We start from the raw sequence: 54,035 nt of genomic DNA, 5'->3' as shown, positions 1-54,035 counted from the left end.
CGTCAGGAACGCCTCGGCGCAGGCGCGTTGGATGGCGTTGTCCGTGCCCAGGGTCTCCAGCGCGGCCGCGGTGACCGGGCAGCCGTCGATCCAGCCGGAGTCGCGGAGTTCGCGGGCCAGGAGGCGGGCGCAGGCGTCGACCGCGGCGGCGGGGTCGTCCTCACCGTCCAGTGCGGTACGCAGCATCGCGGCGAACTCCTTGCGGCTGTGCGTCATCGCCTCGACCGCCACGGCCTCCTTGCCGCCGGGGAAGAAGTGGTACACGGAGCCGAGGGTGGCCTCCGCCTCCTGGGCGATCTGCTTGATGCCCGTGCCGACGTAGCCCTGGCGCTGGATGAGGCGGGCGGCGGCGACGACGATCCGCTCGCGGGTGCCGACGGTGCTGGTCTGCATGCCGTGATTCTAGCGAGGTTGCTCATTGAGTAGAGCGTTCGTTTTAGTCGTGTGCTAGCGTCCCCTTCGTTGCTGGATAGAGCGTTCGTTCTAGGGAGCTTTCATGCGTCACCAGAACTCCGTCACCGTCATCGGCCTCGGCCCCATGGGGCGCGCCATGGCCGCCGCCTACCTCGACCAGGGCTACGACGTCACCCTTTGGAACCGCACCCCCTCCCGCGCCGACGAGCTCGTGCGCCGGGGTGCCGTCCTCGCGGCCTCGCCCGCCGAAGCCGTCGCCGCCAACGAGGTCGTCCTCCTCAGCCTCACCGACTACCGGGCCGTGTACGACGTACTGGGCGGCGTCGAACCCGCCCTCCTCGCCGGGCGGGTCCTCGTCAACCTCAGCTCCGACACCCCCGACCGGGCGCGCGCCGCGGCGGACTGGGTGCGGGAGCGCGGGGCCGTGCAGCTCACCGGCGGGGTCCTCACACCGCCGTCCGGCATCGGCCGGCCCGGCTCCTCCACCTTCTACAGCGGGCCGCGCGACGTCTTCGAGGCCCACCGCGCCACCCTCGAAGTCCTCACGGCCACCGACCACCGCGGCGAGGACCCCGGGCTCGCCGCGCTCTACTACCAGCTCAACATGGTCATGTTCTGGACCTCCCTGAGCGGCTACTGGCAGGCCCTCGCCCTCGCCGACGCGTACGGCATCACGGCCACCGACCTCCAGCCGCACGCCCTCGGCGCGCTCGACCTCCAGCAGTTCGTGGAGTTCTACGGGCCCCGCGTCGACGCAGGCGACCACTCAGGAGACGTCGACCGCCTCGCCATGGGGCTCGCCAGCACCGAACACGTCGTGCACACCGTCACCGACGCCGGTGTCGACGCGGCGCTCCCCGCCGCCGTCGCCGACCTCTTCCGGCGCGGTGTCGCCGCCGGGTACGGGGACGCCAGCAGTTCCAGTCTTGTGGAGGTGCTCAAGGGGCGGTAGTTCAGCGGTTCGGCATGCCCGGTGACTTTGTCCGAAACGGTTGGCGGCAGCCCGCCTGCGAGGCGGGCGCCGCACCTAGACTTGTCGCTCGATGGACTGCCAAGACCCCAGGGGTGGTTGACGGTGCGTAGGGCGCGCAAGGCCTGGCTGGTGGCCGGTGGGGTCTTCGGCATGTGCCTCGGCTTCGTCGCGCTGCTCGTCGTCGGTACGTACTCCGCCGCCGCAGGACTCATCGGGGGCGCCGGGGACGCCAAGAACGGCACCGTGGCCCTGGCGAAGGGCGCCGTGCCCGCCGCGTACCAGGGGCTGGTCCAGCGGTGGGGGAACCTCTGCCCCGCCATCAACCCGGCCCTGCTCGCCGCCCAGCTCTACCAGGAGAGCGGCTGGAACCCGAGGGTCGTCTCGCCCGCCAACGCCATGGGCATCGCCCAGTTCATCCCCGGCACCTGGGCCGGGCACGGCATCGACGGGGACGGGGACGGCGACCGGGACGTCTGGGATCCCAAGGACGCGATCCCCTCCGCCGCCACCTACGACTGCGAGCTCGCCGGCTATGTGAAGGACGTGCCGGGCGACCCGACGAACAACATGCTCGCCGCGTACAACGCGGGCGCCTACCGGGTCATCAAGTCCGGCGGTGTGCCGCGCATCACCGAGACCCAGAACTACGTCCGCATCATCCGGTCCCTCGAGAAGAGCTTCGCCCGGCCCGTCGGCCGCGTCGAGCCCTCGCGGCAGGCCGCCGGAGCGATCTACTACGCCCAGCAGAAGCTCGGCACGCCCTACCTCTGGGGCGGCACCGGCACCGCGGCTCAAAATGGCCGATTCGACTGCTCCGGTCTGACCCAGGCCGCGTACCTCTCGGTCGGGATCGAGCTGCCGCGCGTCGCCAACGACCAGTACAACGCGGGCCCCCATCCCTCCCGAGACGAGCTGCTCCCCGGTGACCTGGTCTTCTTCTCCGACGACCTGACCAACTCCCGCGCCATCAGGCACGTCGGCATCTACGTCGGCGGCGGCTACATGATCGACGCCCCGCGCACCGGGGCCGTCATCCGCTTCGACAAGATCGACACGCCTGACTATTTTGGTGCCACCAGGGTGACGAAGGACGGCGCCGCGGCGCTTCCCACGCATCTGCCGCAGACCTGACGGACCGTGGCTCCCTGGCCGGAACTCTCCGTTAAGCACAGGCCCTGAGCTGCGACGACGTGTCACTCTTCGGTAACGTCAGGGCGATCATCGACGGTGAGCGGAACGCACGCGTCAGACGGTTCGTTCGATTCACGTGACAAGGCAAGGGGCAGCAGTGGCTGGACTCGCATCGGATGGTTCCAACCCCGATGTCAGCCTGCTCTACGACATCAACGGGCTGGCGCGGCAGGCCCCGCCCTGGCTCGACCGTGTCATGGGCTTCGTGGGCGAGTACGGGATCATGCTCGCCCTCGTCCTCGTCGCGCTCTGGACCTGGTGGAGCGTCCGCCGCCGCGACACCCTCGCCGACTCCGTCTCCGGTTTCGCCTCGCTCGTGTGGGCGCCGCTCGCCGCCGGCGTCGCGATCCTCGTCAACATCCCCATCCGCGGCTTCGTCGAGCGGCCCAGACCGTTCAACGACCACCAGGGCCTCGAAGTCCTCGTCTCCGGCAAGACTGACTACTCCTTCGTCAGCGACCACGCCACGCTCGCGATGGCCATCGCCGTCGGGGTCTTCATCGCCCACCGCAAGCTCGGCCTCCTCGCGATCGCGCTCGCCTTCGCCGAGGGCTTCTGCCGGGTCTACATGGGCGTCCACTACCCGACCGACGTCATCGGCGGCATCGCCCTCGGTACGGCGGTGGCGCTGCTCCTCGCCCCCGTCGCCCACGCCCTGCTGACCCCGCTCGTCACCGCGATCGCCCGCTCCCGGCACGGGGCCCGCCTGATCCGCTCCCGGAGCGCCGCCGCGCGGTCCGCCGTCCCCGAGACGCTCGACATCCCCGAGCCCCGGATCGGCTCAGGCCCCGAGGACAACGACCTCGCGGCGTAGCCCGCGAGCCGGACAGCGCCTCAAACCGCTTGCCTCAAACGGTCTGTCGCGTCGAGTCCGTGTGGGTCGCCGCGTCCGTCCGGGCCTTGTCCCGCGATCTTCGCGCCGGGCCGGTCCAACCACAGCTGCATCGGGCGACCGCGAAAGAGCCGCGTTCCGTCGTGGTGGTGGCGTGAGGCGGGGCTTGGTGGTGCACGCATCCACCGTACTGCGCGTGACGGGTCGCCCGAGCCGTCGTTATGCGGATCGGGCGGGTCCCGGACAGGCAGCGGTACGGCGTTGGGGGTTGGCAGGCGATGGTGGTGCGGCGGTACGGGTTCAGGGGCGGGGCGTGGGCCGTCGCCGCCGCACTGATGGCCGGCGGGTGCGCCGGACCCGAGGACCCCGCGCCCGGCGGCGACCCCACCGAGACCGTGCGGGGCGCGGCCGAGGTGCTGACCCGGGCGGGCACCGCCAAGACGAGCACCAGCATGGAGATGGCCACCGGTGGGACGCGGGTCACCATCCGGGGCGAGGGCGGCTACGACTTCCGGCGCCGTACCGGACGGCTCCAGGTCGTCCTGCCCAAGGACGCCGCCGGAGCGGACGAGCACCGGCCCGTCACCGAACTCCTCGTCCCCGGCGCGCTCTACATGAAGAACCGCGGCGCGGGCGTCCCGGCCGACAAGTGGGTACGGGTCGACACCACCACCCTGGACGACGGCAACCTCGTCACCGGCGGGGCCACCGACCCGGGCGCCGCCGCCGAACTGCTGCGCGGCGCGCAGCGCGTGACGTACGTCGGCCAGGTCGACCTGGCAGGGGTGAAAGTCAGCCACTACCGCGGGGTCGCCGACCTCGGGGCGGCCGCGCGGGCCGCCTCGCCGCAGGTGCGCGGCTCGCTCGCCGCGGCGGCGAAAGGGTTCGCCAAGGACTCGGTGCCCTTCGACGCGTACCTCGACGCGGAGGGCCGGCTGCGGAAGGTCCGCCACCAGTTCAGCTTCGCCAACAAGGACCGTACGGTCGCGGTCGCGTCGACGACCCTGCTGTACGGGTTCGGCACCCCCGTCGACGTACGGCTGCCGAGTCGCGGGGACATCTACGCCGGGAAGATCGAGGTGTAGCGAGCGGCGCGAAGCCACCCGCAGGCCATGGCCAAATGGTCCGGACTAGTCATGCGCGTTGCGTGGCGCGCTCCCTACGCTGGGAGACCGACGCCGGCAGGAAGAGGTGAACGCGCGTGGCCCCGCCCAGTACCGCGACCGTGCCCACGGAACAGGACCGCGTCGCTCTCGCCGAGATCGAGTTGTGCGGTGAGCTGATCATCGCCGCGTCGGCGGCCGACGGGGAGCGGCTCAGCGCGGACCGTATCGACGAGGTGCTGCGGGTCGATACGGAGCCGGTGGTCAGGGAGCCGGGCGTCACGGAGCGGGCCGACCGTTGATGGTCGACCGGGGCGCCGTCGCCGGCGGCCCCGGGCTCTCAGGTACGCAGCATCCGCGCGATGGCCTTGGTGGCTTCCTCGACCTTGGCGTCGATCTCGTCGCCGCCCTTGGTCGCGGCGTCGGCGACGCAGTGCCGCAGGTGCTCCTCCAGGAGCTGGAGCGCGAAGGACTGCAGGGCCTTCGTGGAGGCGGAGACCTGGGTGAGTATGTCGATGCAGTAGGTGTCCTCGTCGACCATCCGCTGCAGACCGCGGATCTGGCCCTCGATCCGGCGCAGCCGCTTGAGGTGCTCGTCCTTCTGCTTGTGGTAGCCGTGCACCCCGTGATCGTGGTCGGTCGTGGGTGCGGAGGCTTCGGGGGTGACCTCGGCCGCCTCGGTGGTCGTCATCGCGTCCTCCCGTTGTCCAGAAAGGGTGTGTATACCCCTCGTGGGTATATGGTACCGATCCCCGCCGATCCGGGCGGGGGCCCGTGCAGATCACTGTGCCTGATGGGCGACACTGAAGGGACGCCGGTTAGCCGTGGCCGGATGATGCGCCTAGCATCAGCCTGACCGAAACCCAGCACCCCGAGGACCCCACGTGCGATTTCGTCTGACCCCCAGGGAGACGAGCTTCTACGACATGTTCGCCGCGTCCGCGGACAACATCGTCACGGGCTCGAAACTCCTGATGGAACTGCTCGGAGCGGAGCCTTCCGCCCGGGCCGAGATCGCGGAGCGGATGCGGGCAGCGGAACACGCGGGTGACGATGCTACCCACGCGATCTTCCACCAGTTGAACTCCTCGTTCATCACACCCTTCGACCGCGAGGACATCTACTCCCTCGCCTCCTCCCTCGACGACATCATGGACTTCATGGAGGAGGCCGTCGACCTGGTCGTCCTCTACAACGTCGAGGAACTCCCCAAGGGTGTCGAGCAGCAGATCGAGGTGCTGGCCCGGGCGGCCGAGCTGACCGCCGAGGCGATGCCGCACCTGCGGACGATGAACAACCTCACCGAGTACTGGATCGAGATCAACCGGCTCGAGAACCAGGCCGACCAGATCCACCGCAAGCTGCTCGCCCATCTCTTCAACGGCAAGTACGACGCCATCGAGGTGCTCAAGCTCAAGCAGATCGTGGACGTCCTGGAAGAGGCGGCCGATGCGTTCGAGCACGTGGCGAACACGGTGGAGACCATCGCGGTCAAGGAGTCCTGAGGCTTCGTGGACACCTTCGCGCTGATCGTGACCATCGGTGTCGCGCTCGGCTTCACGTATACGAACGGCTTCCACGACTCGGCGAACGCCATCGCCACCTCGGTCTCGACCCGGGCGCTGACCCCGCGGGCGGCCCTGGCGATGGCGGCGGTGATGAACCTCGCCGGCGCGTTCCTCGGCAGCGGGGTCGCCAAGACCGTCAGTGAGGGCCTGATCGAGACGCCGCACGGCGACAAGGGGATGGGCATCCTCTTCGCCGCGCTCGTCGGCGCGATCATCTGGAACCTGGTCACCTGGTACTTCGGTCTGCCGTCCTCCTCCTCGCACGCGCTGTTCGGCGGCATGGTGGGCGCGGCGCTCGCGGGCGGTACGGAGGTGATCTGGTCGGGCGTGCTCGACAAGGTCGTCATCCCGATGTTCGTTTCGCCGGTCGTCGGTCTCGTCGCCGGTTACCTGGTGATGTGCCTGATCCTGTGGATGTTCCGGAAGGCCAACCCGCACAAGGCGAAGCGCGGTTTCCGTATCGCGCAGACGGTGTCGGCGGCGGGCATGGCCCTCGGCCACGGTCTGCAGGACGCCCAGAAGACGATGGGCATCGTGGTGATGGCCCTGGTCATCGCCGATGTGCAGCAGTCGGGCGACGACATCCCGGTGTGGGTGAAGATCGCGTGCGCCGTGATGCTCTCGCTGGGTACGTACGCGGGTGGCTGGCGGATCATGCGGACGCTCGGCCGGAAGATCATCGAGCTGGACCCGCCGCAGGGGTTCGCGGCGGAGACGACGGGCGCGACGATCATGTTCGGCTCGGCGTTCCTCTTCCACGCGCCGATCTCGACGACGCACGTCATCACGTCCGCGATCATGGGCGTGGGGGCGACGAAGCGGGTGAACGCGGTGCGGTGGGGGGTCGCGAAGAACATCATCCTGGGGTGGTTCATCACGATGCCGGCGGCGGCGTTGGTCGCGGCGCTCAGTTATTACGTGGTGCGGCTGTTCTTCGGGTGACGGCCGAAAGGCCGCCGCCCCCTGGGGCAAATGGTTGGGCCCGGCTCTCCTGTGGGAGAGCCGGGCCCATTCGTCTTGCGGTGGCACCGCCATGCAGCACCGCTAGACGTGTTTATCCGAAGCGGCCCGAGATGTAGTCCTCGGTCGCCTGGACAGTCGGGTTGGAGAAGATGCGCTCCGTGTCGTCCAGCTCGATGAGCTTGCCCGGCTGGCCCACGGCCGCCAGGTTGAAGAAGGCCGTGCGGTCCGAGACGCGGGCGGCCTGCTGCATGTTGTGCGTGACGATGACGATCGTGAACCGTTCCTTCAGCTCACCGATCAGGTCCTCGATCGCGAGCGTGGAGATCGGGTCGAGGGCCGAGCAGGGCTCGTCCATCAGCAGGACGTCGGGCTCGACCGCGATCGCGCGGGCGATGCACAGACGCTGCTGCTGACCGCCGGAGAGGCCGGAGCCCGGCTTGTTCAGGCGGTCCTTGACCTCGTTCCAGAGGTTCGCGCCCTTGAGGGAGCGCTCGACGATCTCGTTGAGCTCGGACTTCTTGTACGAGCCGTTGAGCCGCAGGCCCGCCGCCACGTTGTCGAAGATCGACATGGTGGGGAACGGGTTCGGGCGCTGGAACACCATGCCGACCGTGCGGCGCACGGCGACCGGGTCGACCCCGGCGCCGTACAGGTCCTGGTCGTCCAGGAGGACCTTGCCCTCGACGCGGCCGCCGGGGGTGACCTCGTGCATGCGGTTGAGGGTGCGCAGGAACGTGGACTTGCCGCAGCCGGAGGGGCCGATGAAGGCCGTCACCGAGCGGGGCTCGACCGTCATGGAGATGTCGTCGATCGCCTTGTGGGCGCCGTAGTACGCGGAGAGGCCGCTGACGTCGATTCGCTTGGCCATATCAATTCACTTCCAGGGTCGCCGCGTCAGCGGCTGGTCTTGGGGGCCTTCCAGCGGGCGATGCCGCGGGCCACCAGGTTGAGGATCATGACGAAGGCGATCAGGACGAGCGCGGCGCCCCATGCACGGGACACTGCGGCGTCGGTGCCGACCGCGTACTGCTCGTACACGTAGAGCGGCAGCGAGGACTGGGCGCCTTCGAAGGGGTTCGGGTTGATCAGCTTCGTACCGAACACGAGGAGCAGGATGGGGGCCGTCTCACCGGTGATGCGGGCGACCGCGAGCATGACGCCCGTGGTGATGCCGCCGATCGCGGTGGGCAGGACCACCTTCAGGATCGTGCGCCACTTCGGGATGCCGAGTGCGAGGGAGGCCTCGCGCAGCTCGTTCGGGACGAGCTTGAGCATCTCCTCGGTGGAGCGGACGACGACCGGCATCATCAGGATCGCGAGGGCCATCGCGCCGGCGAATCCGGAGGGCCCGAAGCCCAGCATCAGATTCCAGGTGGCGAGGATGAACAGGCCCGCGACGATCGACGGGATGCCCGTCATGACGTCGACGAAGAAGGTGACGGCCTTGGCGAGCTTCCCGCCGCCGTACTCGACGAGGTAGACCGCGGTCAGCAGGCCGATCGGCGCGGCGATCAGGGTCGCGATGGCGACCTGCTCGATCGTGCCGAGCAGCGCGTGGTAGACACCGCCGCCGGCCTCGGCGTCGAGGACGCCGTTCATCGAGTGGCTCAGGAAGTACGGGTCGAGGACCTCGATGCCCTTGCTGATCGTGACCCAGGCCAGCGAGAGCAGCGGGATGACGGCCAGGACGAAGCAGACCCAGACGAGGCTGGTCGCGACGCGGTCCTTGGCCTGACGGCTGCCCTCGACCTTGGAGGTGATCGCGTACGTCCCGAGGACGAAGAACAGCGCGGCGATCAGGCCCCACTGGATGCGGCTGTGCCAGCCGGCCGCGAGGCCGAGGCCGACGGCCGCGGCGATCGAGCCGATGGCGATGGCGAACGGGGTCCACTTGGGGAGCCGGGAGTGGCTGAGCGGATCGCGCTTCACGACGGTCTTCACGGGCGGGCGATCCTGTATGGCGTTGTGGCTCATGCGTTGGCCCCCGAGTACTCCTTGCGGCGACCGATGATCCACCGGGCCGCGCCGTTGACCAGCAGCGTGATGACGAAGAGGACCAGACCGGAGGCGATCAGGGCGTCACGGCCGAAGGCGTCGGCCTCGTTGAACTTCGCCGCGATGTTCTGGGCGAAGGTGCCGCCGCCCGGGTCGAGGAGGTGGCCCGAGAGGAGGAAGCTCGGGGAGAGCACGACGGCGACGGCCATCGTCTCGCCGAGCGCGCGGCCGAGGCCGAGCATCGAGGCGCTGATGATGCCGGAGCGGCCGAAGGGGATGACGGACATCCGGATGACCTCCCAGCGCGTGGCGCCGAGGGCGAGGGCGGCCTCTTCCTGCATCTGCGGGACCTGGAGGAAGACCTCACGGGTCACGTTGGTGATGATCGGCAGGATCATGATCGCCAGCAGGATGCCCACGGTGAAGAGGTTGCGGGCGGGGCCGTCGCTGGCCTTGTCGAAGATGTAGGTCCAGCCGAAGTACTCGTCGAGCCACTTGTTGAGGCCGTCGAGGTACGGGACCAGGAAGATCGCGCCCCACAGGCCGTAGATGATGCTGGGGACGGCGGCGAGCAGGTCGACCACGTACGCGAGCGGCTTGGCCAGCTTGCGCGGGGCGTAGTGCGAGATGAAGAGCGCGATACCGATCGCGACCGGCACGGCGATGAGCATCGCGATGATCGACGAGACGATCGTGCCGAAGGCGAGGACCGCGATGCCGAACACCGGCGGGACGCCGGCCGGGTTCCACTCGAAGGTGGTGAAGAAGTTCGTGGAGTCCTTGGAGATGGCAAGGACGGCGCGGTAGGTGAGGAAGCCCGCGATCGCGGCCATGATCACCAGGAGGGTGATGCCGGAACCTCGGGACAGCCCGAGGAAGATCTTGTCTCCCGCGCGCGTCGCGCTCTTGGCGCGGCGGCTGTTTCGTATGGGTGGTGTGGTTGTCGTAACCATCGGTCTCTCCGGTCTGCGGAGCGGTACGTGCGTACGGCTCCTGGCGGCGGTGCACCGGATGCCGAGGCCGGTCCGTCACCCGTGGGTGGCGGACCGGCCCCGGCCGGGGATCAGGACAGGGTGGGGACGATCTCGCGGACCTTGGCCGCGATGTCGGCCGGGAGCGGGGCGTAACCGGCGTCGGAGAGGATCTTCTGACCCTCCTCGGAGACGGTGTAGTTGAGGAACGCCTTCAGGGTCGGCAGGGTCTCCGCCTTGTTGCCCTTGTCGCAGGCGATCTCGTAGGTGACGAGGATCAGCGGGTAGGCGCCCTCGGCCTTGGTGGCGTAGTCGAGGGAGAGCGCCATGTCGGAGCCGGTGCCCTTGACCTTGGCGGCGGCGATCGCCTTGGAGGCGTTCTCCGAGGTGGCCGCGACCGGGGCAGCGGCGCCGGTGTTCAGGCTGACCGTGTTGATCTTGTTGGCGGTGGCGTAGGAGAGCTCGAAGTAGCCGATGGCGCCTTCGGCGTCCTTGACCGCGGTGGCGACACCGGAGGAGCCGTTGGCGGCCTGGCCACCCTGGGCGGGCCACGACTTCGACTTCGGGTCGTGCTTCCAGTCGGCCGGGGCGGCCGTCGAGAGGTACTTGCCCAGGTTCTGGGTGGTGCCCGACTCGTCGGAGCGGTGGAAGGCCTGGATCGAGCTGTCGGGCAGCTTGGCGCCCGGGTTCAGCTTGGCGATCGCCGGGTCGTTCCACTTGGTGATCTTGTTGTCGAAGATCTTGGCGAGGGTGGAGGCGTCCAGGACCAGGTTGTCCACGCCGTCCAGCTTGTAACCGATGGCGATGGGGCCACCGACCATCGGGAGGTTGATGCCCTTGCCGGTCTTGCAGATCTTCGCGGACTCGGCGACCTCCTCCTCCTTCAGCGCGGAGTCGGAGCCGGCGAACGCGACCTGGCCCTGGTTGAACTTGGTGATACCGCCGCCGGAGCCGATGGCCTGGTAGTTGACCTCGACGCCGTCACAGGCCGCCTGGAAGTTCTTGACCCAGAGGTCCATCGCGCCCTTCTGCGCGGAGGAGCCCGCGGCGAGGAGCTGGCCCTTGGCGCCGTCGCACTTGATGTTCGACGCGGCGGCCGAGGTCTTCTCGCCGTTCGCGGGGGTGCCGGTGTTGTTGTCCGAGCCACACGCCGAGAGGACGAGGGCGCCGGAGACGACGAGGGCACCGATCGCGGAGGCGCGAAGCCCGTTCATGCGCGAAAGCTTCACTTTCGGGTGTTCCTTCCAGAAGCCGCCAGCCGCGGACCGGGTGTCCTGAACGTTGTACGGCGGCGTGTGTCGGGTTGAGGGCGCGGCGCTGTGCCTGTGCACCCTGTACGACCGAAATTAGGCAGAACAGGTGAAGCGGCCGACGGTTGAGAGTGAACGGAAAGTGAACCGTGCCGTAAGGGCGGGTGCGGAGCCCCGGGGAGGGTGGCGGCACGTGTACGGGGGGTGGTGGCGGTACGGGTACGAGGCCCGGCGGTACGGGTGCGACGGGTGGTGGGCGGCGGTCCGGGGCGGTCCGGCGGAACGCCTGCCCACTAGTGGCTCGACTGATGCGACAGGAGCGCGTCGAGCAGCTCCCTGTCCCTCGGCTGGGTCAATCGCGCCCGCGCCCGCTCCGGGGCGAGCCAGACCAGCCGGTCGACCTCCTTGGACGGGGCGAAGGCGCCGCCCAGGGCCAGGGCCGACCAGTACGTGACTTCCTTCGGGCGCCCGTTCGCCAGGTAGTGGACCGTGGGCAGGCGGGGGCCCAGCGCGCAGGAGTGGCCCGTCTCCTCGCGTACCTCCCGCCGGGCGCACTCCTCCGGGGTCTCGCCGCGCTTCAGCTTGCCCTTGGGGTGCGACCAGTCGTCGTACTTGGGCCGGTGGACCAGGGCGATGTCGATGCCGCGGCCCGAGGGGGCGGGGCGCCACAGGACGCAGCCCGCCGCCCGGACCACCTGGTTCAGCCGCTCGTGGTTCACGGGACCGGCGCCGTGGCGTGCTGCCAGGCGCGCTGGAAGGCGAACCGGGCGGCCTCGACCTCGTGGCGCTGGTCCGCGTGGAGGACGCCCAGGGCGTACGCGGTCGCCGGGGCGATGCGCGGGGTGCGGGCCGCGCCGGCCGCGGCGGCGGCCGCCTCGGAGGCGTCGCGGTGCCGGTTCAGGGCCCGGCCGGCCTCGTCGAGGACCGGGTCCGGCGGGGCGTCGCCCTGCAGGACCTCGCAGGCGTACCGGTGCAGGCGGAGCAGCAGCCGGGCCTGGTGCCAGGGCGCGTCCTGGGTCTCGCCGGCCGCGAGGGCGAGGGCGTCGGCGTTGTACGGGTGGGCCGCGCGGGCCAGCGGCAGGCCGCCGACCGCGTCGAGCAGCCGGCGCTCGACGACCGCGGCCGGCGCGTCCAGGACCTCGACCGCCTGGGCCGCCCCCGCGGGGCCCAGCGGTACCTCGGAGGCCAGGAGCGCGACGGCGTCCGCGACCGCGTGGAAGCGGGAGGAGCCGAGCGCCTGGAGCGCGGCCGAGTGGGCGCGCGTACGGGCCAGGGTGAGCTGGCGTTCCAGGAGGGCGCCGGCGCGGGCGGCGCCGACGGTCAGTCCGGAGCTCTCGGCGCCGCGCGCGGCCGGCACCGGGCCGCCGTTGCCGTGGCCGCTGCCGTGCCCGCCGTTGCCGCCGCTCGACAGGCGGGACAGCGCGTCCACCAGGCGGACGAGCCGGGCGGTGCAGGCGTGCTCCAGGGCGAGCGTCCCGGAGAGCCAGGCCAGCTCCGTGCGCAGCTGGTCGGCCCAGGAGGCGTCCAGGAGCGGCCGGAAGGTGTGCAGCGTTCCGCCGATGCGCCGGGCGGCCGCCCGCAGCGCGCGGGCGGCCTCCTCCGCACCGGTCGTGTCCGCCCCGGCCTCCGTGTGCAGGCGCAGGGCGCGCAGGAAGTCACCGGCCCGCGCCTGGAGATAGGGGGAGAGGACCTCGCCCGCCGAGACGCCTGTGGTGGCAGGGGCGCCTGTGGTGACGCCTGTGACGCCTGTGGAGCCCGAGGCGACGTCCGCGGTGGCCGCGAGGTGGTCAGGGTTGTGCACGCCGGCGCCTCCGCGCGTCGATGAGCATCTCCTGGACGTGCCGCAGCGGCTGGCCTTCGGGGTCGGTCGCGTGCCGCGTCCAGTTCCCGTCCGGGCCGAGGTGCCAGGAGGAGGTGGTGTCGGACATTCCGGTCTCCAGGAGCCGGGTCAGGGCCGCCCGGTGGGCCGGGTCGGCGACCCGGACCAGGGCCTCGATGCGCCGGTCGAGGTTCCGGTGCATCATGTCGGCGCTGCCGAGCCAGACCTCGGGCTCGCCGCCGTTGCCGAAGGCGAAGATCCGGGAGTGCTCCAGGAAGCGGCCGAGGATCGAGCGGACCCGGATGTTCTCGGAGAGACCGGCGACGCCCGGGCGGATCGCGCAGATGCCGCGGACCCAGATGTCGACCGGGACGCCCGCCTGCGAGGCCCGGTAGCAGGCGTCGATGATGGCCTCGTCGACCATCGAGTTGACCTTGATCCGGACGTACGCCGGGCGGCCCGCGCGGTGGTGGGCGATCTCCTTGTGGATCCGGGAGACGAGCCCGTCGCGCAGCGACTTCGGCGCGGTGAGCAGCCGGCGGTAGGTCTCGCGGCGGGAGTAGCCGGAGAGCCGGTTGAACAGGTCCGAGAGGTCGGCGCCGACCTGCGGGTCGGCGGTGAGCAGACCGAGGTCCTCGTAGAGCCGGGCCGTCTTCGGGTGGTAGTTGCCGGTGCCGACGTGCGAGTACCGGCGCAGGACGTCGCCCTCCTGGCGGACCACGAGCGACAGCTTGCAGTGCGTCTTCAGCCCGACGAGGCCGTAGACGACGTGGCAGCCGGCCTCCTCCAGCTTCCGCGCCCACTTGATGTTGGCCTGCTCGTCGAAGCGGGCCTTGATCTCGACGAGGACGAGGACCTGCTTGCCGCTCTCGGCGGCGTCGATCAGCGCGTCGACTATCGGCGACTTGCCGGAGGTCCGGTACAGCGTCTGCTTGATCGCGAGGACGTCCGGGTCGGCGGCCGCCTGCTCCAGGAAGGCCTGGACGGAGGTGGAGAAGGAGTCGTACGGGTGGTGCAGGAGCACGTCCCGCTCGCGCAGCGCCATGAAGATGTCGGGCGCGGAGGCCGACTCGACCTCGGCCAGGTCCCGGTGGGTGCCGGCGACGAACTTCGGGTACTTCAGCTCGGGCCGGTCCAGGGAGGCGATCCCGAAGAGGCCGGTGAGGTCGAGCGGGCCGGGCAGCGGGTAGACCTCGGCGTCGGAGATCTTCAGCTCGCGAACCAGCAGGTCGAGGACGTACGGGTCGATGGACTCCTCGACCTCCAGGCGGACCGGCGGGCCGAAGCGGCGGCGCAGGAGCTCCTTCTCCAGGGCCTGGAGCAGGTTCTCGGCGTCGTCCTCCTCGACCTCCAGGTCCTCGTTCCGGGTCACCCGGAACATGTGGTGCGCCAGCACCTCCATGCCGGGGAAGAGCTCCTCCAGGTGCGCGGCGATGACGTCCTCCAGCGGGACGTAGCGCTGCGGGGAGGCCTCCAGGAAGCGGGAGAGCAGCGGCGGCACCTTGACGCGGGCGAAGTGGCGGTGGCCGCTGACCGGGTTGCGTACGACGACGGCCAGGTTGAGGGAGAGGCCGGAGATGTACGGGAAGGGGTGCGCGGGGTCCACGGCCAGCGGGGTGAGGACCGGGAAGATCTGCTGGCGGAACAGGGTGAAGAGGCGCGCCTGCTCCTTCTCGGTCAGCTCGGGCCAGCGGATGAGGTGGATGCCCTCGTCGGCGAGGGCGGGGGCGACGTCCTGCTGGTAGCAGGCGGCGTGCCGGGCCATGAGCTCGCGCGAGCGGGTCCAGATCAGCTCCAGGACCTCGCGGGGCTGCAGACCGGAGGCGGAGCGGTTGGCGACACCGGTGGCGATGCGGCGCTTGAGACCGGCCACGCGGACCATGAAGAACTCGTCGAGGTTCGACGCGAAGATGGCGAGGAAGTTAGCCCGTTCGAGGAGGGGCGTGGTGGGATCCTCGGCGAGTTCGAGGACGCGCTCGTTGAACGCGAGCCAGCTGCGCTCGCGGTCGAGGAAGCGGCCCTGGGGCAGCTCGCCCGAGGTCTCGTCGTCCTCGTAGCCGTCGAGGTCGGCGTCCAGATCGGGGTCGAGGTCGGAGCCACGGGCGCCCGCGACGGTGCTGGGGCGGTGCGCCGCTATCGCGCCGACGGTCGGCTGCGCGGCCGGTTCGCCCTTCCTGTCGCTGGTCGCGGGCTTCCTCCCGGACGTCCTGGCGGACGCCTTGGCGTTCTTCGCGGCCGGCGTCGCGGAGGGTGTCTCGGACGTCGGGGCGGAAGGGGTGGCGGACGGCTGGACCGGGACCTCGGCGGGCTGCTTGCTCATGGCCCCATTCTTCCGCGCGAACGGCTGGTCGGGCGCGTCGGAGCGGGCCGTGGGCGCGGGCAGTCTCCCTTTCGGGAGCGCCTGGGCGGGAGGAGGCACGGCGGGCTTCATTGCGTGAGCGTCGCAAGCGCGTCTGAATGGCTGGTAACGAGGACATGTCGTACGGGAATCGGGGGTGGGGCCCCTGGAGGGCCCCACCGGCCGATTTTCCATGGCCTGATTCGTACGGTACGGGGTCGGGGCGCGGGCGTACATGGCCCGTGGGGCGGCTAGCCGTGGCGGGTGCGCAGGATGCGGAAGGCGGCGAAGAGCGCCAGGGCGGCGAGGACCAGGACGAGGCCGGTCTCGATGAGCTGGAGGGGCCAGTAGTACGAGGCCGGGTAGTAGTCCGAGAAGTGGGCGGTCACGTGCACGTCGTTCCGGCACATGGCGGCGGGGTCGAAGGGCTCGGCGCAGTACCAGCCGTCCAGGCGTTCGCCGGTGGAGGTGAGCAGCCCGGAGTCGGCGAGCCGCGCGTCCTGCGGAACGGGGGCCACGACCGGGCCGCCCGGTGCGAACGGCGCGGTGGCGGTGCGCGCGGGCAGCCACTCCCAGCGGAGGCCGTTCAGGGCGAGCAGCACGAGACCGGTGACGAGGCCGGCCGCGGCCATGGCGACGACGGTACGGCGGATCAGCTGGCCGAGCACCGCGCCGACGGCCACGGCGAGCAGACCGTACGCGACGAGGACGGGCCCCGAGGACTCGAAGACGCCCTGGTCGTACCACTGGAACCGGTACGTGCCGGTGACGTTGCCCCAGCCGAGCCGGAACGTGCCGACCAGCAGGAGCGTGCCGGCGAGCGTCACCGCGCCCGCGATCAGCAGCTTCGACGCCAGCCAGCGGGACGGCGTCACGGACTGGGTCAGGGCCAGCTTGTACGTCCCCGATTCCAGCTCGCGGGCGAGCAGCGGGCCCGCGACGAACGCGGCGACGAGCAGGGGGACGAAGGGGAACCCGGTGGCGGCCAGGTCCATTGCGCCGCGCATCAGCCAGAGGCCGTGGTCCTCGTCGAAGCCGACGGTACGGGAGTCCCAGTAGCGGAGCCAGGCCATGGTCACGAGGCTCAGCGCCACGGCGGCGCCCGCGAGGACAAGGGCTCTCCGGTGCTGGCGGGCCGTCACCCAGTACGGGCCCTTCAGCGTCAGGCTGCTCATGCGGAGGCTCCTTCGGGGGTCGTCGCGGGGGTCGTCGGGGTCGTCTCGGTGGTCGTCTCGGGGGTCTTCGAGGCGCGGAGGTGGGCGAGGAGGAGGTCCTCCAGGGTGGGTTGCGTGGTCTCCCAGGGGCCCTCGACGCGGCCCTCGCGGCGGACCAGGGCGGTGAGTTGACGGCCCGTCGTGCGGGAGTCGACGACCGTGTGCGGGGCCAGGTCGGCGACCGGGCCGCGCAGGAGCACGTGCGCGGCGAGGAGGTCGTCGATCGTGCCGTCCAGGCGGACGCGGCCGTCGTCCACGAGGAGCAGGTGGTCGCAGGCGCCCTCCAGCTCGGTGAGGATGTGCGAGGACATGACGACGGTCGTGCCGCGCTCGGCCGCGTCGGCCATCAGGACGCCCATCAGCTCGTGGCGGGCCAGCGGGTCGAGATCGGCCATCGGCTCGTCCAGGAGCAGGAGTTCGGGACGCTTGCCGAGGGCCAGGGCGAGGGCCACGCGGGTGCGCTGGCCGCCCGAGAGGGTACGGATCCGGGCCCCGGGGTCCAGGGGGCCCGCGGCGACGACGCGGTCCGCGATCGCCCCGTCCCAGCGGTCCGGGTTCAGCTCGCGGCCCATCCTGAGCGTCTCGGCGACCGTGAGCTGCGGGTAGAGCGGCTTGTCCTGGGCGACGTACGCGAGCTGCTCGCGGGCGGGGGCCCGGAGCGTGCCCTCGGTGGGGCGGAGCAGGCCCGCCGCGAGGGCCAGGAGCGTGGACTTGCCCGCGCCGTTGGGCCCGACGAGCGCGCACACCCGGCCGGTGGGGAGGGCGAAGGAGCAGTCCTTCAGGGCCCAGCGGCCGCCTCCGCCCCGTCCTCCGTACCGCTTGCCGAGGCCCTCGGTGCTCAGGGCCGTACCACTGGTCATGCGTCCCCCTGTCATGCGTTCCCCTCGAAGAATTCCTTCAGTACGGAAGTGAAGAGCGCGGCCACGTCCTCGCGCTCCAGGCCCTCGGCGCGGGCCCGGCGCGCCCAGTCGGCGAGTTCGCCGCGCAGCGGCGACTCGGCGGGGGCGGCTCCGAGCGTGGCCCGGACGAAGGTGCCCAGGCCCCGGCGGGCCTCGACGAGGCCGGCGCGCTCCAGCTCGCGGTAGGCCTTGAGGACCGTGTTCGGATTGATGGCCGTCGCCTCGACGACCTCGCGCGCGGTGGGCAGCTGGTCGCCCGGCTCCAAGAGGCCCATCCGGAGGGCCTGTTCGGTCTGCTGGACGATCTGGAGGTAGGTGGCGACCCCGCTGCGTCGGTCGATCCGGTACTCGAGCATGTTCTTCCACCACCCTTTCACTAATCAAGTAGTGAAAGGGTGGTGGAAAGGAGGGGGCGGTGTCAACCGCCCCCTGCCGAAACCCGGTTACCGGCTCACGACTCCGTGCGGTACATCAGGTCCACCTCGTGCGTCACGAACCCGAGCCGCTCGTACACCGTCACGGCCGCCGTGTTGTCCGCGTCCACGTACAGCATCGCCGTCGGCAGCCCCTGCGCCGCCAGGTGCCGCAGGCCGATCGCCGTCAGCGCCTTGCCGAGGCCGCCGCCCTGGGCGTCGGGCAGGATGCCGACCACGTACACCTCGCCGAGCTGGTCCTCCGCGTGGGTCTTCGTCCAGTGGAAGCCGATCAGCCGGCCGTCCTTCTCCGCGAGGAAGAAGCCCTTCGGGTCGAACCACGGCTCGGCCGTCCGGTCGTCGAGGTCCCGCTGGGTGAGCGAGCCCTGCTCCGGGTGGTGGGCGAAGGCCGCCGCGTTGACGGCCAGCCAGGCGGCGTCGTCCTGGCCCGGTACGAAGGTGCGGACCGTGACGCCCTCGGGCAGCACCGGTTCGGGGATGTCGAGCGGGACCAAGGCGCGGCGCAGCTGGCGCAGTTCGCGGAACAGGGTCAGGCCGAGGACCTGCGCCAGGTGCCGGGCCGCCGACTTCCCGCCGTGCGCCCACACCCGCAGCCGCTTGCCCGAGGCCGCGAGCAGCGCGCTACCGAGCGCCCGCCCGTGCCCCCGGCCCCGGTGCGTCGGGTGGACGACGAGCTCGGCGGCCGGGGCCTCCACGGGGTCGGTGTCCTCCAGTTGCGCGTAGCCGTAGAGGTTCGAGCCGACCGTGAGCAGGAAGTGCGTGACGCCTTCCCGCCGGCCGTGCCGGAGATAGAGCCGCCCCTGCTCGGACACGGCATGGACGCCGTCCGCGCGGTCGGCCGCCTCCAGCAGGTCGAGGACGTCGCTCACCTGCTCGGGCGAGAGCTCGTCGAGAGTGTGGATCTGCCGGCCGGGTTCGAGGGCCGGTGCCGCGTCTGGAGTCATGCCTTGAGCCTACGGAATCAACCTAGTTGTAACCCGGTACCCCCTGTTGCGCTACGCGCGTTGACTCTAGGCTGCGCTGGCACGTCAGCAGTCGAATGAGCAGTCGAGTGGCGCCGCACATCGGGGCGCGGGGACAAGGGGAGCGATGGCAGCGACACCGAAGAAGAAGAGGACAGCGGGGCGGATACTCGCCGTCGGCGCGGGGCTCGCGACCGTCGGCGCGCTTGTGGCCGCGCTGCCCGCGGGCGCCTCGGGGACGAAGGACGACCGGGGCGGCAAGGGCCAGGGCTACGGCTATGGGCGCTACGTCGACGTCCAGCTGCTCTCCTTCAACGACCTGCACGGGAACCTGGAGCCGCCGACGGGCTCGGCCGGCCGGGTCACCCAGATCCAGCCCGACGGGACGACGAAGACCATCGACGGTGTGGGTGGCGTCGAGTACCTGGCCACGCACCTGCGTGAGGCCCGCAAGGGCAACCCGTACTCCGTCACCGCCGCCGCCGGCGACATGATCGGCGCCTCTCCGCTGGTCTCCGGGCTCTTCCACGACGAGCCGACCATCGAGGCGCTGAACCGCCTGAAGCTCGACGTCAGCTCGGTCGGCAACCACGAGTTCGACGAGGGCGCGCGCGAGCTGGCCCGGATGCAGAACGGCGGGTGCCACCCGACCGCCGGCTGTTTCGAGGAGGGCAAGCGGTTCAAGGGCGCGAAGTTCCCGTACCTCGCGGCCAACGTGACCAACGAGAAGACCGGTCGCCCGGTCCTCGACCCGTACTTCATCTGGGAGCGCAACGGGGTCAAGGTCGGCTTCATCGGCGTGACCCTGGAGGGCACCGCCGACATCGTCTCCGCCGAGGGCATCAAGGGCCTGAAGTTCGGCGACGAGATCGAGACGATCAACAAGTACACGAAGATCCTGGAGCGCAAGGGCGTCAAGTCGATCGTCGCGCTGCTGCACGAGGGCGGCGTGCCGGCCTCGGGCTCGTACAACTACAACTGCGACAGCCCCGGCCCCGGTGACGGCATCTCGGGCCCGATCGTGGACATCGCGAAGAAGGTCAGCCCGCAGGTCGACGCGCTGGTGACCGGCCACACGCACCAGGCGTACGCGTGCACCATCCCGGACCCGTCCGGCAAGCCGCGCACGGTCACCTCGGCGGCCTCCTTCGGCAAGCTGTACACGGACACGACGCTCACCTACGACCGTCGTACGAAGGACATCGTCCGCACCGCCGTCTCCTCCGCGAACCACGTCGTCACCCGTGACGTGGCCAAGGCCGAGGACATGACCCGGCTGATCGACCGCTGGAAGACGCTGGCCGCGCCGATCGCGAGCCGTCCCGTCGGCTACATCTCCGGTGACGTCGACAACCCCTTCGACGCGCCCGAGAAGTCGCTGGGCAACCTGATCGCCGACGCGCAGCTCGAGGGCATGGCCCCGGCCGACAAGGGCGGCGCCCAGCTGGCGCTGATGAACCCGGGCGGCGTGCGCGCGCCGCTGGTGCACAAGGCGTCGGCCGGTGAGGGCGACGGCGTGGTGACCTACGGCGAGGCGTACACCGTCCAGCCGTTCACCAACATGATGACCGCGGTCGACCTGACCGGCGCCCAGCTCATCACCGCGCTCCAGCAGCAGGTCAGCGGCCCGAACCAGGCGGCCCCGAAGATCCTCCAGGTGTCGAAGGGCTTCACGTACACCCTGGATCTGACGAAGACCGGCGCCGACCGGATCGTGGTCTCCTCGGTGAAGCTGAACGGCGAGGCGATCGACCCGTCGAAGACCTACCGGGTCGCGATGAACGAGTTCCTGGCCGGTGGCGGTGACGGCTTCGCCGTCCTGAAGGAGCACAAGAACAAGCTGGTCGGCGCCTCCGACCTGGACCTGTTCACCGCCTACCTCGGCGCCCACTCCTCGGCGAGCGCCCCGCTGGCCCCGCCGGCCACGGGCCGGATCACGGTCGTCAAGTAACCGTCGTCAAGTAACTCCGCGACGCCCCAGGGGCGGTGGATCGATTCTTCGGTCCGCCGCCCCTTTCGCGTACGCCACACCCTGGCGCTCGTTGACGCGTACGCGTCATACTCCGCGCATGGACCGACGACGCTTTCTCGCGGGAGCCGCGGCAGCCGGTGCCGTCCTCCTGGTGGGAGCCCCGCCCGCGCGGGCGCTCGCCACCCAGGACTGGATGGCCGGCCACGGCGACCCCACCCCGCTCCAGAAGCTCACCCTTCCCGGCACCCACGACTCCGGCGCCCGCTTCGGCGGCCCCTGGTCCGAGTGCCAGAACACGACGATCGCGCAGCAGCTCGCCGCCGGCATCCGCTTCCTGGACGTACGCTGCCGGGTCACCGGCGGCTCCTTCGCCATCCACCACGGCGCCTCGTACCAGAACATGATGTTCGGCGACGTCCTCATCGCCTGCCGCGACTTCCTCGCCGCCCATCCCTCCGAGACCGTCCTCATGCGGGTCAAGCAGGAGTACTCCTCGGACTCCGACGCCACCTTCGGCGCGGTCTTCACCGACTACCTCGACAACCGGGGCTGGCGCTCCCTCTTCCGTATCGGCGACACCGTCCCCACTCTGGGCGAGGCCCGCGGCAAGGTCGTCCTCATCGCGGACAACGGCGGACTGCCCGGCCTCAAGTGGTGGGACGGCGGCGCGATCGCGATCCAGGACGACTGGAACGCCCTGCCGAACGCCAAGTACCCGAAGATCGAGGCCCACTTCCGCAGCGCCGTCGCCCAGCCCGGCAAGCTGTACATCAACTTCGTGTCCACGTCCGCCTCGCTGCCGCCGCGCTGGAACTCCGACAACCTCAACCCGCGCGTCCACGGCTTCCTCGACGGTACGGCGAACAGCTGGAAGGGCCTCGGCATCGTCGTCATGGACTACCCGAACACCCGCTCAGGCCTGGTCGAGTCCCTCATCCGCCACAACTGACGGCGGGGGCGTCGGCGCGCCCGGCAGTCGCAGGACCGCCGTCGTGCCGCCGCCCTCGGCCGCCGTCAGCTCCACCGTGCCGCCCGTCTGCTGGACGGTTCGGGCCACGATCGACAGGCCGAGCCCCGAGCCGGGCAGGCTGCGCGCCGACGGGGAGCGCCAGAAGCGGTCGAAGACGTGCGGGAGTTCGTCGGGCTCGATGCCGGGGCCGTGGTCGCGGACCGTCAGCTCCCCGCGCATCAGCCGCACCTCGACCGTCCCCCGGGACGGCGAGAACTTCACCGCGTTGTCCAGGACGTTCACCAGCGCCCGCTCCAGAGCCGCCGGCTCCGCCCGGACGTACCAGGGCGCCAGGTCCGTGACGAAGGTCAGCTCGGGGCCGCGCAGCCGCGCCCGGTCCAGGGCCGAGCGCAGGATCGTGTGCAGCGGTACGACCTCCAGCGGTCCCGGCTGCGCCGCGTCCGGGCGGGCCAGCTCCTGGAGGTCGCCGATGAGCGCCGCCAGCTCCGTCATCTGCGCCTTCACCGACGCCATCAGCGCCCGCCGGTCCTCCGGCGGCAGGGCGCGGCCGGTCTCGTCGCTGCGGGCGAGCAGCTCGATGTTGGTACGGAGCGAGGTCAGCGGCGTCCGCAGTTCGTGGCCCGCGTCCGCGATCAGCTGGGCCTGCCGGTCGCGGGAGACCGCGAGCGCGGCCGTCATCGCGTTGAAGGAGCGCGAGAGCCGGGCGATCTCGTCCTCGCCCTCGGCCGGGATGCGGACCGTCAGGTCCTCCGTCGCCGCCACGTGCTCGACCGCGCCCGTCAGCCGGTTCACCGGTTCGAGCCCGGTCCTGGCCACCCACAGACCGGCCGCCCCGGCGCCGACGACGCCGATCCCGGAGACCAGGAGCAGCACCCAGCGCAGCGTGGCCATCGAGTTGTCGATCTCGGACAGCGGCCGGGCGACGGAGACGCCGACGACGTCCTGGAAGGCGGGCTGCCCGTACGTGTAGACGCGCATGTCGGTGCCGTCTTCGTCGGTCGTCGTGTGCAGCGCGTCCGGCAACTGCCCGCGCGCCACCGCCAGGTCACCCGCCTCGACGGGGATCGGCGAGGGGCCGTACGTACAGGCCTTGCCGCTGCTCAGCACGATCTGGACCGTGGCGGTGTAGGGACCGGTGAGGTCCGCGGACGACTCCTCGCCGCGCGCGCAGGCGAGGGCCAGGGTGGTCACCGTACGCCCCTCCAGCTTGAGGCTGCGCAGCGAGGAGTCCAGCTCCGCCTCCAGCTGCGCCCGCGTCACGAACCAGCAGGCCAGCGAGACGGCGGCCACGGCCACGGCGACCGCCGTCGCCGTCAGGAGCGCGAGCCGCGACCGCAGGGGCCGCGACCGGAACCAGGACACGGGACCGCTCACTCCGGGCCTCCGCCGCGCAGCACATAGCCGACACCGCGCACCGTGTGCACGAGGCGCGGCTCGCCGCCCGCCTCCGTCTTCCGGCGCAGGTACATCACGTACACATCGAGGGAGTTCGAGGACGGCTCGAAGTCGAAGCCCCAGACCGCCTTCAGGATCTGCTCGCGGGTCAGCACCTGACGCGGATGCGCCAGGAACATCTCCAGGAGCGTGAACTCCGTCCGCGTCAGCTCCACCCGGCGCCCGGCCCGCGTCACCTCGCGGGTCGCCAGGTCCATCCGCAGGTCCCCGAAACTCAGCACGTCGCCGCCGTCGGCCGGGGCCTCGGCGGCGCTCGCGTACGAGCTGCGCCGCAGCAGCGCCCGGATGCGGGCGAACAGCTCGTCCAGCTCGAAGGGCTTCACCAGGTAGTCGTCGGCGCCCGCGTCGAGCCCGGTCACCCGGTCGCCGACGGTGTCCCGCGCGGTCAGCATCAGGATCGGCACGGTCGAGCCGGACGCCCGGATCCGCCGCGCCGCCGTCAGCCCGTCCATCCGGGGCATCTGCACGTCGAGCACGACGAGATCGGGGGCGTACGACTCCATGCGGGCGAGCGCGTCGACCCCGTCGACGGCCTCCTGCGTCCCGTACCCCTCGAACGCGAGGCTGCGGCGCAGCGCCTCCCGTACGGCGGGCTCGTCGTCGACGATGAGGATGCGGTCGCCCGCGTTCTCCGGGCCGGTCACGCCGTTCACGCCTGTCACGCCAGTCATGGTGTCAGCGTCGCACGCGTTCAGTTCGAACCGCCGTCGCGGAGGCTGTCGAGGTCGGCCTTGAGGGTGTTCACGGGGATCGCGAATCCGAGGCCGACGCTGCCGGCCGAAGAGCCGTTCGAAGAACTCGGCGAATACATGGCCGAATTGATCCCGATGATCTCGCCGTTCATATTGATCAGCGCGCCACCGGAATTCCCCGGGTTGAGCGAGGCGTCCGTCTGGATCGCCTTGTACGTCGTCTTCGACGTCCCCGTGTCGCCGTTGAACTCCTGGCCGCCGAACTCGAAGGGCCAGCCCTGGCGCGGGTCGTACTGCTGGCGCTGCTGCTGGTCCTGGCCCTCGTCCTTGGCGACGGTGACGTCGCGGTCGAGCGCGGAGACGATGCCGCTGGTGACCGTGCCGGTCAGCCCCTCGGGGGAGCCGATCGCGACGACCTCGTCGCCGACCTTCACGTTGTCGGAGTTCCCGAGCGTGGCCGCCTTGAGCCCGGACGCGCCCTCCAGCTTGATCAGCGCGAGGTCCTTGTCGGGGTCCGTGCCGACGACCTTCGCGGTGTACGTCTTGCCGTTCGAAAGGCGCACGCTGATCTCGGAGGCGCCGGAGATCACGTGGTTGTTGGTGACGATCTCGCCGTCACCGGTGATGATCACGCCGGAGCCGGTGGACTTGCCGGCGGTCGAGTTCGCGGAGATCTCCACGATCGACGGGGAGACCGCCTCGGCGACCCCGGCCACCGTGCCCTTGCTGCTCGCGGAGACGGTCGTGCCGTTGACGCCGCTCGCGGTGGGGGTGCCGTCCGCGGTCAGCTGCTGCACGAGGGTGGCCGTGCCGCCGCCGACCGCCGCCGCGGCGATCGCGACGGCGGCGAGGAGACCCACACCCCGCTTGGCCCGCCGGCGCGGGGCCGGCGGCGGCGCGGCGTGCGACGGAGGAGCCGCCGGGGGCACCGGGGGCGTGTGGCCGCCGGACGGCCAGATCGTCGTACCCGGCTCGGTCGTGACCGGCTGCGTGGGGTCGTACGGAGGCCTCGGGGGCTGCGGCGGGTAGTACGGCTGCTGCTGCGGCTGCTGGAAGTCCGTCATGGCAATGACTCTCGGAGCCGTACATGAGAGCACTCTGAGGACGACCTGAGAAGCCCGACAGAACCCTGTATGCCCTATATAAAGTCCCGGGGTCCACCGGGTCCAAAGACCCCGGGCAGGAGGCCCCGGGGGCCTTCAGGCAGCGGTCAGCCGCCGTCGCAGCCGCAGGAGCGGCGGACCACCAGCGCCGACGGGAACAGCTTCACCCGCTCGCGCTTCGACCCCGCCACCCGCAGCCCGTCGTCGAGCACGAGATCGACCGCGGCCCGGGCCATCGCCGGGCGGTCCGAGGAGATCGTCGTCAGCGGCGGATCCGTCAGCGCCGCCTCCTTCACGTCGTCGAAGCCCGCCACCGCCAGCTCCGTCGGCACGTCGATCCGCAGCTCCCGCGCCGCCCGCAGCACACCGAAGGCCTGGTCGTCGGTGGAGCAGAAGATCGCCGGCGGCCGGTCCGGGCCCGAGAGCAGCTTCAGCGCCACCTGGTACGCGTCGTAGCGGTTGTACGGAGCCTGGAAGAGCCGGCCCTCGATCGACCGGCCGGACTCCAGCATCGCGCGCCGCCAGCCCTCCTCGTGGTCCGCGACCGGGTCGCCGACCGCAGGGGTGTTCGGCACGCCACCCAGACACGCCACGTACTCGTGCCCGTGCTCCAGAAGGTGCCGGGTGGCGAGCTGCGCGCCCCCGATGTCGTCCGTGACGACGGCGACGTCGTCCAGGGCTTCGGGCCGCTCGTGCAGCAGCACCACGCGCGCGTCCCAGGCCTCGATCTCGCTCGCGGCCCGCTCGCTCATGCCCTGGCTGACCAGGATCAGACCGGAGACCCGCATCCCGAGGAAGGCGCGGAGGTAGTGGACCTCGCGCTCGTCCCGGTAGTCCGAATTGCCGACGAGGACCATCTTGCCGCGCTCGGCGGCCGCCTGTTCGACCGCGTGCGCCATCTCGCCGAAGAACGGCTGGCGCGCGTCAGGGACGATCATGCCTATGAGGTCCGTGCGCCGGGACGCCATGGCCTGCGCCACCCGGTCCGGGCGGTAGCCCAGCTCCTTGATGGCGGCGAGTACACGCTCGCGCGTGGCCGGGGCGACCGGCCTTGGTCCGTTGTTGATGACGTAACTCACGACCGCGGTCGAAGTACCCGCCAGTCGCGCTACGTCATCCCGCGTCACCTTGGCCACGCGCGGCAGTCTACGCGGGGTGACCTACCTACCGGCAGGTCGCGCTGTGGCCTCTGCCACGTTCCTGTCCCCCGAGGGGGTGACATCCCGCGCGGTGGCCTTGACCCGGGCCTCTTCCTTCGCCCGCGCCTCCTCGGCCGCCCGCTCCACCTTCTCCGGCGTGACGAAGCGGTATCCGACGTTACGGACGGTGCCGATCAGCGACTCGTGCTCGGGTCCGAGCTTGGCGCGAAGTCGCCGCACGTGGACGTCGACCGTACGGGTGCCGCCGAAGTAGTCGTACCCCCAGACCTCCTGGAGGAGCTGGGCGCGGGTGAAGACCCGGCCCGGGTGCTGCGCGAGGTACTTGAGCAGCTCGAACTCCTTGAAGGTCAGGTCCAGGACCCGGCCCTTGAGCTTCGCGCTGTACGTCGCCTCGTCCACGGAGAGATCGCCGTTGCGGATCTCCATCGGGGAGTCGTCGGAGACGATCTGCTGCCGCCCCATCGCAAGCCGCAGCCGCGCCTCGACCTCGGCCGGGCCCGCGGTGTCGAGCAGCACGTCGTCGATGCCCCAGTCGGCGGTGACGGCCGCGAGGCCGCCCTCCGTGACGACGAGGATCAGCGGGCAGCCGGGCCCGGTGGAGCGGAGCAGCTGACAGAGGCTGCGGACCTGCGGGAGGTCGCGCCGGCCGTCGACCAGGATGACGTCCGCTCCGGGGGTGTCCACCAGGGCGGGGCCCTCGGCGGGGGCCACCCGCACGTTGTGCAGCAGCAGGCCGAGGGCGGGAAGCACCTCGGTCGACGGCTGGAGGGCGTTGGTGAGGAGCAGCAGAGAACTCATCGCATCCCACCTACCCGTGCCTGTGCCTGTGCGGTCGGCTGGGCTGTCGGTCGGTCGTGCTCGGTTCGCTCGTCCATGACGTCGGTTCCTCCTCGGTCCCTGCGAGGACTACTGCGGCACTTGCTCACTGCTGGCTCTCGCGCCCTGAGAGCTTTTGTTCACCCACCCGTAACAACGGACGGAAAACGCAAAAGGACCCGGGGGCTGCGTCGCCCGGATCCTCTGGCAAGCAGAATAGCCCACATGAGTTCCGAGGCAGAGGGTCGATTTCATATCGTGGATGTCTTCTCGACCACATCCGGATCCCAGCGTGCCACTTTGCTCACCGAGGACGGTGTCCGTATCGAGGCCCTTTACGAACCGTGTACGCGCGGGGTCACCGATACGGCCCTCGTCCTGGCACACGGGTTCACCGGGTCGGCCGACCGCCCGGCCGTCCGCCGCGCCGCCCGGGCCCTCGCGGAGCACGCCGCCGTCGTCACCTTCTCCTTCCGGGGACACGGCCGATCGGGTGGCCGCTCCACCGTCGGCGACCGGGAGGTCCTCGACCTCGCCGCCGCGGTGCGCTGGGCCCGTGAGCTCGGCCACGCGCGCGTGGCGACCCTCGGCTTCTCCATGGGCGGCTCGATCGTCCTGCGCCACGCGGCCCTGGAGCGGGACACCGGCGGCCACGCGGACGCCGTCGCGGCCGTCAGCGCGCCGGCGCGCTGGTACTACCGGGGTACGCCCTCGATGCGCCGCGTCCACTGGGTGATCACCCGCCCCATGGGCCGGCTCGTCGGCCGCTACGGCCTGCGGACCCGCATCGACCACCGCGACTGGAACCCCGTACCGCTCTCCCCGATCGAAGCGGCCCCCATGATCGCGCCGACCCCGCTCCTGATCGTGCACGGCGACCGCGACCCGTACTTCCCCGTCGACCACCCCCGGACCCTCGCCGAGGCCGCCGGGTGCGAGCTGTGGCTGGAGCGCGGCATGGGGCACGCCGAGAACGCGGCGGACGAGGAGCTGCTGCGCCGCTTGGGGGACTGGCTCACCCGCGGATAGCCCATCATGGAGAGCGGCGCGCACACGAACGAAGGGAGCGCCGCTATGGCAGCGGGAACCATCCGCTACTGGGCCGCGGCCAAGGCCGCCGCCGGTGTCGCCGAGGAGCCGTACACCGCCGAGAACCTGGCCGAGGCGCTGGACGCCGCCCGCGCGAAGCACCCGGGCGAGCTGGTCCGCGTACTCCAGCGGTGTTCGTTCCTCATCGACGGTGACCCCGTCGGGACCCGCGCGCATGAGACCGTACGCCTTGCCGAGGGCGGCACGGTCGAGGTGCTCCCGCCGTTCGCAGGAGGGTGAACCGCACAGCATGAGCAGCGATCAGCAGCAGCCGTACGACCCGTATTACGGAGAGCAGCAGTACGGGCAGCAGCAGCACGGCCAGCAGCACGGCCAGCAGCAGTACGGGTACCAGGACCCGCACGTCACGCAGACGTGGGAGGGCCAGACCTGGGACACGCAGTACCAGCCGGTGGTCCAGCAGACGCCGGGGCAGACGCCGGGACAGACGCCTGCGCCGCAGCCGTTCGCCGCCGACACCTCGTACCTGCCCCCGCAGACCCCGCAGACCGCCGCGTACCCGCTGCCGCAGGAGACGCCGGTGGCCGCCGAGGTGGCCGCCGAGGTGTCCGCCGCGCCCGAGGCCGGGCCCGAGTGGTCCTCGCCCACCGTCTCCGGACACACCCGCCTCACCGACGCCCAGCGCGCGCGGGCCGAGGGCCGGTCGCCGATCATCCCGCCCGGGATCCAGCCGGCCGTGCTCACCGCCGGACTCGGCGTCCTGCTCGCCGTCGGCGCGGCCCTCGGCTCGTACGCGCTGCTCGTCCCGCTCGTCCTGCTCCAGGCCGTCACCGCCGCCGGCTGGTTCCGGCTCAACGGCATGTGGCCCGCCCGGCAGGGCATCGCCCTCGCCTTCGCCGGCGGCCTGACCGCCGACGTCGTCCTGCTCGCCGCCGGCCGGGAGAACGCGCCCGCCGCGATCATCGGCACCCTCGGCGTCTGGGTGCTGCTCACCCTCGTGCTCCAGCTGCGCAGCCACGCGGACCCCGACGAGCGGATGTACGGCCTGATGGCCACGGTCGCCTCGGCCGCGCTCACGATCGTCGCCGCGGGCCACCTCGGCGCCGCGCCCGACGCCGTCGTCGTCGGCGGCCTCGCGGTCGCCGCGGCCGTCGTCGCCCGTGCCCTGCCGCTGCCCGGCGCGGTCTCCGTCGTCGTGGCGCTGCTCGCCGCCGCGGGCGCTGGGATCGCCGCCGGCGCCCTCACCGACCTGGGCTCCTCCGGGGCGCTGCTCGGCCTCGGGGCCGGGGTGGGCGCACTCGTCGGCCTGCGGGCCGCGAGCTACGACTACCCGTCGCGGTTCGTCCACATGACCGCCGGAGTCGCGCTCCCGCTGACCCTGGCGGCCCCGGCCGTGTACCTGCTCGGACGGGCGCTCGCCTGAGCCGTTGCGTCAAGCGTTCGGGAACCAACCGGCCCCACGACACGTCGATCTTCGTGTCGGGGGCCGGAGTCGTTATTTCTAGGGTGGGGGCGAACAGACCGTGCGAGCGTTGCGCGTATTGCTGATCGTGGCCGTGGTCCTCGGCGGGATCTTCGTGGGCGTCGACCGTCTCGCGGTCTCGTACGCCGAGTCGGAGGCGGCGGGCAAGGTGCGCCTCGGCCCCGCGCGCGCCGCCTCGACCGAGGTCGACATCAAGGGCTTCCCCTTCCTGACCCAGGTCATGGGCAAGCGGCTCGACGAGGTCGACGTGAAGCTGACCGGCGTTGAGGCCACGGCCGGCGACCGGAAGATCCGGATCACCGAGATGAACGCCGCCCTGCGCGACGTGACGGTGAACGACGCCTTCACGAGCGCCCGCGCGCGCAGCGCGACCGGCACGGCACTGATCTCGTACGCGGACCTGACCGCGGCCGCCGACCGCGACGTGAAGGTCGCCTACGGCGACAACGGCAAGCTGAAGGTCACCGGCGGAGTCAAGGTCCTCGGCCGCACGGTCACGCGCAGCGTCATCTCCTCGGTCACGCTGGTCAACGGCGACACGATCCGGGTGCGCGCGGACGCGGTGCCGGGCGAGGGCATTCCGGGCCTGGAGTCCCTGATCCGCCAGCGGACCGACTTCGACCGCGAGATCGGCGGCCTCCCGGCGGGCATGAAGTTGACCAAGATCGAGGCACGCCCGGACGGTGTGGCGATCGCCGTGACGGGTACGGACGTGACGCTGGCGGGCTGAGGGGTGCGGCCGCGCTCGTTCGGGGGCGCGGCCACATACTGAGACGGGCCAGTCCGCCCCGTAGAAAATCCCCTCCGGGACCTCACCGGAAACGGCTCCAGAGAGCCTTTCCCCGCGATCACGTCCCACATCTCGGACGATCGCGTCTCAAAATACGACACACCGGTGACACGGCGGCCTGTCCGTCCCTACGATCGTGGGCATGAAGCGACAGGCGGATCTCACGAAGCGGCGGGCAGTAGACCTGTGCCGCATCGCCGCCATGCTCTGTCGCTCTCTCTGAGCGGGACCTCGCGTCCCGTATTCCTCGGGCCCTTCGACCTCCGGTCGGGGCCGCACCTCGCGTAGCCGTACGCCCGCAATCCCGCATTGACGCGTACCCGCACCACACGCAACACACCGCCGAACACTGCCCCGGAGGAGAAACAGCATGAGCCGCAGCGACGTCCTGGTAGACGCCGACTGGGTCGAGGCGAACCTCGACAACCCGCAGGTTGCCGTCGTCGAGGTCGACGAGGACACCTCCGCGTACGAGAAGAACCACATCCGCAACGCGATCCGGATCGACTGGACCAAGGACCTGCAGGACCCGGTCCGCCGCGACTTCATCGACCAGGAGGGCTTCGAGAAGCTCCTGTCGGCGAAGGGCATCGGGAACGACACCACGGTCGTCCTCTACGGCGGCAACAACAACTGGTTCGCCTCCTACGCCTACTGGTACTTCAAGCTCTACGGCCACCAGGACGTGAAGCTCCTCGACGGCGGCCGCAAGAAGTGGGAGCTCGACTCCCGTGACCTCGTCGCCGAGGTCCCGTCCCGCCCGGCCACCGAGTACAAGGCCAAGGCGCAGGACACCTCCATCCGTGCCTTCCGTGACGACGTCGTCGCCGCGATCGGCGCGCAGAACCTGGTCGACGTCCGTTCGCCCGACGAGTTCTCCGGCAAGCTGCTCGCGCCGGCGCACCTCCCGCAGGAGCAGTCGCAGCGCCCCGGCCACGTGCCGAGCGCCCGCAACATCCCGTGGTCGAAGAACGCCAACGACGACGGCACCTTCAAGTCCGACGACGAGCTCAAGGCCCTCTACGAGGACGAGCAGGTCGACCTGGCGAAGGACACCATCGCCTACTGCCGCATCGGCGAGCGCTCCGCGCTCACGTGGTTCGTCCTGCACGAGCTGCTCGAGGTCTCGAACGTCAAGAACTACGACGGCTCGTGGACCGAGTACGGCTCCCTCGTGGGCGTGCCGATCGAGCTCGGCGCGAACAAGTAAGCCTCTCCGGACCCCTCTCCCGGACCTCCCGACCGTAAGGACAGAAACATGTGTGGAGCGCAGCCCGGCGGCCCCGACGCCTCGACGATCAAGCCCGGTGAGACCACCATCCAGGGCTTCGTGACCAAGGACGGCGAGCCCGTCACCGGTTACGTCCGCCTCCTGGACTCGACCGGTGAGTTCACCGCCGAGGTCCCCACCTCCGCGACCGGCCAGTTCCGCTTCTACGCGGCCGAGGGCACCTGGACCGTCCGCGCCCTGGTCCCCGGCGGCACCGCCGACCGCCAGGTCGTGGCCCAGCAGGGTGGCCTCGCGGAGGTCGCCATCGCGGTCTGACGCCACCGCACCGCTGAACCGGCCGAAGGGCCGTGCCTTTCTGGGGGTTGGACGCCATCCGGGACTCGAGGCACGGCCCTTCGGTCTGCCCGGACGGTCCTGCCGGGCCTACGCTTGAGGTATGTACGCGCGTCGGCGGCATGTCTACTTCTGGATGATGGGCATCTGCCTGGTGCTCTTCGTCGGGGCCTGGGCCGTCGTGCGGCTGTTTTCGATGCCCGTCGCCATCGGCATGTGCGTCGTCGCCATGGTCATGCCGCCGGTCGCCGCGATGATCGCGAACCGGCGGGGGCCGGAGGATCGCTGGTGGGACGATCCGTCCGGGGATCCGCAGTCGGACGAGTGGTGGGACGAACTCGACGGGAAGAAGCGCCGGGAACGCTGACCCTGTCTACTCAGTAGACGAGTGCTTGGGTTTCGTCCGTCATGGCTTCTTGGACGAAGACCTGGGCGCCCGCGATGCGGATGCCCTGCAGGACGTCCTTCTCCGTGATCTCGCGGCGGGCCGCGCACTGCGTGCAGAGGGTGATCCGGCCGGCCGCCAGGATCGAGTCGATGAGGTCCGGGAGCGGTGCCGCGTGCGGCAGGTCGAACTCGGCCGCCCGGCCCGGGAGCGCGAACCACGAGGACTCGCCCGTCAGCCAGAGCGAGACCTCGACCCCGCTCGCCACGGCCACGGCGGCCACCGTGAAGGCCTGGGAGCAGCGTTCGGGGGCGTCGGCCCCGGCGGTCACCTTGATCACGAGCTTCTTCGCCATATACCGAACTGTAATGCGGACCTCTGCAACCCCATGCACCCCTCACGTGTCAGCGATGTGCACGGATAACGGAATCCGTCATTCAGGTCTCGTGGGGGGACCCTTTGGAAGCCATGGAAGTAAGCGCCGTCGCGGCCCCGCCGCGCCGGCGTCGCACCGGGCGGACGATCGGCCTGATCGCCGTCGCCGCCGTTCTCGGCCTCGTCGGCGGTACCGCCGTGGGTTACGGCATCCAGGCCGATCGTGAGCCGACGCCGCTGCCCGCCCTGAACCAGCCCGGTCTCGCCTACCCGAAGCCCCTGCCCCAGGGCCAGAAGCCCGCGGCGCTGCCGGCCTCCGAGGACCGCAAGGTCAAGACGGACGGCGACCTGCGCAAGCTGCTGGTGCCGAGGCCGGCGGGCGCGAAGGACAAATTGTTCGGTGACCACGACGCGTGGATGACGGTGCCCGCGTACGCCAGGGACTTCAAGAACCCCGGCAGCGCGCTCAACCATCAGCTGGGCAACGACGTGCGGCGCATCGCGACCACGTCCTGGCAGACCGGCAAGTACCGCACGACCGACATCGCCTTGGTCCAGTACCGCTCCAGCGATTTCGACGGGGCGCGGGACCACGCCGAGGACCAGATGGACTACATGCCCGACGAGGATTACGCCCGGTCCGAGGGCGAGCCGATCAAGGGCTCCGCCAACGGCCGCTACTACCTGTTCCCGGTGAAGCGCAAGGCGGGGTACCTGGACATGTTCCAGGCCAGGGCGTACTTCCACCGCGGCGACATCATGGTCGCGATCTTCATGTTCGACACCAAGAAGATCTCCGCGAAGGACATCAGTTCGGTGGCCGAGAAGCAGCTGGGGCGCCTGTGAGCGAGGAACTGAACACCGTGACCGAGCCCGTGACCGAGTCGGCCGCGGAGCCGACGAAGGCACGCCGTGGGCGCAAGCTGCTGACCGTCGTCCTTCCCGCCGTCCTCGTCCTCGGGGCGATCGGTGGGGGCGTCACGTACACCGCCGTCACCGTCGACTCCGCCGACCGCAGCGCGGAGACGATCACCTGGGCAGCGCCGGAGATGACGGCGGACGAGGAGGACCCGGCGGCCCTGAGTGTCACGCGCGGCAAGGCATCGACGCCGATGAGCAAGCTGCTCCTGCCCGTGCCCGAGGGGTACGAGCTCGGCCCCGACGTCGAGTCGTACGGCAACGACGACGAGCTGAACGAGCAGGAGGCCCGCGCGCTGCTGAAGCAGGAGGGCAAGGGGCTCGCGGGCAAGAAGCGCCGCGAGTACGAGAAGGAGGTCGACAAGCTCGGCCTCAAGGGCATCGCGGTCCGCTCCTTCGCGGCGCAGGACGGCAACACGGTCGTGTACGTCCGCATCACGCAGATGAAGGACAAGAAGCAGCTTCGCGACGCGTTCACGGTCGGCAAGCGCCTCTTCGAACTCTTCGAGTTCCCCAAGGGGCCGAAGATCAGCGGTCACAAGAACTCCGCCTGCTTCATGCTTCCGCCGGACGAGGACCTGGACAAGGACGAGAAGGACAAGCAGCTGGAGGAGATGACCTGCATGGCGTACGACTCCGAGGTCACGGTCACGGTCACCGTCGCCGGCGCCAAGCCGTTCGACAAGTCCGAGGTCGCCGACCTGGTCAAGAAGCAGCTGGACCACATCAAGTCCCCGGGGGAGTACGTATGACGACCGAGCAGCAGACGGAGCAGGAGGCAGAGAGGGAGGCCGAGGCGAAGGCGGAGGTGCCGGCCGAGGCGGCCGAGACCGCTCCTGACACGGCCGCCGAATCCCTGCCCGAGCAGCCCGAGGCCGCCGAGCGGCCCCAGCCCGCCAAGCCCTCCCGTAAGCCGCTCTTCCTGGCCCTCGCCCGCTGGACCGCTGCCGTGCTCGTCTTCGGTGGCGTCGGAACCGGGACCGCGCTCGGCATCACCTCCATGGAGCGCACCGAGGTGCCCGGTCTCGCGACCGAGAGCGACGGCCGCTGGGAGTACCCGGAACTCAGCCTGCCCGCCCTCCCGGTCGGTGTGCCGAGGCCCTACACCAAGGGCAACGACGGCGAGATCCACCACGCCGACCTGCGCAAGCTCCTGCTGCCCGCCCCGGCCGGAGCGACGCCAGACCCGAAGCTCAACGGTGGCTGGGTCACCGTGGACCAGTTCCTGTCCCAGTACCGCAAGGACGACCGGGCCAAGCTGTCCACGCCGCTCGCCGAGTCCGCACTGCGGCACATCGCCGCCCGGGGCTGGACCATGCCGGACGGCACCACGACCCGGATCCACCTGCTCCGGTTCAACTCGGTGGCCTTCGCGGAGGCTTTCAAGGACGACGCGCTCGAGGCCGGCACCGTCGACGGTCCGCTTCTCGACGGGGTCGAGGGGGTCGAGTTCGACGGCACCTTCCCGAGCGACATCCGGGTGGCGTACACCGTGCCGTACGCCTACGTCGAACTCCCGCACAACGCCGACCAGACCCGCTGGGTCTACATCCAGGCCGGGGACACCCTGGCGCTGATCACCCAGACCCGCAAGGGCGAGGCGCTCACCGTCCCGTTCCAGCAGACCGTCGCGCTGCAGAACCAGCTCCTGGGCTGACCGTACGGCTCAGGACAGCGCCGGACGTACCTCACAGAGAGGGCCGGGCCCCCGCAGACTAAAGTGGGGTCCGGCCCGTTCTGCCTTCACGCTCATCCGAGGAGCACCCGTGATCATCTTCTTCGAAGTTCTCCTGGCCCTGGTCTGTGTCGCCGTCCTCGCGTTCACCGGTCTGGCCGTGAAGAAGCTGTACCAGGGCCAGCGCTAAGCACCTCGAATAACTCGAAAAACTCGACGTCTACGGAACGACAGAGCTGCTCATGATCGAGATCCCGTCCGACCTCAACCCGGGCCTCGTCCCCCTCGCGTTCCTCCTCGGAACGTGGGAAGGCGCGGGCGTGGCCGACTTCCCCGGTGCCGAGAAGTGCAACTTCGGGCAGTCCGTGACCTTCAGCCACGACGGCCGGGACTTCATCGAGTACCACTCGCACTCGTGGGTGCTCGACAACGACGGCAAGCAGGTCCGCCCGCTGGAGAGCGAGAGCGGCTACTGGCGGATCGACAAGGACCGCAAGGTCGAGACCGTCATGGTCCGCGACCAGGGCATCGTCGAGATCTGGTACGGCGAGCTGGCCGACAAGAAGCCGCAGATCGACCTGGTCACGGACGCCGTGGCCCGTACCGCGGCCTCCGGCCCGTACAGCGGTGGCAAGCGGCTGTACGGCTACGTCAAGGGCGACCTCATGTGGGTCGGCGAGAAGGCGACCCCCGAGGTCCCGCTCCGCCCGTACATGTCGGCGCACCTGAAGAAGGTCGTCACGCCCGAGGAGGTCGCCGAGATGGCGCGCAACCTCGGCGACCTGCCGGACGACGGCATCGCCTTCTTCAAGTAGGCCCGGCACGAAGAGCCGGTATTCCGCCACGCCCTCCTACACTGGGGGGCGTGGTGAGCACCGACTGGAAGAGCGACCTGCGGCAGCGCGGCTATCGGCTGACGCCGCAGCGCCAGCTTGTCCTGGAGGCCGTGGACACGCTGGAGCACGCGACGCCCGACGACATCCTGGGCGAGGTCCGCAAGACGGCCTCCGGGGTGAACATCTCCACCGTGTACCGGACCCTGGAGCTCCTGGAGGAGCTGGGGCTGGTCTCCCACGCCCACCTCGGGCACGGGGCGCCGACGTACCACCTCGCCGACCGGCACCACCATCTGCACCTGGTCTGCCGGGACTGTACGAACGTCATCGAGGCGGATGTCGAGGTCGCCGCCGGGTTCACCTCGAAGCTGAAGGAGACCTTCGGTTTCGAGACGGACATGAAGCATTTCGCGATCTTCGGCCGGTGTCAGGACTGTGCGAAGAAGGACGCCGGTACGCAGTCGTAGGCTTGCCCCATGAAGAGCCCTGTGGTGAAGAGCCCTCTGCTGTCCCTGCCCGGCGCCGTTCCCGCCGAAGGCCGTGACGAAGGCGTCGCCTCGCACTACGGCGATCTGTTCCGTGAGCAGCGCGCCCTCGCCGCCGGTGACGGTTTCGTCGACCTCTCGCACCGCGGTGTCGTCGCCGTCTCCGGCGACGACCGGCTGAGCTGGCTGCACCTGCTGCTCACCCAGCACGTGAGCGAGCTGCCGGTGGGCACGGCCACCGAGGCGCTGATCCTCTCCGCGAACGGTCACATCGAGCACGCCCTGTATCTCGTCGACGACGGCGAGACGGTCTGGGCGCATGTGGAGCCCGGTACGCAGGACGAGCTCATCGCCTATCTGGAGTCGATGAAGTTCTTCTACCGGGTCGAGGTCGCCGACCGTACGGCCGACGTCGCCGTCGTCCACCTCCCGGCCGGCTCCATCGCCGAGGTCCCGGAGGGCGTTGTCGTACGGGAGACTCCGCACGGGCGGGATCTGTTCCTGTCCCGGGACGAGCTCGAGGCCTTCGCCGGTACGCACGGGCCGGCCGCCGGGATCCTCGCGTACGAGGCGCTGCGGATCGAGGCGCACCGGCCGCGGCTCGGCTTCGAGACCGACCACCGGACCATCCCGCACGAGCTGGGCTGGATCGGCAGCGCGGTGCACCTGCAGAAGGGCTGCTACCGCGGCCAGGAGACCGTCGCCCGTGTCCACAACCTGGGGAAGCCGCCGCGCCGCCTGGTCTTCCTGCACCTGGACGGCAGCGAGGTGCACCTGCCGGGCCACGGCACCCCGATCCGGCTCGCGGCGGACGGCGCCGAGGGGCGCCAGCTCGGTTTCATCACCACCTCCGGCCGCCACCACGAGCTCGGTCCGATCGCGCTCGCGATGGTGAAGCGGAACGTTCCCGTGGACGCCGAGCTGATGGCGGGGGAGACCGCCGCCGCCCAGGAGACGGTCGTCGAGCCGTAGGGCCTGATCCAAACGACAGGCCCTAGGCCTCTGGGTCAGACCTCCACGAGCACCGTGAACGGGCCGTGATTCGTGAGCGAGACGCGCATGTCCGCTCCGAACCGGCCCGTCTCCACGTGCGCCCCCAGCTCCCGCAGCCGCGCGACCACCTCGTCGACGAGCGGCTCGGCGACCGGGCCGGGCGCGGCCGCGTTCCAGGTGGGTCTGCGGCCCTTGCGGGCGTCCCCGTAGAGGGTGAACTGAGAAATCACCAACAAGGCCGCATTGGTGTCCGAACAGGATTTCTCACCCTCCAGAATCCGGACGGACCAGAGCTTTCGGGCAAGTTGCGCCGCCTTCTCCGGTGTGTCCTCGTGGGTCACTCCCACCAGCACACACAGCCCTTCGCCGACGATCTCGCCGACCGTCTCGCCTGCGACGACGACGCTCGCGCCGTCCACCCTCTGTACCACTGCACGCATACAGACCAACCTACAGACCGACGCATAGGGGCTGAACGGGTGCAGAGCGCCTGCACGTGCATGTGCGGGAGTGGCACCATGCGTGTCAGGCGGTGCGGTTCCGCGCCGGTCGAGGGGACGATTCACATGAGTGCATCTGGCGCCGGGCAGACGCCGGCCCGATTCGGTTCCGGAGTGGGCGTACGTCCGCCCGTGCAGCGGACGGCCGAGCCCGCGCTGCCGGCGGCGGCCTCGCGGCCGGACATGGCCGCGCTGCGACTGCCGGAGCTGCGCGCGCTGCGCCGTGACGCGCAGGGCGAGGAGGCCGACCTCAGCTACGTACGGCGGATGCTGCAGGGCCGTATCGACATCCTGCGGGCCGAGCTGGCCCGGCGGACGGATCCGGAGTCACCGGTGCTCGACCGGCTCTCGGAGATCCTGGCGGACGTGCCTTCGCGGCGGGCGGCCTCGGCGCGGCACGTGACGCTGTCGACGCCGCGGAGCGAGGAGTACCGGCAGCTGGTCGAGGAGATGCTCTCGGAGGTCGAGCTGTCCGACCTCGGGGCGCGGAGCGACGACGAGCTGCACGCGGCGATGGGCCGGCTCGCGGGGTGCGAGCAGCAGATCTCGCGGCGGCGGCGCGAGCTCCAGGGGACGGCCGACGACTGCAGCGCCGAGATCACCCGCCGCTATCGCGAGGGCGAGGCGCAGGTCGACGACCTGCTGGCCTGAGCCGACTGTCTCCGACCGTCCTCGCCCGGTGAAAAACCGGGGTGCGGGCGGTCGGGTGGGCGCCATAGCCTCGCTGGTATGAGTCTTGAGGTGCGCCCCGTGGGCGAGTCCGAGTTGGGTGATTGGCTGCGTGCGCTCAAGACCGGGTTCCTCCGGCCACCCCTCGTCACGGACGAGGAGGTCGAGCAGCGGCGCCCGCAGTTCGACCTGTCCCGGACGCTGGGGGTCTTCGACCGGGGCCGGATCGTCGCCACCTTCCGTACGTTCACGCAGGAGCTGTCCACCGTCGGTGGCGGCTCGCTCGTCGCCGACGCCGTCAGCCAGGTGACCGTCTCGCCGTCCCACCGCAGGCGCGGTGTGCTGAGCCGGGTGATGACGGCGGACCTGGCGGCCGCGAAGGAGCGGGGTGACGCCGTCGCGTCGCTCATCGCCGCCGAGTACCCGATCTACGGGCGGTACGGCTTCGGCCCGGCCGCCTGGACCACCGAGTGGTCCGTCGACGTCCCCCGCGCCGGGCTCGACCCGCGCCGCACCGGGCAGCCCGAGGACGGCGGCACGATCGAGATCTCCGACGGCGCCGAGGTCCGCAAGGTCGCCCCCGAGGTGCACCGCCGCCTGGCCCGGGTCCGGGCCGGTGTCCCGAACCGCGACACCCAGGGCTGGGAGCGCGGCACCGGCCTCGGCTTCCAGGGCGAGCCGTGGATCGAGCCCTTCTACGCCGTCTACCGCTCCGCGTCCGGCGAGGTCGAGGGCTATGTCGCCTACCGCTCCGACGACAAGTGGGACGACGGCAAGCAGCCGGTCAACACCGCCACCGTCCGGGACCTGATCGGCTGCACCCCGGCCGCCGAGCGGGCGCTCTGGCGGTACATGTGCTCCCTGGACTGGGTCACCAAGGTCCGCTCCGGCCTGCGCGCCCCCGACGACGTCCTCCCGCTGCTCCTGCCCGACCCGCGCGCCGCGAGGGTGGTCAGCCACGCCGACATGCTGTGGCTCAGGGTCCTGGACGTCGCCAAGGTCTTCGAGGGGCGTACGTACGCGAGTTCCGGCAGCCTCGTCCTGGAGGTGCGGGACGCCGCCGGGCTCGCGGGCGGGCGCTACCGGCTCGACGCCTCCCCGGACGGCGCGGAGGTCTCCCGTACCACCGAGTCCGCCGATCTCGCCCTGGATGTCGCCGAGTTGGGCACGCTGTCGCTCGGTGACGAGTCGGTCGTACGGCTTGCGGAGCTGGGCCGGGTCGAGGGGCTCGCGGCGGGCGCGGCCGTCCGGGCGGACGTCCTGCTGCGGGCCGCGCGCCGCCCGTGGTGCCCCGACATATTCTGAGCCGCCGCGCGGTGGGTCGGGTTCTGAGCCGCCCTCAGCGCTTCACTTCGTACGGTGGCGGAACAGCGCCCCGGACGCGGCGACCGACACCGCCAGGATGCCGGCGCACCACGCGAGCGCGATCCAGGGCGTGTTGCCCACCGGCTGGTCGAGCAGCAGCCCGCGCATCGACTCGATGAGCGGGGTGACGGGCTGGTGCTCGGCGAAGCCGTGGAGCCAGCTCGGCATGGTCTCGACGGGGACGAACGCGCTGCTCGGGTAGGGCAGGAACATCATGAAGAAGGTGATCCCGCCCGCCGCCTCGGGGGTGCGGGCGAGCAGCCCGGCCGCCGCCGCGAACCAGGAGATCGCGGTGATGAAGGCGACGAGCAGCCCGAGCGCGGCGAGCCAGCCGAGCGGGGTCGCGGAGGGCCGGAAGCCGATGGCGAAGGCCACGCCGAAGACGAGCACGGTGGCGACGAGGTTGCGGGCGACGCTGGCGCCGACATGACCGGCGAGGATCGGCGTACCGCCGATGTCGAGCGAGCGGAACCGGTCGATGATCCCGCCCTTCATGTCCTCGCTGACGGAGACGCCGGTGCCGGCGGAGCCGAAGCCGGAGCAGAGGATGAGGACGCCGGGGACGACGTACGTCACGTAGCGGGTGCCGGTGTCGATGGCTCCGCCGAAGAAGTAGACGAAGACCAGCATCAGGATGATCGGCAGCATCATCGAGGTGATGACGGCGTCGATGTTCCGGCGGCCGAGGCGGAGCCCGCGGCCGGTCATCGTCAGGGCGTCAGATACGGGCGTCGACATGGGCGGACTCCTTCTCGGTCGGGTTGGCGGCGGGGTCGGTGGTGGACTGCGCGGTGGGCGCTTCGGTGGGCCTTTCGGCCTGCTTTTCCGTGAGCGCCAGGAACACGTCGTCGAGGGTCGCGCCGCGCAGCGTGAAGCGGACGACGTCGGTGCGGTCCGGGTCGAGGGTGTCGAGGAGCTCGCGGACGTGGGCGGCGCTGCCGTCGGTGGCGACGCCGAGGGTGAGGGCCTCGGGCTCGTGGTGGACGGCCCGGTCGGCGAGCCGGAGGTAGGTCTCCCGGTCGCGCAGGACGAGGTCGAGGCGGTGGTCGGCCAGGCGGGCCTTCAGGGCCTGCGCGGTGCCCTCGGCGACGACGCGGCCGGCGTTCATGACGGCGATGCGGTCGGCGAGCAGGTCGGCCTCCTCCAGGTACTGGGTGGTGAGGAAGACCGTCGTACCGCTGTCGGAGAGGGCGCGGACGATCTCCCAGAGCTCCTTGCGGCTGCGCGGGTCGAGGCCGGTCGTCGGCTCGTCGAGGAAGATCACCGACGTCTCGCCGGGGTCGCGGACCAGGCCGGCGGCGAGGTCGAGGCGGCGGCGCATGCCGCCGGAGTACGTCTTGGCGAGGCGGCGGCCCGCGTCGGTGAGGCCGAAGCGCTCCAGGAGTTCGGCGGCGCGCCGGTCGGCGGCCCGGCGGGAGAGCCCGGAGAGCCGGGCCATCATGCGCAGGTTCTCGGCGCCGGTCTGCATCTCGTCGACGGCGGCGAACTGGCCGGTGAGGCTGATCGCGCGGCGCACCCGGGACCGCTCGGCGGCGATGTCGTACCCGGCCACGCGCGCGTGGCCGGCGTCCGGCTCGGTGAGCGTGGTCAGGATGCGGACGGTGGTGGTCTTGCCGGCGCCGTTGGGTCCGAGCAGGGCGAAGATCGTGCCCTCGTCGACCCGTAGGTCGAGGGAGTCGAGGACGGGGACGGCGCCGTAGGCCTTGCGCAGGCCGGTGGCTTCGATGGCGGATGGCATGAGGGTCCCCCTGGGATTCGGTACTGCGTATGCCTTACGCGTTACTGTGTAAGGGTTACGCATTACTAGGATGGTCGTCAAGCGAGGAAGGGCGGGCGGTTGTGGTGGCGGACGGGAAGGGTGCGGGCGCTCGGGGCGCGGGCGCTGCGGGCGAGGGTCCTCCGGGCGCGGGCGTGCCGGGCGACGGCGGCGGAAGCTTTCTGCCGGCGAGCATCGAGGCCGCCTGGGGGCTGAGGGAGCGCCCCTCCAAGGGCCCCAAGCCCGGCCTCACCCTCGACCGGATCGTGGCCACCGCCGTGACGGTCGCCTCGACGGAGGGGATCGACGCCCTCTCCATGGGCCGCATCGCCAAGGAACTCGGCGTCTCGACCATGTCCCTCTACCGCTACGTCGGCGCGAAGAGCGAGCTGTACGTCCTCATGCAGGACGTCGCCACCGGCCCGCCGCCCGCCCCGCTCCCGGCGGGGACGGGCTGGCGCGAGGGGGTCGAGCACTGGGCCCGTGAGCTGCGCGAGATCTACCACCAGAACCTCTGGATGCTCCGCATGCCGCTCACCGGACCGCCCGCGACCCCGAACTCGGTCGCCTGGTGGGAGCGGGTCATGGTCGCCCTGGACGGCACCGGCCTCGACGAGGGGGCCAAGGTCTCCGTGGTCATGCTGGTCTCCGGGTTCGTCCGGAACGAGGCGCTGATGATGGCCGACATCGCGGCCGTCATCGGGGCGAGCGGGGAAGGTCCTGAGGAGGCGCTCACCCGTTACGGCCACACCCTCCGGCGCCTCGCCGACCCCGAGCGCTATCCGGCGGTCGCGCGGATGCTGGACTCCGGCGTGATGGAGGAGGCGGACGAGCCGGACTACGAGTTCCGCTTCGGCCTCGCGCGCATCCTCGACGGGGTCGCGCTCCTCGTGGACGGGCAGGGCTCCCGGTGAGCGGGCTGCGCGAGCGGAAGAAGGAGCAGACCCGGCAGGCCCTGTCGGACGCCGCCATCGCCCTCTTCCTGGAGCGGGGCTTCGACGCCGTCTCGGTCGCGGAGATCGCGGACGCGGCGGACGTCTCCAAGCCGACGCTCTTCCGGTACTTCCCCGCCAAGGAGGACCTGGCCCTCCATCGCTTCGCCGACCACGAGGACGAGGCCGCGCGCGTGGTCGCGGGCCGCCCGGCCGGCGTCGCGCCGCTCGACGCGCTGCGGGCCCACGTCCTCGACGGCCTGGAGCGGCGCGACCCGGTCACCGGACTCTGCGACCACCCGACCGTCCTCGCCTTCCAGCGGCTGCTGTACGGCACGCCCGCGCTCGTCGCCCGGATGTACGCGTACCAGGGCCGGTCCGAAGCCGCCCTCGCGCAGGCGCTCGGGGAGGCGCGCGGCGGTGACGCCCTGGACGCGAAGGTCGCGGCCGGCCAGATCGCCGCCGTCCTGCGGATCCTGGCGGAGGAGAACGTGCGCCGGATCGGCGCGGGGGAGAGCGCGGACGCGCTGTACGGGACGGCGGTGGAGGCGGTGGAGCGGGCGTTCGGGGGGCTGCGGGAGGGGTTGGGGTACTAGGGCGGCATGCGATCCGCCCGGTGGGCGCCCCGGCAGGGGTACTCGGTAATAAATGTTACTCGGTAACGTTATTCGTCTATCCTGGGCGCATGACGACGTCGACCGACCCCACCCCCGACTCCGACCTCGGACTCCGTCACGAACTCCGTCGCGAACGCGCCCACCACGACGCGTGCCGTGCCGCCCTGGCCCGGATGGCCGAGGACGTCGCCGATCAGGTCGTCATCGGCGAGGACGTCGCCGCCTCCGGGGCCGACGCCGAGGTGCTCGGCCATCACCTGCGCAGTCGCGCCAAGGAGTTCGGCGAGCAGCCGCCAGGCCCGCTGTTCTTCGGCCGCCTCGACCGCGAGGACGGCCAGATCCACCACATCGGCCGCCGCCGGATCGCCGAGCACCCGGCCGCCCCGCCCCTCGTCGTCGACTGGCGGGCCCCCGTCTCCCGCGCCTACTACCAGGCCGGCGCGCACGACCCGCAGGGCGTGGTCCGGCGGCGCCGCTTCGGCTGGGCTCCGTACAGCGCGGGCGACTCGGCCGATCTGACCGGCCTGGAGGACGAGCGGCTCGCCGCCGGCGAGGAGGAGGCGGCGAGCGCGATCGTCGCCGGGGAGATCGAGCGCCCGCGCGTCGGCCCGATGCGGGACATCGCCGCCACCATCCAGCCGGAGCAGGACGACCTCGTGCGGTCCGGGCCCGGCACCTCCGTGTGCGTGCAGGGCGCCCCCGGCACCGGCAAGACCGCCGTGGGCCTGCACCGGGCCGCGTACCTCCTCTACACCCACCCGCAGCGCGTCCGCCGCTCCGGGCTCCTCGTCCTCGGCCCCAACCGCACCTTCCTGTCGTACATCTCCGAGGTCCTGCCCGCGCTCGGCGAGACCGGGATCCGGCAGTCGACCCTCGACGAGGAGATCGCCCGGCACGAGGTGCGGACCGTCGACGGCGAGGCGGCGGCGCGGGTCAAGCACGACGTACGGATGGCGGAGGTGCTGCGGCGGGCGCTCCACGCGCGCGTGGCCCTGCCGGAGGGGGAGTTGGCCCTCGCCGACGGCTCGCTGCGGCTGCGGATCCCGTCGGAGGTACTCGGCCGGATCGTCGCGGCGGTACGGGAGGAGGCGCCGCCCTACGCCACGGGCCGCGAACGCGTCCGAGCCCGGGTCGTCCGCGAACTCCAGCTCCGCGCCGAACGGCGCGCCGGGCCCCTGGGCAACACGTGGGTGCGCCGGGTCGAACGAGCGCGTCCGGTCTCGGAGTTCGTGGACGCGTGCTGGCCGCGCACGACCCCCGAGGAGGTGCTCGCCGCCGTCCTCACCGACCCGCGCGACCCGGCGCTCACGGCGGCCGAACGGGCGGCGATCCGGTGGGCGAAGCCGCCCCGCTCCTTCCGCTCGGCGCGGTGGAGCGCGGCCGACCTCGTGCTCCTCGACGAATTGGCCGGGCTGATCGAACGCCCCGAGGGCTACGGCCATGTCGTCGTGGACGAGGCCCAGGACCTGTCGCCCATGCAGTGCCGTGCCATCTCCCGGCGCGCGGACTTCGGCGCCCTGACCGTCCTCGGCGACCTGGCGCAGGGGACCACCCCGTGGGCGGCACGCGACTGGCGCGAGCAACTGGCCCACCTGGGAAAGCCGGAGGCGGAGATCGTGCCCCTGACGACCGGCTACCGGGTCCCGGCGGCGATCGTCGACCTCGCCAACCGGCTGCTGCCGGAGGTCGGCCTCGGCGCGGACGTGCCGGCGGGGGTCTCGCTGCGCCGGGACGGCGAGGTGAAGGTCGGCCGGGTCGACGACGTCGTGGCCGGTGTCGTCGATGCGGTCCGGGCGGCGCTGGAGCGGGAGGGTTCGGTGGGGGTGATCGCGGCGGAGGAGCACGTCGGGGCGCTGACGGCGGCGCTGGACGCGTCGGGCTTCATGAGTGATCCGCGCGACCGGCTGACCGTACTGCCCGCGCGGATGGCCAAGGGGCTTGAGTACGACCATGTCGTCGTCGCCGAGCCCGCCGCGATCGTGGCCGCCGAGCCGCGCGGCCTGCACCGGCTGTACGTCGTCCTGACCCGGGCCGTCTCGCGCCTCGACGTCGTCCACGGCGAGCCGCTGCCGGCCTGTCTGACGGGCACTCAGGCCACCTGAGAGGACGGGGCTTTTGGGTTGATCGGACCCCGCCCGAGCCTCAAGATCATCAAGGTGCAGAATGACCCGTATGTCGATAACGAACACCCCCCGAACGGCGACGATCGACGACGCACCGCTGATCGGTCGCACCCTCACCCGCGCCTTCGACGACGACCCGATGATGCGCTGGTTCTTCCCCGACGACGCCTCGCGCGAGGACTCGCTCGGCCGCTACTTCACCACGCTCTTCACCCGGCAGTACGTCCGTCACGCGGTGTGCGAACGCACCGGAGCGGCGGCCTCGTTCTGGGTGCCGCCGGAGGCGGCGGCCAAGGCCGTTCCGGACGAGGAGACCATCCAGGAGCTCACCGGCATCCTCGGCGACCGCGCGTCGGCCTTCGGGGCGGCCGTCCAGGAAGCCGGGAAGCACACGCCGCAGGAGCCGCACTGGTACCTCGCGCTGATCGGCGCCGACCCGGCCGCCCAGGGCCAGGGGCACGGCGCGGCCCTGCTCCGCTCGGGCCTGGCCAAGGCCGACGCGGCGGGGATGCCCGCCTACCTGGAGTCCTCCAAGCCCGACAACCTGGCCTTCTACCAGCACTTCGGCTTCACCGTGCGGAAGGAGCTGGAGCTTCCCGGGGGCGGGCCTACGCTGTGGGCGATGTGGCGCGAGCCGGGGCAGGGCGCCGCGTAGCCGTGGGCGACCAGGCCTCCTGAAGCGCCGTCAGGAGGCCCCGTACGGCGGGCAGGGCGAGCGAGGACTCCCGTACCGCCGCGTGGATCGAACGCACCGGCTCCGGCCCCCGGAGCCGGCGGACGACCACGTTCGGGTGGCGACTGCCCAGGCCCATCAGCGGGACCAGGCTGATCCCGAGCCCCGCCGCGACGAAGCCCTGGGCGGTCGCGTACTCCTCGCACTCCACCGCGATGTCCGGCGTGAACCCGGCCGCCGCGCACGCCTCGAGGACGGCGTCGAGGCAGGGGCCCGCGCGCTCGCTGCCGACCCAGGGCTCGTCGGCGAGTTCGGCCAGGTCGACGACGCGGCGGTCGGCGAACCGGTGGCCCTTGGGAAGCACGGCGCGGTACGGGTCGTCGGCGAGGTGGACGAGACGGAGGCCGCCCTCGGCATCCGTGCCGCCCCTGGGGCGTACGACCAGGGTGACGTCCGCCTCCGGGTCGGGCACGGCGCCCTCGGCGATCCTCAAGTCCACGCGTACGCCCGGGTGTTCGCGGCGGAAGCGGGCGAGCGCCGGGGCGACGAGGTCGGCGCCCGCCGTGGCGAAGTACCGCACGGCGACCTGACCGGTGCGCCCGGCCCGCAGGTCGGCGAGGGCGGTCTCGGCCTCTGCGACCTGGCGGCCGATCACATCCGCGTGCTCGGTGAGCAGCAGCCCGGCGGCGGTGGGCCGGACGCCCCGGCCGAACCGTTCGAGCAGCGCGATGCCGGCCTCCTTCTCCAGGACACCGATCTGCTGGCTCACGGCGGAGGGGGTGTAGCCGAGGTTCGCGGCGGCGGCGGTGACGGAGCCGCTGGTGACGACGGCCCGGAGCACCTGCATGCGTCTCACGTCGAGCATGTAGCACAGCTTAACGCTGGATGCATGATTCTTCGCTTGTCCTGTCGAGTGGGGGCGGGGACCGTGGAGCCCATGACTTCGGCGACGCGTACGGGCGTACGTATGGGTGTGCTGGCCCTGCTCTGGGGCTCGGCCTTCCTCTGGATCGAGCTGGCTCTCGACCACGGCCTCACCCCGGGGTGGATCACCTTCGTGCGGTGCCTGCTCGGGGCGGGCGTGCTGCTCGCTCTCGCGTACGCGGCCGGGCAGCGGCTGCCCCGGGACCGGCGCACCTGGGGGCGGTTGGCCGTCGCGGCCTTCTTCTGCAACGCCCTGCCGTTCCTGCTCTTCGGCATCGGTCAGCAGACCGTCGACAGCGGTGTCGCGGGCGTCCTGAACGCCACCACCCCGCTCTGGTCCCTGCTCATCGGCGTGGCACTGGGCACGGAGCGCGGCTTCGGCGCGGCGAAGGTCGCAGGACTGGTCCTCGGCTTCGCGGGCATCCTGCTGATCTTCGCGCCCTGGAGCGGGGATTCGGGGCTGATGAGCGTCGGAGCGCTCGCGCTGCTCGGCGCTTCGGCGAGTTACGCGGTGGCCTTCGCGTACATGGCACGCAAGTTGGCGGGCGGGGGCACCGCGCCGATGGCGCTGTCGGCGGCGCAGCTGCTCGCGGCGACGGTCCTGAGCGCGCCGGCGCCGCTGGCCGTTGGCGCCGGGGGCACGGGGACCGTGACCTGGGCGGGAGTCGGGGCGGTCGTCGTCCTCGGGGTCTTCGCGACCGGGCTCACCTTCCACCTCAACTACCGCATGATCGCCGAAGAGGGCCCGACGAGCGCCGCGACCGTCGGCTATCTGCTGCCGGTGGTGTCGGTGGCGCTCGGGGCCCTCGTGCTCGACGAGCCGTTGACGGTACGGGTGGTGGCGGGGATGGCGGTCGTCCTGGCCGGGGTGGCGCTTACGCGACGGGGGCGGCGACCCGCGCCTCCGCTGCCTCCTCGGCCCGCCGGCCGTTCTTCGGCTGTCGCAGGACCGTGAGGGCGACCGCGAAGGCGGCGACGAGGAGACCGGCGCCGACGCCGAAGGCCAGGTGGTAGCCGCCGGTCAGCGCCTCGGCGGTGGAGCGACCCGCCTCGGTCAGGGCCTCGGTGCGGGCGGCGGCCAGGGTGGAGAGGACCGCGATGCCGAGGGCCATGCCGATCTGCTGGGTGGTGTTGAAGAGCCCCGAGGCGAGGCCCGCGTCCTCCTCCTTCGCGCCGGACATGCCCAGCGAAGTCAGGGCGGGCAGCGCGAGGCCGAAACCGGCGGCCAGCAGCATCACGGGCAGCAGATCGGTGACGTACGAGGCGTGCACGGGGACCCGGGTGAGCAGGCCGAGCATGACCACGAGCAGCCCGAGCCCGGTGAGCAGGACGGAGCGCTCGCCGAAGCGGGCGATGAGGCGGGCCGAGACGCCCAGGGACACCGCGCCGATGATCGCGGCGGCCGGCAGCATCGCGAGACCGGTCTCGGCGGCGCCGTACCCGAGGACCTTCTGCAGGTGGAGCGCGACGAGGACCTGGAAGGAGAAGAGGGCGGCGACCATCAGCATCTGGACGAGGTTGGCGCCCGAGACGCTGCGGGAGCGGAGGATCCGCAGCGGCATGAGCGGGTCGGCCGCACGGGCCTGGCGGAGGACGAAGCCGGCGAGGAGGGCGAGGGAGAGCGCGCCGAGGCCGAGGGTGTGGGCGGAGGTCGCGCCGTACTCCTCGATCGTGACGACCGCGTAGATGCCGGTCATCAGGCCGGCGGTGATGAGCGGTGCGCCGAGAAGGTCCACGCCGCCGCGGCCGCGGCCCTGGTCGCCGGGCAGGGCGCGGAGGGCGACGAGGAGGGTCGCGGCGCCGATGGGGAGGTTGATGAAGAAGATCCAGTTCCAGGTGAGCGCGTCGGTCAGGATCCCGCCGAGTACCTGTCCGATGGACGCGCCGGCCGCGCCGGTGAAGCTGAACACGGCGATGGCGCGGGCGCGTTCGCGGGGTTCGGTGAAGAGCGTGACGAGGATACCGAGGCTCACGGCGGAGGCCATCGCGCTGCCGATGCCCTGGAGGAAGCGGGCGGCGATCAGGACCTCCGGGGAGGCGGCGACACCGGCGAGCAGGGAGGCGGCGGTGAACACTCCCGTACCCGCGAGGAACATCCGTCTGCGGCCGATCAGGTCGCCGAGGCGGCCGGCGAGGAGGAGCAGCGAGCCGAACGCGATCAGGTAGGCGTTGACGACCCAGCTGAGGCCGGCCGGGGTGAAGCCGAGGTCGCTCTGGATGGCGGGCATGGCGACGGTGACGATGCTCCCGTCGAGGACGGTCATCAGCATCCCCGTGGCGAGGACGCCGAGGGCGAGGGAGTGGGAGCGGGGGCGGGTGGCAACGGCGGTCATGAGGTCTCTCCTGTGCGAGGGAGGGCAACAAGAAAGACCGTAACAGATAGTTCCGTTGCAGACTATCTTTTACAGATCGAGGGTTTGGGCGATCGGTGGCTCTCAGCCCTTCTGGCGGGCGCGCCGGGCCGGTCGCGCGCTCTCCACGGGGGTCTCCAGATGCCCTGTGACCAGGCGGTTCAGGGCGCGCACCAGCACCTCGCGCTCCTCGTCGGGGAGCGAGGCCAGGGCGTTCTCGTGGACCCCGTCGACGATCTTCTGGCTCTTCGCGGCGGCCTTCGCCCCCTCTTCGGTGACCGCGATGATCCGGGCCCGCCGGTCGGTGCTCGACGGCCGGCGCTCGGCGAGGCCGGCCGCCTCCAGCGCGTCGACGGTGACGACCATCGTGGTCTTGTCCATGTCCCCGATCTCGGCCAGCTGCGCCTGCGTGCGCTCCTGCTCCAGGGCGTGCACGAGGACGCAGTGCATGCGCGGGGTGAGCCCGATCTCCCCGAGCTCGGCGCTCATCCGCGTCCGCAGGACGTGGCTGGTGTGGTCGAGGAGGAAGGAGAGATCGGGCTCGGTGCGGGTGGGTGCCATGGCTGTCATGTCAGCCAGGGTAGGGGAAGTCGATCCGTCGTGGATTATCAGGAAGCGGACGAGGTGGCCCCTCGGCTTTCGCCCTGGCCTCGGCTCAGGAGTTCGCTGATCCGGAGGAAGCCGTCGCCGCCGTGGCCCTCCGCGATGGCGCGCCGGGCGAGGCCCTCGGCCGCGCGCATCACGCCGGCGTCGATGCCGTGCGCCTCCGACGCGTGCACGATGTGGGTCATGGACGAGGCCGCCGAGGTGAGCGGGTTGTCCGCGCCCGAGAAGATCCCGCCGTCCACCTCCTCGGCGCTCTCCTCGAAGATCGGCGGGAGGATCGTGCCGATGCCCTTCGCGAACGGCGCCAGGTCCCGCGCGCTGATCCCCTCCGCCCGCGCGACCGCGAGGGCGTGGGCGTACCCGGCCATGGCGGTCCAGAAGATGTCGAGCAGCGCGATGTCGTAGGCCGCCGCCCGGCCGGGGTCCTCGCCGAGATGGGTGTGGGTGCCACCGAGGGTGTCCAGTACGGGACGGTGTGCGCGGTACAGCTCCGCCGGGCCGCTGTGCAGGAACACCGCGTCAGGGGTCCCGATGGTGGACGTCGGGGTCATGATCGCGCCGTCCAGGTAGCGGATGCCGTGCTCGGCCGCCCAGGCGGCGGTGGACCGGGCCCGGTCCGGGGTGTCGGCGGTCAGGTTGACCACCGTCCGCCCCTTGAGCGCGCCGGTGACCGCCCCGGGCCGCAGGACGGCGTCCACCGCGTCGTAGTTCACGACGCAGACCACGGTCAGCTCGCTCGCCGCGACCGCCTCCTCGACGGAGCCGGCGCCGGTCGCGCCGCGCGCGACCAGCTCCCGCTCGCGGCCGGGTGTCCGGTTCCAGACGGTGGTGCGTACCCCGGCGTCCAGGAAGGCGCCCGCGAGGGCCCGGCCCATCGGCCCGAGGCCGAGTACGGTGACGGTGGCGGTGTTGGCGGACTGCTCGATGGCTGAGGGCATGCTTCAACTCCCGTACGTACAGTGGTGATCAGTGACAAAGGGGGCGAGGGTGACGCGCGGTCGGGCCCAGGACACGGACGTCTGTGGAGTGACCGCGGCGATCGCGGTCATCGACGGCAAGTGGAAGACGACCCTGCTGTGGCTGCTGGAGTCGGGCCCGCGCCGCCCGGGCGAGCTGCGCCGCCTCCTGCCCGGCCTCAGCGAGAAGGTACTGACTCAGTCGCTCCGCGAGATGGAGACCGACGGGCTGGTGCACCGGCAGGTGTACGACACGCTTCCGCTGAAGACCGAGTACTCGCTGACGGAGTTCGGCGCGGAGCTGGCGACGGCGCTCGCGCCCCTCTCCGACTGGGGCCACCGCCGCCTGGAGAAGCTCACGGAGCACGCCCGGGCCGCCGAGATCCGCCCGGCCGCGTCCTGACCTCTTCGCACCGCCATCTCCCCTCCGTCGGCCTCACCAGGTTCGCCGCCCGGCCGCTCGTCGCCAAGTACCCACAAAAAAGTGGCTACGTGGGGGAGGTGCGTACGGGAGCGACTGAAAGCCCCCGGAAAACAGAAAAGGCAAGGAGGACGAGCCCCTTGCCACTCTCAAGATATAGCGCATGGGGGGCCTTGCGGCAAGGCCCCCGGTGTGGTGCAGAATCGTCGACCTGAGCAGGAAGCTTCCTAATTGTCCGTATTTCCTGCTCTGTTCGAGAGCACTCTGGGGGACCCATGTACGACGTTGACGTGATCGTGGTCGGTGGCGGGCCGACCGGTCTGATGCTCGCCGCCGAGCTGCGCCTGCAGGATGTGCGGGTGGTCGTGCTCGAGCGGGACGCGGAGCCGACCAAGGTGGTCCGCGCGCTCGGCCTGCACGCGCGAAGCGTCGAGGTGATGGACCAGCGCGGCCTGCTGGAACGGTTCCTCCCGCTCGGCAAGCAGTACCCGGTCGGCGGCGGGTTCTTCGCCGGTATCACCAAGCCCGCGCCGCGCCTCGACACCGCCCACCCGTACGTCCTCGGCATCCCGCAGCCCGTCGTCGACCGCCTCCTCGCCGAGCGCGCCGTCGAACTGGGCGCGGACATCCGGCGCGGCTCGCTGCTGGTCGCGCTGGACCAGGACGAGGAGGGGGTGACCGCCGAGCTGGCCGACGGAACCCGGCTGCGCGCGCGCCACCTCGTCGGCTGCGACGGCGGTCGCAGCACCGTACGCAAGCTGATCGGCGTCGCGTTCCCCGGCGAGCCCAGCCGGATCGACACGCTGCTCGGCGAGATGGAGCTGACCGCGGACCCGGACGAGGTGGCCGCGGTGATGGCCGAGGTCCGCCGGACGCAGAAGCGGTTCGGCGCCGGGCCGCTGGGGGAGGGGCTCTACCGCGTCATCGTGCCCGCCGACGGGGTGCGCGAGGACCGTACGGTCCCGCCGACCTTCGAGGAGTTCAAGGAGCGGCTGCGGGCGGTGGCCGGCACCGACTTCGGCGTGCACTCGCCGCGCTGGCTCTCCCGCTTCGGCGACGCGACCCGGCAGGCCGAGCGGTACCGGGTCGGCCGGGTGTTCCTCGCGGGCGACGCGGCGCACATCCACCCGCCGACGGGCGGGCAGGGGCTCAACCTCGGTGTCCAGGACGCCTTCAACCTCGGCTGGAAGCTGGCGGCCGACGTCAACGGCTGGGCGCCGGAGGGCCTCCTCGACAGCTACGAGGCCGAACGGCACCCGGTCGCCGCCGACGTCCTGGACAACACCCGCGCGCAGATGGAGCTGATGCGCGTGGAGCCGGGCCCCCAGTCGGTGCGGCGGCTGCTCGCGGAGCTGATGGACATCGAGGAGGTCAACCGGCGCCTGATCGAGAAGATCACCGCCCTCGGTGTCCGTTACGACTTCGGCGAGGGCCACGAACTGCTGGGCAGCCGCCTGCGCGACCTCCAGCTGAAGAACGGCCGCCTGTACGAACTCACCCGCACCGGCCGCGGCCTGCTCCTCGACCAGACCGGCACCCTCCAGGCGACCGGCTGGACGGACCGCGTCGACCACGTCGTGGACACCGGCGAGGAGTTGACCGCCCCCGCGGTCCTCCTCCGCCCGGACGGCCACGTGGCCTGGGCGGGCGACAACCCGGAGGACCTCCGGGCGGCCCTGCACCGCTGGTTCGGCGCGGAGACCACTGGCTGACGGCTACGCGGCGGCCGGGGCGCCGTCTCGCTCAGTCCGAGACGGCGCCCCGACCCGGACCGGCCGCGAGGAGCAGGGCGGCGAACGCGAAGGGGGCGACGGTCTGGTACCCGACCCAGACCTCGCCCCCGCCGCTCCCGCCCTGCCACGCGATCAGAACGCCGACGAGGGCCGCGAGGACCCAACCGCTGTCGTAGGCGACCATCAGCCGGGTGTACGTGCGCATGGATCGTCTACGCATGTACGCGATCTCGATGCCCCCGCCGATCAGCAGGGCGACACCGGCGGCCGCCATCAGCCACGTGGACGTGCCGAGCAGCCGGCCGAGCGGGGCGGCGCCGGCGAGGAAGGCGACGGCGAGCACCACCTTGAAGACGCCGTCGGCGATGACGCCCGCCATGCTGCGGGTCACTGCTGGTGCCAGGGCCTGGGGCATGAGTGTTCCTCCCTGAAGCGCGCTCGTCCGACTAGTTCCGTAACGAGATTACGGTAATAATCGAATTATGAGAATGACGAGAGCGGAGACCAGGGAACGCAACCGCCGCGCCCTGCTGGACGCTGCCTTCCAGGTCGTTTCGCGGGACGGCTACCGGGCCAAGCTCGAAGAGATCGTCGAACGCGCGGGCCTGACCACGGGTGCCGTCTACTCCCTCTTCGGGAGCAAGAACGGCCTGGTGGTCGCCCTGGTCGCCGACCACCTGGAGCCGTACTACGAAGAGATCGAGCAGCTGGTCCCGGCGGAAGCGGACCTGCTCGAAGCGGTCGACGCCTTCGCCCGGCAC

At 71.2% G+C, this 54,035-nt stretch carries 59 protein-coding genes (2 of these 59 cut by a window edge); 32 read left to right on the top strand and 27 right to left on the bottom strand.

Annotation, left to right across the window (positions count from 1 at the left end; all coding sequences use genetic code 11):
• Positions 1-393 carry the 5' portion of a TetR/AcrR family transcriptional regulator gene (locus ACWCO8_RS27805; protein ID WP_451034554.1) on the bottom strand. 186 nt of this gene lie to the left of the window's left edge, so the window shows 393 of its 579 coding nt (coding positions 1-393); the start codon lies at positions 391-393; its stop codon lies off the left edge, out of view.
• Positions 394-496: 103 nt separating this feature from the next.
• Here ACWCO8_RS27805 and ACWCO8_RS27800 point away from each other — a divergent pair, with 103 nt between their 5' ends.
• From ACWCO8_RS27800 to ACWCO8_RS27780, 5 genes are all read left to right on the top strand, one after another.
• Positions 497-1,366, top strand: a complete 870-nt coding sequence (locus tag ACWCO8_RS27800; protein ID WP_451034553.1) for an NAD(P)-dependent oxidoreductase — start codon at positions 497-499, stop codon at positions 1,364-1,366.
• Between the two features lie 171 nt (positions 1,367-1,537).
• Positions 1,538-2,518, top strand: a complete 981-nt coding sequence (locus ACWCO8_RS27795; protein WP_362007905.1) for a C40 family peptidase — start codon at positions 1,538-1,540, stop codon at positions 2,516-2,518.
• Between the two features lie 157 nt (positions 2,519-2,675).
• Positions 2,676-3,392 carry a phosphatase PAP2 family protein gene (locus ACWCO8_RS27790; RefSeq protein WP_362007814.1) on the top strand — a complete coding sequence of 239 codons (717 nt, stop codon included), beginning with the start codon at positions 2,676-2,678 and terminating at the stop codon, positions 3,390-3,392.
• Between the two features lie 296 nt (positions 3,393-3,688).
• Entirely contained in the window at positions 3,689-4,495 is an 807-nt protein-coding gene (locus ACWCO8_RS27785; protein ID WP_451034552.1) for a hypothetical protein, read from the top strand.
• 116 nt (positions 4,496-4,611) lie between these two features.
• Positions 4,612-4,815 (top strand): hypothetical protein, encoded by a 204-nt coding sequence (locus ACWCO8_RS27780; protein ID WP_451034551.1) that lies wholly within the window; start codon positions 4,612-4,614, stop codon positions 4,813-4,815.
• Between the two features lie 38 nt (positions 4,816-4,853).
• Here the strand turns inward: ACWCO8_RS27780 and ACWCO8_RS27775 are convergent, their stop codons facing one another.
• Positions 4,854-5,204 carry a metal-sensitive transcriptional regulator gene (locus ACWCO8_RS27775; RefSeq protein ID WP_361960305.1) on the bottom strand — a complete coding sequence of 117 codons (351 nt, stop codon included), beginning with the start codon at positions 5,202-5,204 and terminating at the stop codon, positions 4,854-4,856.
• A gap of 193 nt (positions 5,205-5,397) precedes the next feature.
• On the opposite strand from ACWCO8_RS27775, the gene ACWCO8_RS27770 reads away from it, so the two are divergent.
• Together ACWCO8_RS27770 and ACWCO8_RS27765 are read left to right on the top strand one after the other, a co-directional pair.
• Positions 5,398-6,018, top strand: coding sequence for a DUF47 domain-containing protein (locus tag ACWCO8_RS27770; protein WP_384513929.1), 621 nt, complete (start codon positions 5,398-5,400; stop codon positions 6,016-6,018).
• Positions 6,019-6,024: 6 nt separating this feature from the next.
• The gene (locus tag ACWCO8_RS27765) at positions 6,025-7,023 is read left to right on the top strand and encodes an anion permease (protein WP_451034550.1); all 999 of its coding nucleotides are present in this window, start codon (positions 6,025-6,027) and stop codon (positions 7,021-7,023) included.
• 112 nt (positions 7,024-7,135) lie between these two features.
• Here the strand turns inward: ACWCO8_RS27765 and pstB are convergent, their stop codons facing one another.
• The 11 genes from pstB to mshD all read right to left on the bottom strand — a co-directional run bounded on the left by pstB (position 7,136) and on the right by mshD (position 18,908).
• A complete protein-coding gene (pstB, locus tag ACWCO8_RS27760) occupies positions 7,136-7,912 on the bottom strand; it encodes a phosphate ABC transporter ATP-binding protein PstB (RefSeq protein ID WP_451034549.1) in 777 nt (258 codons plus the stop codon).
• 26 nt (positions 7,913-7,938) lie between these two features.
• Positions 7,939-9,018 carry a phosphate ABC transporter permease PstA gene (gene pstA, locus ACWCO8_RS27755; RefSeq protein ID WP_451034548.1) on the bottom strand — a complete coding sequence of 360 codons (1,080 nt, stop codon included), beginning with the start codon at positions 9,016-9,018 and terminating at the stop codon, positions 7,939-7,941.
• The gene (gene pstC, locus ACWCO8_RS27750) at positions 9,015-9,992 is read right to left on the bottom strand and encodes a phosphate ABC transporter permease subunit PstC (RefSeq protein ID WP_451034547.1); all 978 of its coding nucleotides are present in this window, start codon (positions 9,990-9,992) and stop codon (positions 9,015-9,017) included. The genes pstA and pstC overlap by 4 nt, the downstream gene beginning before the upstream one ends.
• 110 nt (positions 9,993-10,102) lie before the next feature.
• On the bottom strand, positions 10,103-11,239 hold the full coding sequence (gene pstS, locus ACWCO8_RS27745) for a phosphate ABC transporter substrate-binding protein PstS (RefSeq protein ID WP_451034546.1): 1,137 nt from the start codon (positions 11,237-11,239) through the stop codon (positions 10,103-10,105).
• 314 nt (positions 11,240-11,553) lie between these two features.
• Complete coding sequence (locus ACWCO8_RS27740) at positions 11,554-11,964, bottom strand: NUDIX hydrolase (RefSeq protein WP_451034577.1); 411 nt, start codon at positions 11,962-11,964, stop codon at positions 11,554-11,556.
• An 11-nt stretch (positions 11,965-11,975) separates the two neighbouring features.
• Positions 11,976-13,061, bottom strand: a complete 1,086-nt coding sequence (locus ACWCO8_RS27735; RefSeq protein WP_451034545.1) for a CHAD domain-containing protein — start codon at positions 13,059-13,061, stop codon at positions 11,976-11,978.
• Positions 13,048-15,399 carry an RNA degradosome polyphosphate kinase gene (locus ACWCO8_RS27730; RefSeq protein ID WP_451034544.1) on the bottom strand — a complete coding sequence of 784 codons (2,352 nt, stop codon included), beginning with the start codon at positions 15,397-15,399 and terminating at the stop codon, positions 13,048-13,050. Before ACWCO8_RS27730 ends, ACWCO8_RS27735 begins: the two co-directional genes overlap by 14 nt.
• A gap of 269 nt (positions 15,400-15,668) precedes the next feature.
• Complete coding sequence (locus ACWCO8_RS27725; protein ID WP_451034543.1) at positions 15,669-16,592, bottom strand: ABC transporter permease; 924 nt, start codon at positions 16,590-16,592, stop codon at positions 15,669-15,671.
• Positions 16,589-17,491 carry an ABC transporter ATP-binding protein gene (locus tag ACWCO8_RS27720; protein ID WP_451034542.1) on the bottom strand — a complete coding sequence of 301 codons (903 nt, stop codon included), beginning with the start codon at positions 17,489-17,491 and terminating at the stop codon, positions 16,589-16,591. The genes ACWCO8_RS27725 and ACWCO8_RS27720 overlap by 4 nt, the downstream gene beginning before the upstream one ends.
• Before the next feature lie 11 nt (positions 17,492-17,502).
• Positions 17,503-17,886 (bottom strand): GntR family transcriptional regulator, encoded by a 384-nt coding sequence (locus ACWCO8_RS27715; RefSeq protein WP_451034541.1) that lies wholly within the window; start codon positions 17,884-17,886, stop codon positions 17,503-17,505.
• Between the two features lie 95 nt (positions 17,887-17,981).
• Positions 17,982-18,908, bottom strand: a complete 927-nt coding sequence (gene mshD / locus ACWCO8_RS27710; protein WP_451034540.1) for a mycothiol synthase — start codon at positions 18,906-18,908, stop codon at positions 17,982-17,984.
• A 145-nt stretch (positions 18,909-19,053) separates the two neighbouring features.
• Between mshD and ACWCO8_RS27705 the strand changes: the two genes are divergently transcribed.
• Positions 19,054-20,877 carry a bifunctional metallophosphatase/5'-nucleotidase gene (locus ACWCO8_RS27705; protein WP_451034539.1) on the top strand — a complete coding sequence of 608 codons (1,824 nt, stop codon included), beginning with the start codon at positions 19,054-19,056 and terminating at the stop codon, positions 20,875-20,877.
• Between the two features lie 118 nt (positions 20,878-20,995).
• Positions 20,996-21,847, top strand: coding sequence for a phosphatidylinositol-specific phospholipase C (locus tag ACWCO8_RS27700; RefSeq protein WP_451034538.1), 852 nt, complete (start codon positions 20,996-20,998; stop codon positions 21,845-21,847).
• Here ACWCO8_RS27700 and ACWCO8_RS27695 read toward each other — a convergent pair.
• The 5 genes from ACWCO8_RS27695 to ACWCO8_RS27675 form a co-directional block, all read right to left on the bottom strand.
• Positions 21,812-23,242, bottom strand: a complete 1,431-nt coding sequence (locus tag ACWCO8_RS27695; RefSeq protein WP_451034537.1) for a sensor histidine kinase — start codon at positions 23,240-23,242, stop codon at positions 21,812-21,814. The two genes, ACWCO8_RS27700 and ACWCO8_RS27695, sit on opposite strands and share 36 nt — an antisense overlap.
• Complete coding sequence (locus tag ACWCO8_RS27690; protein ID WP_451034536.1) at positions 23,239-23,994, bottom strand: response regulator transcription factor; 756 nt, start codon at positions 23,992-23,994, stop codon at positions 23,239-23,241. Before ACWCO8_RS27690 ends, ACWCO8_RS27695 begins: the two co-directional genes overlap by 4 nt.
• A 20-nt stretch (positions 23,995-24,014) precedes the next feature.
• Complete coding sequence (locus tag ACWCO8_RS27685) at positions 24,015-25,079, bottom strand: S1C family serine protease (RefSeq protein ID WP_451034535.1); 1,065 nt, start codon at positions 25,077-25,079, stop codon at positions 24,015-24,017.
• A gap of 146 nt (positions 25,080-25,225) precedes the next feature.
• A complete protein-coding gene (locus ACWCO8_RS27680) occupies positions 25,226-26,254 on the bottom strand; it encodes a LacI family DNA-binding transcriptional regulator (protein WP_362007758.1) in 1,029 nt (342 codons plus the stop codon).
• Positions 26,255-26,278: 24 nt separating this feature from the next.
• Positions 26,279-27,076 (bottom strand): response regulator transcription factor, encoded by a 798-nt coding sequence (locus tag ACWCO8_RS27675; protein ID WP_362007756.1) that lies wholly within the window; start codon positions 27,074-27,076, stop codon positions 26,279-26,281.
• A gap of 243 nt (positions 27,077-27,319) precedes the next feature.
• On the opposite strand from ACWCO8_RS27675, the gene ACWCO8_RS27670 reads away from it, so the two are divergent.
• From ACWCO8_RS27670 to ACWCO8_RS27640, 7 genes are all read left to right on the top strand, one after another.
• Positions 27,320-28,123, top strand: coding sequence for an alpha/beta hydrolase (locus ACWCO8_RS27670; RefSeq protein ID WP_362007753.1), 804 nt, complete (start codon positions 27,320-27,322; stop codon positions 28,121-28,123).
• 45 nt (positions 28,124-28,168) lie between these two features.
• A complete protein-coding gene (locus tag ACWCO8_RS27665; RefSeq protein WP_315896192.1) occupies positions 28,169-28,423 on the top strand; it encodes a MoaD/ThiS family protein in 255 nt (84 codons plus the stop codon).
• Positions 28,359-29,567 (top strand): hypothetical protein, encoded by a 1,209-nt coding sequence (locus ACWCO8_RS27660; protein WP_451034534.1) that lies wholly within the window; start codon positions 28,359-28,361, stop codon positions 29,565-29,567. The genes ACWCO8_RS27665 and ACWCO8_RS27660 overlap by 65 nt, the downstream gene beginning before the upstream one ends.
• Positions 29,568-29,667: 100 nt before the next feature.
• On the top strand, positions 29,668-30,357 hold the full coding sequence (locus tag ACWCO8_RS27655) for an LmeA family phospholipid-binding protein (protein WP_451034533.1): 690 nt from the start codon (positions 29,668-29,670) through the stop codon (positions 30,355-30,357).
• 430 nt (positions 30,358-30,787) lie between these two features.
• Positions 30,788-31,627: a sulfurtransferase gene (locus ACWCO8_RS27650; RefSeq protein ID WP_362007744.1), complete on the top strand. Its 840-nt coding sequence runs from the start codon at positions 30,788-30,790 to the stop codon at positions 31,625-31,627.
• 48 nt (positions 31,628-31,675) lie between these two features.
• Entirely contained in the window at positions 31,676-31,963 is a 288-nt protein-coding gene (locus tag ACWCO8_RS27645; RefSeq protein WP_356607213.1) for a DUF1416 domain-containing protein, read from the top strand.
• Positions 31,964-32,084: 121 nt separating this feature from the next.
• Positions 32,085-32,348, top strand: a complete 264-nt coding sequence (locus ACWCO8_RS27640) for a DUF3099 domain-containing protein (RefSeq protein ID WP_362007742.1) — start codon at positions 32,085-32,087, stop codon at positions 32,346-32,348.
• Between the two features lie 10 nt (positions 32,349-32,358).
• Here the strand turns inward: ACWCO8_RS27640 and ACWCO8_RS27635 are convergent, their stop codons facing one another.
• Positions 32,359-32,721, bottom strand: coding sequence for a DsrE family protein (locus tag ACWCO8_RS27635; protein WP_362007740.1), 363 nt, complete (start codon positions 32,719-32,721; stop codon positions 32,359-32,361).
• A 113-nt stretch (positions 32,722-32,834) separates the two neighbouring features.
• Between ACWCO8_RS27635 and ACWCO8_RS27630 the strand changes: the two genes are divergently transcribed.
• The 6 genes from ACWCO8_RS27630 to ygfZ all read left to right on the top strand — a co-directional run bounded on the left by ACWCO8_RS27630 (position 32,835) and on the right by ygfZ (position 37,627).
• Positions 32,835-33,587 (top strand): hypothetical protein, encoded by a 753-nt coding sequence (locus tag ACWCO8_RS27630; protein WP_451034532.1) that lies wholly within the window; start codon positions 32,835-32,837, stop codon positions 33,585-33,587.
• A 17-nt stretch (positions 33,588-33,604) separates the two neighbouring features.
• Positions 33,605-34,411 (top strand): hypothetical protein, encoded by an 807-nt coding sequence (locus tag ACWCO8_RS27625; protein ID WP_451034531.1) that lies wholly within the window; start codon positions 33,605-33,607, stop codon positions 34,409-34,411.
• Positions 34,408-35,316: a hypothetical protein gene (locus ACWCO8_RS27620; protein WP_451034530.1), complete on the top strand. Its 909-nt coding sequence runs from the start codon at positions 34,408-34,410 to the stop codon at positions 35,314-35,316. Before ACWCO8_RS27625 ends, ACWCO8_RS27620 begins: the two co-directional genes overlap by 4 nt.
• Positions 35,317-35,576: 260 nt before the next feature.
• The gene (locus tag ACWCO8_RS27615; protein WP_362007727.1) at positions 35,577-36,149 is read left to right on the top strand and encodes an FABP family protein; all 573 of its coding nucleotides are present in this window, start codon (positions 35,577-35,579) and stop codon (positions 36,147-36,149) included.
• 50 nt (positions 36,150-36,199) lie between these two features.
• On the top strand, positions 36,200-36,637 hold the full coding sequence (locus ACWCO8_RS27610) for a Fur family transcriptional regulator (protein ID WP_451034529.1): 438 nt from the start codon (positions 36,200-36,202) through the stop codon (positions 36,635-36,637).
• A gap of 24 nt (positions 36,638-36,661) precedes the next feature.
• A complete protein-coding gene (gene ygfZ / locus ACWCO8_RS27605; protein ID WP_451034576.1) occupies positions 36,662-37,627 on the top strand; it encodes a CAF17-like 4Fe-4S cluster assembly/insertion protein YgfZ in 966 nt (321 codons plus the stop codon).
• A 35-nt stretch (positions 37,628-37,662) separates the two neighbouring features.
• On the opposite strand, the gene dtd is transcribed toward ygfZ, so the two are convergent.
• On the bottom strand, positions 37,663-38,088 hold the full coding sequence (gene dtd, locus ACWCO8_RS27600) for a D-aminoacyl-tRNA deacylase (RefSeq protein WP_451034528.1): 426 nt from the start codon (positions 38,086-38,088) through the stop codon (positions 37,663-37,665).
• A 126-nt stretch (positions 38,089-38,214) separates the two neighbouring features.
• Here dtd and ACWCO8_RS27595 point away from each other — a divergent pair, with 126 nt between their 5' ends.
• Together ACWCO8_RS27595 and ACWCO8_RS27590 are read left to right on the top strand one after the other, a co-directional pair.
• Complete coding sequence (locus ACWCO8_RS27595) at positions 38,215-38,799, top strand: RsiG family protein (protein WP_451034527.1); 585 nt, start codon at positions 38,215-38,217, stop codon at positions 38,797-38,799.
• 78 nt (positions 38,800-38,877) lie between these two features.
• The gene (locus ACWCO8_RS27590) at positions 38,878-40,122 is read left to right on the top strand and encodes a GNAT family N-acetyltransferase (protein WP_451034526.1); all 1,245 of its coding nucleotides are present in this window, start codon (positions 38,878-38,880) and stop codon (positions 40,120-40,122) included.
• Between the two features lie 42 nt (positions 40,123-40,164).
• Here ACWCO8_RS27590 and ACWCO8_RS27585 read toward each other — a convergent pair whose 3' ends face one another.
• Positions 40,165-40,920, bottom strand: a complete 756-nt coding sequence (locus ACWCO8_RS27585; RefSeq protein ID WP_451034525.1) for an ABC transporter permease — start codon at positions 40,918-40,920, stop codon at positions 40,165-40,167.
• Positions 40,901-41,920 carry an ATP-binding cassette domain-containing protein gene (locus tag ACWCO8_RS27580; RefSeq protein WP_451034524.1) on the bottom strand — a complete coding sequence of 340 codons (1,020 nt, stop codon included), beginning with the start codon at positions 41,918-41,920 and terminating at the stop codon, positions 40,901-40,903. The genes ACWCO8_RS27585 and ACWCO8_RS27580 overlap by 20 nt, the downstream gene beginning before the upstream one ends.
• Before the next feature lie 104 nt (positions 41,921-42,024).
• On the opposite strand from ACWCO8_RS27580, the gene ACWCO8_RS27575 reads away from it, so the two are divergent.
• The 4 genes from ACWCO8_RS27575 to ACWCO8_RS27560 all read left to right on the top strand — a co-directional run bounded on the left by ACWCO8_RS27575 (position 42,025) and on the right by ACWCO8_RS27560 (position 46,265).
• Entirely contained in the window at positions 42,025-42,852 is an 828-nt protein-coding gene (locus ACWCO8_RS27575) for a TetR/AcrR family transcriptional regulator (protein ID WP_451034523.1), read from the top strand.
• The gene (locus ACWCO8_RS27570; RefSeq protein ID WP_451034522.1) at positions 42,849-43,466 is read left to right on the top strand and encodes a TetR/AcrR family transcriptional regulator; all 618 of its coding nucleotides are present in this window, start codon (positions 42,849-42,851) and stop codon (positions 43,464-43,466) included. The genes ACWCO8_RS27575 and ACWCO8_RS27570 overlap by 4 nt, the downstream gene beginning before the upstream one ends.
• A gap of 89 nt (positions 43,467-43,555) precedes the next feature.
• Entirely contained in the window at positions 43,556-45,589 is a 2,034-nt protein-coding gene (locus tag ACWCO8_RS27565) for a HelD family protein (RefSeq protein ID WP_451034521.1), read from the top strand.
• Between the two features lie 61 nt (positions 45,590-45,650).
• Positions 45,651-46,265, top strand: a complete 615-nt coding sequence (locus tag ACWCO8_RS27560) for a GNAT family N-acetyltransferase (protein WP_451034520.1) — start codon at positions 45,651-45,653, stop codon at positions 46,263-46,265.
• Here ACWCO8_RS27560 and ACWCO8_RS27555 read toward each other — a convergent pair.
• A complete protein-coding gene (locus ACWCO8_RS27555; protein WP_451034519.1) occupies positions 46,219-47,148 on the bottom strand; it encodes a LysR family transcriptional regulator in 930 nt (309 codons plus the stop codon). The genes ACWCO8_RS27560 and ACWCO8_RS27555 overlap by 47 nt on opposite strands.
• Positions 47,149-47,220: 72 nt before the next feature.
• Between ACWCO8_RS27555 and ACWCO8_RS27550 the strand changes: the two genes are divergently transcribed.
• Complete coding sequence (locus ACWCO8_RS27550) at positions 47,221-48,162, top strand: DMT family transporter (protein WP_451034518.1); 942 nt, start codon at positions 47,221-47,223, stop codon at positions 48,160-48,162.
• On the opposite strand, the gene ACWCO8_RS27545 is transcribed toward ACWCO8_RS27550, so the two are convergent.
• The 3 genes from ACWCO8_RS27545 to ACWCO8_RS27535 form a co-directional block, all read right to left on the bottom strand.
• The gene (locus tag ACWCO8_RS27545) at positions 48,083-49,540 is read right to left on the bottom strand and encodes an MFS transporter (RefSeq protein WP_451034517.1); all 1,458 of its coding nucleotides are present in this window, start codon (positions 49,538-49,540) and stop codon (positions 48,083-48,085) included. The genes ACWCO8_RS27550 and ACWCO8_RS27545 overlap by 80 nt on opposite strands.
• A 102-nt stretch (positions 49,541-49,642) precedes the next feature.
• Positions 49,643-50,128: a MarR family winged helix-turn-helix transcriptional regulator gene (locus tag ACWCO8_RS27540; protein ID WP_451034516.1), complete on the bottom strand. Its 486-nt coding sequence runs from the start codon at positions 50,126-50,128 to the stop codon at positions 49,643-49,645.
• A 38-nt stretch (positions 50,129-50,166) separates the two neighbouring features.
• Positions 50,167-51,102 (bottom strand): NAD(P)-dependent oxidoreductase, encoded by a 936-nt coding sequence (locus ACWCO8_RS27535; RefSeq protein ID WP_451034515.1) that lies wholly within the window; start codon positions 51,100-51,102, stop codon positions 50,167-50,169.
• Between the two features lie 49 nt (positions 51,103-51,151).
• Here ACWCO8_RS27535 and ACWCO8_RS27530 point away from each other — a divergent pair, with 49 nt between their 5' ends.
• Together ACWCO8_RS27530 and rox are read left to right on the top strand one after the other, a co-directional pair.
• Positions 51,152-51,523 (top strand): winged helix-turn-helix transcriptional regulator, encoded by a 372-nt coding sequence (locus ACWCO8_RS27530; protein ID WP_451034514.1) that lies wholly within the window; start codon positions 51,152-51,154, stop codon positions 51,521-51,523.
• A 293-nt stretch (positions 51,524-51,816) separates the two neighbouring features.
• Entirely contained in the window at positions 51,817-53,253 is a 1,437-nt protein-coding gene (gene rox, locus ACWCO8_RS27525) for a rifampin monooxygenase (RefSeq protein ID WP_451034513.1), read from the top strand.
• A gap of 31 nt (positions 53,254-53,284) precedes the next feature.
• On the opposite strand, the gene ACWCO8_RS27520 is transcribed toward rox, so the two are convergent.
• Positions 53,285-53,689 (bottom strand): hypothetical protein, encoded by a 405-nt coding sequence (locus ACWCO8_RS27520; protein WP_451034512.1) that lies wholly within the window; start codon positions 53,687-53,689, stop codon positions 53,285-53,287.
• A 73-nt stretch (positions 53,690-53,762) separates the two neighbouring features.
• On the opposite strand from ACWCO8_RS27520, the gene ACWCO8_RS27515 reads away from it, so the two are divergent.
• Positions 53,763-54,035 carry the start of a TetR/AcrR family transcriptional regulator gene (locus tag ACWCO8_RS27515; protein ID WP_451034511.1) on the top strand. The gene runs 348 nt beyond the window's last position, so only the first 273 of its 621 coding nucleotides appear in the window; the start codon lies at positions 53,763-53,765; its stop codon lies off the right edge, out of view.

It is taken from the genome of Streptomyces sp. NPDC001927 (assembly GCF_053594455.1).
The sequence above is the reverse complement of the archived record's forward strand: the minus strand, read 5'-3'. Positions and strand labels throughout refer to the sequence as shown.

Bases quoted from the DNA above. Each gene is read 5' to 3' on its own strand.
- ACWCO8_RS27725 (WP_451034543.1), bottom strand. From the start codon at position 16,592: ATGAGCAGCCTGACGCTGAAGGGCCCGTACTGGGTGACGGCCCGCCAG.
- ACWCO8_RS27690 (WP_451034536.1), bottom strand. From the start codon at position 23,994: ATGACTGGCGTGACAGGCGTGAACGGCGTGACCGGCCCGGAGAACGCG.
- ACWCO8_RS27650 (WP_362007744.1), top strand. From the start codon at position 30,788: ATGAGCCGCAGCGACGTCCTGGTAGACGCCGACTGGGTCGAGGCGAAC.
- ACWCO8_RS27640 (WP_362007742.1), top strand. From the start codon at position 32,085: ATGTACGCGCGTCGGCGGCATGTCTACTTCTGGATGATGGGCATCTGC.
- ACWCO8_RS27670 (WP_362007753.1), top strand. From the start codon at position 27,320: ATGAGTTCCGAGGCAGAGGGTCGATTTCATATCGTGGATGTCTTCTCG.
- mshD (WP_451034540.1), bottom strand. From the start codon at position 18,908: ATGACTCCAGACGCGGCACCGGCCCTCGAACCCGGCCGGCAGATCCAC.
- ACWCO8_RS27550 (WP_451034518.1), top strand. From the start codon at position 47,221: ATGACTTCGGCGACGCGTACGGGCGTACGTATGGGTGTGCTGGCCCTG.
- ACWCO8_RS27585 (WP_451034525.1), bottom strand. From the start codon at position 40,920: ATGTCGACGCCCGTATCTGACGCCCTGACGATGACCGGCCGCGGGCTC.
- ACWCO8_RS27675 (WP_362007756.1), bottom strand. From the start codon at position 27,076: ATGAGTTCTCTGCTGCTCCTCACCAACGCCCTCCAGCCGTCGACCGAG.
- ACWCO8_RS27565 (WP_451034521.1), top strand. From the start codon at position 43,556: ATGACGACGTCGACCGACCCCACCCCCGACTCCGACCTCGGACTCCGT.
- pstC (WP_451034547.1), bottom strand. From the start codon at position 9,992: ATGGTTACGACAACCACACCACCCATACGAAACAGCCGCCGCGCCAAG.
- ACWCO8_RS27665 (WP_315896192.1), top strand. From the start codon at position 28,169: ATGGCAGCGGGAACCATCCGCTACTGGGCCGCGGCCAAGGCCGCCGCC.
- ACWCO8_RS27520 (WP_451034512.1), bottom strand. From the start codon at position 53,689: ATGCCCCAGGCCCTGGCACCAGCAGTGACCCGCAGCATGGCGGGCGTC.
- ACWCO8_RS27620 (WP_451034530.1), top strand. From the start codon at position 34,408: ATGACGACCGAGCAGCAGACGGAGCAGGAGGCAGAGAGGGAGGCCGAG.
- ACWCO8_RS27645 (WP_356607213.1), top strand. From the start codon at position 31,676: ATGTGTGGAGCGCAGCCCGGCGGCCCCGACGCCTCGACGATCAAGCCC.
- ACWCO8_RS27715 (WP_451034541.1), bottom strand. From the start codon at position 17,886: ATGCTCGAGTACCGGATCGACCGACGCAGCGGGGTCGCCACCTACCTC.
- ACWCO8_RS27795 (WP_362007905.1), top strand. From the start codon at position 1,538: ATGTGCCTCGGCTTCGTCGCGCTGCTCGTCGTCGGTACGTACTCCGCC.
- pstA (WP_451034548.1), bottom strand. From the start codon at position 9,018: ATGAGCCACAACGCCATACAGGATCGCCCGCCCGTGAAGACCGTCGTG.
- ACWCO8_RS27560 (WP_451034520.1), top strand. From the start codon at position 45,651: ATGACCCGTATGTCGATAACGAACACCCCCCGAACGGCGACGATCGAC.
- ACWCO8_RS27580 (WP_451034524.1), bottom strand. From the start codon at position 41,920: ATGCCATCCGCCATCGAAGCCACCGGCCTGCGCAAGGCCTACGGCGCC.
- ACWCO8_RS27630 (WP_451034532.1), top strand. From the start codon at position 32,835: ATGGAAGTAAGCGCCGTCGCGGCCCCGCCGCGCCGGCGTCGCACCGGG.
- pstB (WP_451034549.1), bottom strand. From the start codon at position 7,912: ATGGCCAAGCGAATCGACGTCAGCGGCCTCTCCGCGTACTACGGCGCC.
- ACWCO8_RS27705 (WP_451034539.1), top strand. From the start codon at position 19,054: ATGGCAGCGACACCGAAGAAGAAGAGGACAGCGGGGCGGATACTCGCC.
- ACWCO8_RS27685 (WP_451034535.1), bottom strand. From the start codon at position 25,079: ATGACGGACTTCCAGCAGCCGCAGCAGCAGCCGTACTACCCGCCGCAG.
- ACWCO8_RS27540 (WP_451034516.1), bottom strand. From the start codon at position 50,128: ATGACAGCCATGGCACCCACCCGCACCGAGCCCGATCTCTCCTTCCTC.
- ACWCO8_RS27595 (WP_451034527.1), top strand. From the start codon at position 38,215: ATGAGTGCATCTGGCGCCGGGCAGACGCCGGCCCGATTCGGTTCCGGA.
- ACWCO8_RS27730 (WP_451034544.1), bottom strand. From the start codon at position 15,399: ATGAGCAAGCAGCCCGCCGAGGTCCCGGTCCAGCCGTCCGCCACCCCT.
- dtd (WP_451034528.1), bottom strand. From the start codon at position 38,088: ATGCGTGCAGTGGTACAGAGGGTGGACGGCGCGAGCGTCGTCGTCGCA.
- ACWCO8_RS27545 (WP_451034517.1), bottom strand. From the start codon at position 49,540: ATGACCGCCGTTGCCACCCGCCCCCGCTCCCACTCCCTCGCCCTCGGC.
- rox (WP_451034513.1), top strand. From the start codon at position 51,817: ATGTACGACGTTGACGTGATCGTGGTCGGTGGCGGGCCGACCGGTCTG.
- ACWCO8_RS27700 (WP_451034538.1), top strand. From the start codon at position 20,996: ATGGACCGACGACGCTTTCTCGCGGGAGCCGCGGCAGCCGGTGCCGTC.
- ACWCO8_RS27535 (WP_451034515.1), bottom strand. From the start codon at position 51,102: ATGCCCTCAGCCATCGAGCAGTCCGCCAACACCGCCACCGTCACCGTA.
- ACWCO8_RS27555 (WP_451034519.1), bottom strand. From the start codon at position 47,148: ATGCTCGACGTGAGACGCATGCAGGTGCTCCGGGCCGTCGTCACCAGC.
- ACWCO8_RS27615 (WP_362007727.1), top strand. From the start codon at position 35,577: ATGATCGAGATCCCGTCCGACCTCAACCCGGGCCTCGTCCCCCTCGCG.
- ACWCO8_RS27785 (WP_451034552.1), top strand. From the start codon at position 3,689: ATGGTGGTGCGGCGGTACGGGTTCAGGGGCGGGGCGTGGGCCGTCGCC.
- ACWCO8_RS27720 (WP_451034542.1), bottom strand. From the start codon at position 17,491: ATGACCAGTGGTACGGCCCTGAGCACCGAGGGCCTCGGCAAGCGGTAC.
- ACWCO8_RS27775 (WP_361960305.1), bottom strand. From the start codon at position 5,204: ATGACGACCACCGAGGCGGCCGAGGTCACCCCCGAAGCCTCCGCACCC.
- ACWCO8_RS27660 (WP_451034534.1), top strand. From the start codon at position 28,359: ATGAGACCGTACGCCTTGCCGAGGGCGGCACGGTCGAGGTGCTCCCGC.
- ACWCO8_RS27800 (WP_451034553.1), top strand. From the start codon at position 497: ATGCGTCACCAGAACTCCGTCACCGTCATCGGCCTCGGCCCCATGGGG.
- ACWCO8_RS27590 (WP_451034526.1), top strand. From the start codon at position 38,878: ATGAGTCTTGAGGTGCGCCCCGTGGGCGAGTCCGAGTTGGGTGATTGG.
- ACWCO8_RS27635 (WP_362007740.1), bottom strand. From the start codon at position 32,721: ATGGCGAAGAAGCTCGTGATCAAGGTGACCGCCGGGGCCGACGCCCCC.